Origin of the sequence: Nostoc sp. UHCC 0302 (assembly GCF_038096175.1) — a bacterium.
GTDB lineage: Bacteria > Cyanobacteriota > Cyanobacteriia > Cyanobacteriales > Nostocaceae > UHCC-0302.
The window spans coordinates 3691561-3749231 of the sequence record NZ_CP151099.1 but is presented as its reverse complement, the minus strand read 5'-3'; the positions used below and the strand labels follow the sequence as shown (position 1 = coordinate 3749231).

Sequence of the window (57671 nt, the reverse complement as noted above, 5' to 3'; positions counted from 1 at the left end):
ACTTTCCATTCATATGCTGGTTGATAAAGCTCTTTTTTCACAGGCAGTCGGAATGCTCCTGACTTAATCAAAATATTTTCCACCTTCCGTACTATCCGGCATAGAATGTATTCATTTATACCCAAACTTTTGAGATATGGAAGTAAGTACGATATTCTCGCCAACATTCTAATGCAATCAATAAATGATCTTCCACACTTAATTTTGGCTGACCGCCTTTCTTGCCAGTTCTCACCAGTTCTGGCTTTAGAACTTCTACCATCCTTCCAAATGTCGCAATATGCACTCCACATAACCGTTTAAATTCTGATGGTGACAGGTCTTTTATCTGTTCGTAGCTCATTGCTCTTTGTTTTTTGACCTGTATTTTTTCATGCTTACACTATTCATGCAAGAGGTCTAATCTTGTTCTACCAAGGAGCGGATTTAGCTTGAATGTAATGCACTAATCCAGTCAACTTGATGCTCTTTTTTTTAAGATGATTTAATCCGAGTTGAACAAATGATTACTCTGTCTCCAACCCAAATTACTTGTTTAATTCTAAATCTAGCTCTAACTTTCTCTATCTGTTGTGTAAAGGTTGTTAGGTCACTAGTATTTCCTTCAAATACTTCAATTGATATTGGGCAACCTTCTTTGTTACAAAGCAATCCAAATACTATTTGTAATTTCCCTTTTTTCCCATCGCGATTATAACCGTATTTAGCTATTGGGCAAGCTTTACCCTCAAAATAGCTGCTTGAAACATTATATAGAACCAAACTTCCTTCTTCTAAATGTAATGCTGCTAAATTATTTTCAATTGTTCCTTGCTTCTATAATAGCCAATCCATCGCTAAATATAATTCATCTTTATCCACACTTGAAAGACCTAACATTTCTCCGAGACTAGAGGAACAGGTTTCATCACTCATTCCTCTTGATGTAGCTAATTTAGAACGTGGCTCTTTTCAATTTTCTTTTGCCCTTAACACTGAACGAGGCAGAATGTCATCTAAACGAAATTGAAGACGGGGCAAAAGCGGCGAGTTAATTGACTGATTTAGTCAGTAGTGTTGTTGAGTATAGGTGTCTTCAACCAATTTATAAACGGTGAATGTAGGTTGTTTGGATTTACCAATAAATGCCACACCGCCCAATCCCCGATAATCTACAATCCAAGATTCAGGAATACCTAAGAACGCATATTCTTCAACTTTCCGCGCATAGTCGTACTAGTTTAGCTGTGACTGCCTGCACTAGCAATAAATTAGTAGTGCCAGCAAATAACAAAGCAGATAATGAAGCTATTGTAAAAATATTAGCCATAAGGAGATTCATAAGTTCGTTGGTCGATCTGAACTTATCTTATCGGAGGCCAAGGCGGTAAGCGCAGCCATGCCCGCATGGCTTTACGGTGATTTTGAATTGTTTAGGGTTGTTGGCGTATTCTTTGCCAAACAGTAAAGGCTAAAAGCATAATGATGCTACTGGCAGTAGTTAGCATGACTACCACAGTCATGCCTTGTATTCTCATTGCCAGCAAGTTGCACACCAAGGTAATTGACCAAAGGGTGAACGCAGCATGACGCTGGGAGAATCCCCAAGCAAGTAAGCGGTGATGTAAATGGTCTTTGCCTGGAGTGCTGAGGGGGTTGTTTCCTGCTAATAGTCGTCGCACAAATACTTGAGTAGTATCTAGCACTGGTAACAGCAGAAATAAAACCGTGGGTATGAGTGCATAGACTGTATTTTGCTGGAGCCTCCCTAAGATACTAGTTGCCGCCAGCACATAGCCAAAAAAGTATGCTCCGGCATCACCCATAATGATGCGCGAGGGGTGGAAGTTGTGTCGCAAAAAACCTAGTGCGCCACCTGCCAAGGCTGCTAAAACTAAGGTTGCGGCCGCACGATTGGGAAACTGCGCTGAAACTCCTAACAAACTCATGGCGGTAATAAAGCTGATGCCTCCAGCTAAACCATCCATGCCGTCCATCAAATTGATAGCGTTGGTAATTCCTACTACCCATAGTACTGTCAGTGACAACGACAGTAGCGAGTCTATGGGAGTGCCAAAAGTAACTTTGATGCTGATACCATTAGCAACCAGTAACAATGCTGTGAGAATCTGCGCCCACAAGCGAACAGAGGGGGGTAAACCGAATTGATCATCGATAAACCCTACAAGAACTAATATCGAACCACCCAAAAGAATAGTCAGAACTTGAGCTAATACGCCTTGGAGTTCGATTGGTCTTAAAAGGCTAGCTAGTATCAACGCGGCAATCACTCCTGCGTAGATAGCTAACCCTCCTGCATTAGGTAGAGGTTCTCGGTTGAGTCGCCGTGCATTGGGTTGGTCAGCCCAACCCACTCGCAAGGCAAATTTGCGTACTGTCGGAATCAAACGCCACGTTACAACCCAAGCTAAGAGAAACGTAAATACTACCGCCAACCAGCCGGTGCCGCTAGGGTCGGCAATACCGAGGGACTTAAGGGAGTTGTATAGATTCATCTCCCAACTCAACTATTAAAGCCAGTATTCATGAGCATCAACTGTATATTAATCAATTTTTTTATTTCTATTTGTAATCTGAATGGATGGGAAAATTAGCACTCTTGACCTGTGAGTGCTAAATTGTCTAATGGAAGCGCTAGAGATATAAAACATGGCGAAGATTATTGCATTTGACGAGGAATCGCGGCGAGCGCTAGAAAGGGGTGTCAACGCCCTTGCGGATGCCGTAAAAATCACCTTGGGGCCTAGAGGTCGCAACGTTCTTTTAGAGAAAAAATTTGGCGCACCCCAAATTGTCAACGATGGTATCACTGTTGCCAAAGAAATTGAATTAGAAGATCCTCTAGAAAACACGGGTGCGAGACTCATTCAGGAAGTAGCCTCGAAAACTAAAGATGTTGCTGGGGATGGCACTACCACTGCCACCGTTTTAGCACAGGCTTTGATTCGGGAAGGGTTGAAGAACGTCGCGGCTGGTAGCAATCCAGTTAGCTTGAAGCGCGGAATCGATAAAACTATCGAGGCGCTGGTACAAGAGATTGCCAAGGTGGCTAAGCCAGTGGAAGGAAGTGCGATCGCTCAAGTCGCCACTGTCTCCGCTGGGAATGATGAAGAAGTCGGCGATATGCTAGCCCAAGCAATGGAAAGAGTCACCAAAGACGGTGTAATTACCGTTGAAGAATCCAAATCCCTGACAACTGAACTAGAAGTAGTTGAGGGGATGCAGATTGACAGAGGTTACATTTCTCCGTACTTCATCACCAACAATGAGCGGCAGATAGTCGAATTTGAAAACGCCCGTATCCTGATTACTGATAAGAAAATCAGTAGTATTCAGGATTTAGTGCCAGTGTTGGAAAAAGTAGCTCGTTTAGGTCAACCCTTGCTGATTGTAGCTGAAGATGTCGAAGGAGATGCTTTGGCAACTTTGGTGGTAAACAAAGCGCGGGGTGTGCTAAGTGTGGCTGCGATCAAAGCGCCTGGGTTTGGCGATCGCCGCAAAGCTTTGTTGCAAGACATTGCCATTCTCACCGATGGACAGTTGATTTCTGAAGAAATCGGTTTAAGTTTGGATACTGCTTCTTTAGAAACCTTGGGAACTGCCCGCAAAATTACTATCGACAAAGAAAACACCACAATTGTAGCTGCTGGAGACACTAAGCCAGAGGTGCAAAAGCGGATCGGACAAATTCGCAGGCAGTTGGAAGAAACTGATTCCGAATATGATAAGGAAAAACTCCAAGAACGCATCGCTAAGCTAGCTGGTGGTGTGGCAGTGATTAAAGTGGGTGCAGCCACAGAAACCGAACTCAAAGACCGTAAACTGCGAATTGAGGACGCGCTCAACGCCACTAAAGCAGCTGTCGAAGAAGGTATTGTTCCTGGTGGTGGAACAACCCTGATTCACTTGGCTAAGAAGGTAGAGGAGTTTAAAAACAGCCTACAAAACGAAGAAAGGATTGGCGCTGAAATTGTTGGTCGCGCATTAGAAGCTCCTTTGCGTCAAATAGCAGACAATGCTGGTGCTGAAGGTTCCGTCATCGTGTCTAGAGTGCGAGAAACCGAATTCAACGTTGGCTATAACGCTGCAACTGGGGAATTTGAAGACTTGATTGCTGCTGGCATTATTGACCCTGCCAAGGTTGTACGCTCAGCTTTACAAAATGCTGGTTCCATTGCTGGTATGGTTTTAACCACCGAAGCTCTGGTAGTTGAAAAGCCTGAGAAGAAATCCGCTGCTCCTGCTCCTGACATGGGTGGCATGGGTGGCATGGGCGGCATGGGTGGCATGGGCGGTATGGGTGGCATGGGTATGTTCTAACCTTAACTCCTGTATGTAAATATTTTTTAAGCAGTTTGTCTTACCAAGGCAAACTGTTTTTTATACATTGCTGATTCAGAGGTGCTTGCAGAATATTGCGTCAATCTTGATACTTATAATTTATCTATACACATAGAGAATCAAGGTTTGAGTGAGAGTTGGAAGATAGAGGAAAGTGTATATGGGTGTGAGGGTGTAGAGGAAGAATTAATTTTTTATTCTCTCCATAACCTTATAAGCTAACTGTCATCTATTTTTCTAGGATAATTTCCTTGTAGTAAGGGCTTGGATCTTGATTTTATGCAACTTGAATGCTCATGAGCTTTACCCATAGTTTTCTCTGTCTCAAGAAGTAATATAGATACGTAAGTTATGATACTTGTGCTATTTGTATTGCTAGGAAATAAATGAGCTTAAATAAATATATTCATCAAGTTATTTAGTTATTAGTGATAGATATTGGGTACAAACCACAATCGGTAAAATACCAATTACTAATTAAATCATTGCATAATTTATAAATTACCCATTAAGCAATATATAATCACTATTTCTGTATTCTATTTGGCAAAATTACTGATCTCACCTGAAATCAATCTAACTGTTTAGCTTTCGTCAAGACTCATAAGTATAGAGTAACTAAGAACTATTAGGTAAAAGTGCATGGTCAGCAAACTTCGCCGCTTTCCCAAACTAGTAAATAAGCTATACAGAAAGGAATTCTATCATCAACCAGGGACTATCCCAGGAACTATCTTCGTTAATGCAGATGCTCCACCACCAGTAATTTTTTTGATGGACTATGACCAAACTAACTTGACCCGCCAACAAATAGCAACTCCAGAGGAGTGTATTCCATATCTTGATACAGAATCTGTTACTTGGGTGGATGTACAAGGTTTAGGAAATCAAGACTTGTTACAAAGGGTGGGTCAGGTTTTTGATTTACATCCTCTGGTTTTAGAAGATGTGGTCAATGTCCCAGAGCGGCCAAAAATAGAAGATTATGAAGACCAATTACTGATAATTTCTCGTATGGTAGTACCAAAGGAAAAAATATGTGGTTTTTATAGTGAGCAAGTAAGTTTTATCTTGGCAAAACATTATTTGCTTACAGTTCAAGAGGAGCCAGAACATGATTGTTTTGAAGGAGTTAGAGCGCGAATTGATAAAAGCAAAGGGATCATCCGCAAACAGGGAACTGACTATTTAACTTACGCTCTGTTAGATGCAATTATTGATGGTTTTTTCCCAGTACTGGAGCTTTATGGGGAACGAATTGAAGAGTTGGAAGAAGAAGTAATAGTCAAACCAACCCAGCAAACATTACAACATATTTATCAAATTAGACGAGAATTACTGCAACTACGTCGTGCTATTTGGCCGCAAAGGGATGCAATTAATGCCTTAATTCGAGATGGCAGTGACTTGATTGGCGAAGAAGTACGAATTTACTTGCGAGACTGTTACGACCATACAGTACAAGTGATGGATATGGTGGAAACTTACCGGGAACTGGCTTCTGGATTGATGGATGTGTATCTTTCCGCCGTGAGTAACAAAATGAATGAAATTATGAAGCTGCTAACTGTGGTTTCGGCAATCTTTATTCCACTAACTTTTGTTGCTGGAATATACGGGATGAACTTCAATACGGAAAAATCACCATATAATATGCCTGAATTGAATTGGTATTGGGGCTACCCAGTTTGTATTGCGGTGATGGCAGCGATCGCATTTGGTTTGCTATTCTTTTTTTGGCGAAAAGGCTGGCTACAAAATTTTGTACCGACTAAGCGTAATTAAAAATAAAAAATACTCAACTAATCAATATACAAAATTAGTAAAAGGTGTAGATATTGTTGTATGAGAAATAATGGCGACCAAAACTTAATTGTTTTGACACTATATATTATCGGTGTTTTTTATGTATTCAATCGGATGATTGAATCTATCGATGATCAAATAAAATTTGAGTTTCAAAAAGGAATAGTTGATGACCAATTGAAAGAACAAGAACTCGAAGATAAAATCGGGGTCTCTTTTAAACTAAAATCATCATACTCACTGGATGAACTTAAAGATTTATCAATTAGCATTGAGAATAAATCAGATAATATTGCCGTATATGTTGACTGGGACAATACCTCTTTAGTTGATAGCAAATCACGTCGAGTAATTCGCAAATCGCCAGACTTGACTCGCGACTTAGCTGTACCGCAAAGTCCTAGCCTAATTGTCCCGAAGAAAACACTTACAGAAGCAGTCACAGCAGAAGACGTTTTTGAGCGTGATCAAGTAGCAGGAACTTACTCAGCCAAGAAACCCATAGTTAATATCACTGGGCTAAAATCTGGTGGTGGCCCACAAAAAAAGTTATACAACGACTTTATTAATGGAAGAAAAGAGTTGGAATTTTCGCTCCAACTAGTGTTAAGGCTCTCTGAAGTGCGTGCAGGTCTAGCTCCTGGTGTCAACTTCCCTCCTATATGCATCATCAATTGTCCTTTCACGGTTAGAAAATTACCTTGGACATACGCTCTACCTTGGAATAAAAAGAAATAATCTCAAGCGGACGCACAATGCCATCCAAGATTACACTGGTTTTAGGGAGAGAGTAGGCGCAGGCGGTTACAGATCAGTCATACTGGCTGGTTTGAGGAAAGTCCGGGCTCCCGAAAGACCAGACTTGCTGGATAACGTCCAGTGCGAGTGATCGTGAGGATAGTGCCACAGAAAGATACCGCCGGGAATAGGGATTGGGGGCTAGGGACTAGGGACTGGGAAAAAATCTTCCTAATCCCTAATACCCAATCCCCAATACCCAATCCCCGGTAAGGGTGCAAAGGTGCGGTAAGAGCGCACCAGCACGACCGAGAGGTCGTGGCTCGGTAAACCCCGGTTGGGAGCAAGGCCAAAGGAACTACGGTTGGTCTTTTACCAGTTCCGCTATAAAAGAGCCGCTAGAGGCGTCTGGTAACAGGCGTCCCAGATAGATAACTGCCCTCGCAAGAGAACAAAACCCGGCTTATGTCCTGCTCTTTCCCCTCTTTCAGTACTGAGTTAAGAGTCAGAAGTTAAAAGTTAGAAGTTATGAGTAGAGACAGGATTAATTGTGTCTGTACAGAAGTTAGGAGTTATTAATTTCGCCCCTTCCTTGCCCCTGTCCCCTCTCACCTTGATGTAATGTCCCTCGCTTATCCACGCCGTCAACGGCAACTCGAAAGTTTAGTACAAAAATTAGGTATGCCACCAGAGACACCGATAAAGTGGCAACTGTTGGACTTGGCGCTGACTCATCCGACTGTTTCTGAGTCGGCAAATTATGAACAGCTGGAGTTTGTTGGTGATGCTGTAGTGCGTCTGGTGGCAGCGATTGTGTTATGGGAAAACTATCGTGAATGCCCAGTAGGGGATTTTGCGGCGATTCGTTCGGTGTTGGTAAGCGATCGCGTTCTTGCCCAACTTGCTAGAGAATACGGTTTGGAATTATACTTACTTGTTGCTGGCAGTGCCACTGCTGATAAAATCGGTCAAGAGTCAAGGCTGGCAGATGCTTTTGAAGCGGTTTTGGGTGCGCTTTACCTAAGTACTCACAATTTGGAACTAATCCGCCCTTGGTTAGATCCCCACTTCTTAACACTAGCGACAGAAATCCGCCTTGATCCAGCCAGACTTAACTACAAAGCGGCTCTACAAGAATGGACTCAGGCACAATTTAAAGTTTTACCAGAGTATCGGGTTGTGGAAGTTAGTCAACCACATCGCAATCAAGAACGTTTCGTTGCGGAAGTTTGGTTGCATGAAAACAAGCTAGGGCAAGGTAAGGGACGCTCTATTAAAGCTGCTGAACAAGCAGCGGCCAAGGTAGCTTTTTTAGCAATACCTAAAAGCAATAATACTGAACTCAAAGAATAGCTGTTGAGCTGATAATTCAGTTGATTGTCACTTGTCATTAGTCATCAGTCATACGAAATCCACTTTTATAAAACCTCTTGCTCCTGTGTGTAAGCCGCGGCTATACAAAATAAGTCTACCAAGGCAGACTTGAGAATCAAGGAGCTACAACCGAATTTCGTATCACTAGTCCTTTGACAAATGACAAAGCGCAAAGTCGAGCCAGCCTCGTGGGCGGCTCCGCCAACTTGAGAGAACTGGCGTTGAGCGGAGGTTTCCTCCAAACAGAACTTTCTAAAAGATGACAAATGACAAATGACAAATGACAAATGGCTAACCAAATTAAAATCGCTGTCATCGGAGTTGGGCGTTGGGGAACGCATCTGCTAAGGAATTTTCTATCACATCCTCAAGTAAGTGTAGTTGCTGTAGTAGACCCTCATCCAGAAAGATTAGCAGCAGTAAAACAGCAGTTTCATTTAGAAGAGAATGTAGTATTAACAACTCAATGGCAAGATTTGAAGCAAGTTCTAGGCTTGAGTAGCGTAATAATAGCTACTCCAGCCAGTACCCACTATGCCTTAATTAAAGATTCCCTCCAGCAGGGATACCATGTTTTGGCAGAGAAACCCTTAACCCTCAACCCAGTAGAATGCCGTGAACTTTGCCAGTTGGCAGAACAACAGCGCTTGATACTCATGGTTGACCACACTTATTTATTTCACCCAGCAGTTGAGCGAGGGCAAGCTGTAGTTAAAGCGGGTAAATTAGGAGACTTACGCTATGGCTACGCCACACGCAGCCATCTAGGGCCAGTTAGGCAAGATGTTGATGCACTATGGGACTTAGCTATTCACGATATCGCCATTTTTAACAATTGGTTGGGTCAGCTACCCGTAAAAGTACAAGCAACAGGTACGGTCTGGCTACAACTGGGAGTGGGAAAGAGGGTGGAAGAGGGAGAATTAGAAGAAATTTCCCCTCCTCTTAAGAAGGGACTAGCTGATCTAATATGGGTAACACTCACCTATCCAGATGGCTTTCAAGCATATATTCACTTGTGTTGGTTGAATGCAGATAAACAGCGGCGGCTGGGAATAGTCGGCAGTCAAGGCAGCTTAATATTTGATGAAATGTCACCTTCCTCGCCTTTAACGTTGTTATATGGTGAGTTTGAACAAAAAGGAAATCAATTTATACCTGTGAATCAAAAGCAAGTGACGCTGGAACTAGAAACAGGCGAACCATTGCAGCGAGTTTGCGATCGCTTTGTCACTTCTATCCTCACTCATACTCCCGTGGCAGTTTCCTCTGGTTGGGTAGGCACAGAGTTAGTCGAAATTCTCGCTGCTTTAACACAATCACTTCAGGAGAACGGTAAACCTATTTTTCTTAAAAAATAAGTCTCAAGCGAACGGCTGTTATCTCTCGGAAGTTCCATTGACCCAAGCTTCTCCCTTTTGAAGACTTGGCAGGATAGTTTGCGGTGGTAATAGACTAATTTCGGAAGTCTCCTCTTCAAGCAGTTGCTGAGACCTCTGAGGCTCTCCATCTAGCCCTGCTCTCGAAGAACCATAAATTCCTACAGAGGGGCTGCCGGCAGGCTCCCTTAAGGTAGGGTTAGGGTATCGGCTTGCCCTTGTTCCTTCTTCTCCAGAGGAAGGGACTTTAATACCTTCTAGTCCTTGTTCCAAAGGAACAGGTAACAGCGAAATATCAATCAAAGGTAATGTAATCTTCACTGTCGTACCTTGATGAAGACCTGTACTCTCAAGAGTAATACGCCCTCCCATAAGTTCAATAAGGTTGCGTGAAATTGCTAGTCCCAATCCAGTGCCATCAAACTTGCGTGTAGTTGTGCCACTAACCATTACAAACGGGCGAAATAGTTTGTGCTGTTGGGCAGGATCAATTCCTATACCTGTATCTTTGACAGTGACTACTACTTGAGATTTGCCAGCACTATGCTGAACCTCTGTATCAATTGTGATGCTTCCAGCGTCGGTGAACTTTGTGGCGTTGCCGATGACGTTAATCAATACCTGCTTCAGTTTTGCCGCGTCTGCCTTAACTGGGATCAGTTCAGTACCTAGCTCACATTTCAATTGCAAGCCTTTGTGTTGAACATTAACTGATTGTATATTAATTACCTCTAGTAGTATTTGTCGTAAGTCGATAGGTGTTGTGACTACTGAGAGTTTACCTGCTTCGATTTTGGAAATGTCGAGTAAATCATTAATAATACCTAACAAGTGAATCGCTGTTTCATCGGCTCGCTTTAGGAACTCCATTTCTTCTTCCCGGTTATCGCATAAGCCTTCTCTTACCAAGCGAACACAGTTAATAATAATATTTAATGGATTTCTCAATTCATGGGAAGTTGTAGCCAAAAACTGGCTTTTGACTTGGTTAGCGGTTTTCGCTTCTTTCCAAGCTATTTCCAGTTCTTCTGCCCAAGCTTTCAGCCGTTCAACCATTTGGTCTAATGCTTGCGCCAGTTGATTGAACTCGCGGATTTTAAAGTTGTGTGGTATTGGTTGTGCAGCGTGGTGACTATGAATATTAAGAGCGTAATCTCGCAATTCTTCGACAGGACGCGCTAAGTAAGGAGCAAGATACACCGAGGCTAATAAACTCGCACCAATTAACCCAACTGTTAAAACGATTAGGATTAGTTTTATTTCTTCTAAACCAAAAAGAGCATTGTCCACACTAGTAACAGCTAAAATAATCCATTTTTGCTGCTGCTGTTTTGTAATTGGATTGTCAATAGCCGTATAGCCAGCTATTAATTCCTGCCCCTGTCTAAAATGCAAATTTATGGAATCGTTTTGCTTGGTAATGGCATTTTTGATAATGCTTTTAAGTTGGGAAGCATCTCGGTGTTGTTCGATATTAGTCCCCACCCAGTCTAGTAATGGGTGTGCCAAAATCGTGCCATCCTCGGCAATTACTACCATAGAGCCTGTAAGCGATCCAGGCTGATTTGTGGTTTGCTGGTGTAATGTTGACTTAATACTTAAGCTGTAAACTAAATTCTCCCAGCGATCATAGACTGGAGCAGACAATACTATTTGCAGTTGATTTGGGGTAGTTTTTTTACCACTTATTCCTACTTTTGCAGGTGATATTGCTTTAATATCAATTCCGTCTTTTGGCAAAGGTAATTTTAATTCTCCAATTGCTTTATTGCCACAACTACTGCCTATGATATTGCGGGTAAGTAAATTCGTTAATTGAATACACTCAATCTGAGTTGGCAGTTGTTGTGCTAGCTGAGTCAGAAATTGTTCCACTTGTGCGGGTGAACCCGACTGAATAACTGTGGTTTTACTTGCAATCAGCAAGTTAGTTTTTAAAGTTGCGATCGCATTTGTAATTTTCTCCCCTTTATTGATGGCGCTTTCTGTTAAGTTTTGACGGGCAGTTCTCAATAGGCTAGAACGCGCTTTATTGAGCGCAACAATCTCTCCTACTAATAAAACTGGAACGAACAGAAGCAATATTCTTGTTACTAAAATCCGACGAAAGGATGATTGACGAGATTTAACCATCGCGTGTCTCACTTCGCATCTGCAAACCACAACAGCAACGATATGCAATTAGACCAGCTACATGAGACATTTTATTAAGTTATCAGAACTTTATTTTCAATGTTTAAAAATAACAAATTGCTATAGTACAAAAAGAAACCTGGTATACCAAAACTCATAGACGGTAGATGTAAAAGCGACTTGTGTTGCATCATATAAATACAGTAGTGAAATTGGTAAACAGTAGCTTGCAGGTATCAATTTTTATTAAATAAATACACTGGCAAAAAAATATTCAAACTATCAAACCAACCCAATGCTGCAACATCGTCCTCATACTACAGTTGTTTTAGCAATGAGTGCAGATGGCAAAATATCAGATTTCAGGCGTGAGCCTGCTCGGTTCGGTTCAAGGGCTGATAAAGCACACTTGGAAAAACAAATTGCTGCTTCTGATGCCGTTTTATTCGGTGCTGGCACTCTTCGCGCCTACGGTACAACACTTACCGTATCACATTCAACTCTGTTGCAATATCAAACAAAAGGAGGGCAGCCTCTCCAGCCAGTTCATATAGTGATTACACACTCTGCAAAACTTAATCCGGAAATTAAGTTTTTTCAGCAGCCAGTCAAACGTTGGTTGCTCACGACAACAGCGGGGGCAGTTTCCTGGCAAGAAGGCTCTGAATTTGAGCAGATTCTGGTTTTTGAAACACCAACAGGAAAAATTGACGTTCTTGCTGCTTTGCAACACCTGGCAACTCTACATATAACACGCTTAGTGGTCTTAGGTGGAGGTGAATTAGTAGCTTCTCTATTGGAATTAGATTTGATTGATGAATTGTGGCTAACTGTGTGTCCGCTAATTTTAGGTGGTACTACCGCACCGACACCCGTAGATGGTGGAGGATTTTTATCCTATTTGGCTCCCCAATTGCAACTTCTAGAAGTTCACACAGTTGAGCAAGAAGTGTTTTTGCATTATCGGCTGCAACGACCCACAGATTAGATTACCTTAAATAAGGGATTGGGGATTGGGGATTGGGCATGGGGCATAGGGAGTGCTTAGTCAACAATAAATAGTCAAGAGTAGTATTTCTTCTCCTTGTCCCCCCAGTCCCCAATCCCCAGCCCCCAGTCCCCAGTACCCTTAAAAAGCCACACGATGGTGGAACAACTTAAGCCTCGCTATTCTGTCGTTTGGACAAACAAAATTGCTGAAGTATCCCAAGATTCTTGGAACGCTTTGGCATTGCCACTCAAAACGCCGTTTTTAGAGTGGGAGTGGCTAAACAATATTGAAACCTCGCAAAGCGCTACAGCTAAAACTGGTTGGTTGCCAAATCACTTGACACTGTGGCGAGACAGAACGTTAATTGCAGCTGCACCGCTATATCTCAAAGGTCATAGTTCTGGCGAATTTGTATTTGATCATCAGTGGGCTGAATTAGCATCTCGCATTGGGGTAGAATATTATCCGAAATTACTGGGCATGACGCCATTTACTCCCGCTGAAGGTTATCGGTTTTTAATTGCGCCAGGAGAAGATGAGGAATATATCACAGCAATGATGGTGCATGAAATTGACACTTTCTGCTCCAAAAATCGGATTTCTGGATGTCATTTTCTTTACGTTGATCCCCAATGGCGTCCTGTTCTGGAAAAGTGCGGCTTTACAACTTGGCTACACCACAGCTATGTCTGGGAAAATGCTGGTTTTAAAGATTTTGATGATTACTTAAAAGTATTCAATGCTAATCAGCGTCGCAATATTAAGCGGGAACGCAAAGCAGTCCAGGAGGCAGGTTTACGATTACAACCTGTGACTGGGGAGGAAATTCCTAAGTCTTTATTTCCTTTAATGCACCAATTCTATGCTGATACTTGTGATAAGTTTGGCTGGTGGGGTAGCAAATATCTGACAAAGCGGTTTTTTGAGCAATTACAAGCTGATTATCGCCATCGCGTGTTGTTTTTCCCTGCATATAGCGAACAAGATAATTCTTATCCGTTAGGGATGTCGTTTTGTTTATTTAAAGGTGATCAACTGTATGGACGCTATTGGGGTAGTTTTCAAGAAATAGATTGTCTGCATTTTGATGCTTGCTATTATGCACCCATTGAGTGGGCGATCGCTAACGGGATCACAACTTTTGACCCTGGTGCTGGTGGACGCCACAAAAAACGGCGCGGTTTTCCTGCTATGCCCAATCACAGCCTACATCGTTTTTATAATAATCGTTTAGGACAAATTTTAACTCGCTATATCACTGAAGTGAACGAATTAGAACAGCAGGAAATTGCAGCGATTAATGCAGATTTACCTTTTAGTAAAAAACAAGGTTGAAGGTCAAGAATCGCTATTGTTATTATAAAATGCCGAACCAAAGCGATTTGTTCGGCAATCAAAACTGTTTTTAACAGATGCTAACTTTTCTAATTGTCAAAATTATGGAATTTAACTGCTAGCGAATCGTAATTTCTGCTACTATTCGTCAAAATTCGCCCTCTTCTATACCTTCCCGAATAATTTTTTCTGGTTGCTGCATTGCTGCCGCCCATTCTGATTGTCCTCTAGATTCTAAAATCGCAGCAGCTTTCTGCAAATCCTCAATCCCCTTTTGTGGTTGTCCTTTTAAAGCCAACGCATTACCTCGATAAAAATAAGCCTCAACGTAATTAGGATCAAGCTCAATTGCTTGTGTGTATTCAACAATAGCTTCTTGATGCTGACCTTTTACATCAAACTCGCGTCCCTTTTGGAAGAATTCTTTAGCATTTGCCATATTTTCTAACTCTTCCACCAAAAGTCAAAACTTACCCTCTTCAATGCCTCGGCGGATAGTTTCCACTAGATGCTGCACCATCGCTGCTCTTACTGAATCTCCTCTAGAATTGTAGATAGCAATAAGGAATTACACTGGATATAGAGTGTAAAAAGTCTGAAGAAAAAATTTGCTTTTTATAATGCTTATGGATTTGATGGTTGAAGATTTAGCGGCAATTGATGATAAACTTTCTGGGCGTCATATTAACCTTGATCCCAAGGGATATTTCATTATCTACTTGGATCGAGAGGCAAAGTTAATTTATGCCAAGCATTTTACAAATGTGATTGACGAACGTGGTTTAGCTGTCGATCCAGAAACAGGGAAGGTAATTCCTGCAAGGGGAAAGGTGGAACGAACTCACACGACAGTTTTTAGTGGGAGGACAGCGAAAGAACTTTGTGTGAAAATTTTTGAAGAAACTCAGCCCTGTCCAGTAACTCAGTTAGACCATGCTGCCTATTTAGGTCGGGAATTTGTCCGAGCTGAGGTGGCGTTAGTGACAGGGCAAGAGTATGTTCAAGATTAAAGTTAGAAGGAGAAGACGCGATTATACTCTTACGAAAAGCCGCTCTTCGAGCGTCTACGCGTCTGTACAGGAGTTAGGAGTGATAAATTAAATTCAAAACTCATAACTCCTAACTATTAACTCATAACTTCCCATTACCCATCAGATGATGGTTGATTCACCTGGTAGATATAGTAAGTCGCCATCGGGATAATGGTGGCGGCAATTAAAAGTCCGATTACCCAAGCAGTGGCGTTACCTTGATCAGTTTCTTCTGCTTTTTTAAAAGTGCCTTCTACTTGGACAGTATCAGCAATTTGGGGTGGGCCGGGATCAGGTTCACCAGAGAGAACAGCAACTAAGCGATCGCTAGCATCAAGAAATGCCTGGTTATATTTATTACCGTCGCGTAACGGTGTACTTAATGTTTCAGATGCAACACTCTCGGCAATAGAGTCCGTTAGTAAAGATTTCACTTTACTCCCGGTAATAATGGCAGTTCCATTGGTGAGTGTGTCAATCATCAATAAAGTTTGATTGGCTTTGGCTTCTTCTGTAGGAAACCATTTTTTAAACAATTCTTTGGTAAAACTTTCTGGTGTTTCACCGTAGTCAAGTTTGCGAATGGTGACTATTCTGACTTCATTTCCAGTTTGCTTTGCCAAATTCTCCAAGTCAGTGCTAATTTTGCCTTCATTGATGCGGCTGATGACTTCACCTTGATCTAAGACCCAAGTATGGTTGCTTTCTGTGAGATTGGGAATTTGATATACACCTGTGGCTAAAGCCGGTGACGCAAACAGTGAAACTGCGAAAATCATGGTCACCAAGGGTAGAATTAGCCGAATGAAGTGTTTTTTATTGTTAAATAATTGCTTGAGGAGCTGTTTCATCGTATGAACCTAAGACAGACTTGCACCAAAAATACTATACAACTAGTGTAAAAATCACATCATTTACAGCTTTATTTTGGCGGAAGTTTCTGTTGTACCAGCAGATAGATGTTTTTCTGTAGTGGCGTGTGTGTAGAGCAACATCACTTGACTCGCCGTTTTGTATTATGAAGTGGCGATCGCGTTATTGTAACTAGCTGGACATAATTATAAAATTCCATTTGCTTGCTTTTCTATGATTTATAGATGCCTGGCTTGATTGTCTAAGCAAAAACTCCATAAATATAAAAATATGACGATAATCCTAACTAACGACGATGGTATCGAAGCTCCTGGTATCCAAGCTTTGGTAAAAGCTGTTAATGGCAAAAGTGCTATTATCGCTGCTCCTAGAGACCATCAGTCTGGTTGTGGGCATCAAGTTACTACTACTCGTCCGATTAGCCTCCAGCGACGTTCTGAAACCGAGTATGCGATCGCTGGGACTCCTGCCGATTGTATAAGGATTGCCATATCACAAATTAGCAAAGATATCAAATATGTGATATCAGGGATCAACGCTGGGGGAAATTTAGGAGTTGATGCTTACATTTCTGGCACTGTTGCTGCCGTGCGAGAAGCCGCAATGCATGGTATACCGGGAATTGCCATTTCTCACTATCGTAAAGCCAAGCAGAATTTTAATTGGGATTTGGCCGCCGAATTGACATCTGAAGTTCTAGCAGACTTACTTGAGCGTACCTTAGAACCAGGGAGTTTCTGGAATGTGAATTTGCCACATCTACAACCAGGAGAACCCCATCCTGAAATGGTATTTTGCCAACCTTGCACCAGACCTTTGCCTATAAATTATCGCATTGATGGTGATAATTTTTATTATGTAGGGGAATATGGTAAACGCGATCGTACTTCTGGTAGCGATGTGGATGTATGTTTTTCCGGAAATATCGCAGTAACTCAGCTAAAGGTTTAACCTCTAAATTCTGCTGTATTTTCTACTTCACACTTACTCATCTAGTCCTTGAATCAAGGACAGAAGCCGATCTAGAACTTGTGTTAAGTGGTTCAATTTTTGTAGTGAATCATCCTGAGACTCGGCAAGAGTGTGTACTACATCACACAACGCGACAATTTGATAACCCTGCTGCTGCACTTGCTTTCCCTGCGCTTCGACTTGCAGGCTGAGAGTCTCTAATCTTTCTGCTAGACGTTCAATGGTTTCAGTTGTGCAAAGTACTGCTTCCCCAATTTGCTCAACAATAGATTCTAATCGTCTGATTTTAACTTCAGTTCCTGCCGTAATCATTTCTTTCCTACCCTAATTTTGAGAGTTTAACCTAGCAAAATTACTAATAAAATTTGGAATGATTTACTACAATTAATAATTCCTACTAGCTAATGCCAAAATGGCACTACTTGAAATTTCGTTTTTGCTGTCTTTTGCCTAATTATAGAAGTATTGTTGTATATCTCTCACTTAGAATTGGTTTAGAATTTATTTGTCTAAACTCAAATTTTTTAATCGTATAATCTAAAACACATTATCTTATCTTTTTACTAATAAAATCTATCGTACGAGGATTTTTTCGTATTTATATTTCTGATAAATGATGAGTTTAATTTCTCACTTTATATAGGACTCATATTTGATTGCGTGAAAAAACTCAGTATACTTTTATTCCTTTTTACCTGTTCCCCATTTCCTGCGATGCACTGAGTTTCGACTACTTCGGCTACGCCCTTAAGAGCGGGATGCTACAGCTTGCTTCCCCGGAGGAGTACGGCTACACTCAGGACAAGCTCAGCACAAGTGCGCGGAAATCGAGCGAAGTCGAGATTCAACTACCGCTTGTCGTAAAGCCTGCAGCATGGCTGCGCCCTAAGCGCAGCCTCTCGTAGAGAAGTGTTCTCTGTCTCTACGAGTGAGGAATCAAATCGGATTTCTATATGCTTGATAGGTGATAAATTATAGTACTTAGTCTCGTAATGCATATTAAAAATAACTAGTCATCCCTCCTGAGATATACGCAATTAAGTTTATCGTAAATTTATACAAACTCATGATCCCAATAATCTTGATGAAGATTAAGTAAATATAGGATAAAGATAAAATGCTTTTGAGCGTCTTAAGTTTATAGTCGAATTAAAGCTAGGTAATTATACTTTTGTCTTTTGTCGCTTAATATTTGGCTCAGCAATGTACCAAGCACCACTAACAAGCATTTTTCATAGTGCCACTACTCAAACATGGGAAGCGCAGTCTACTCCTCATCCCTCGGTAGAGTCTAAATTTAAGCGCTGTTTGGACATTACTGGGAGTTTAGTAGGACTATTGATTCTAACGGTTTTGTTTGTGCCGATCGCGATCGCAATTAAAATCGATAGTCCTGGTTCGATTTTCTTCACCCAGGAACGGTATGGACTCCACGGACGCATCTTTCGGATTCGTAAGTTCCGGTCAATGGTTAATGATGCGGAAAAATTAAAATCTTTAGTGAGTAATGAAGCCGATGGACTCATATTTAAGAACAAAAATGACTTTCGAGTCACAAAGGTAGGGCGCTTTTTGCGAAGCACAAGCTTAGACGAACTACCTCAGTTTTGGAATGTCTTAGTAGGCGAAATGAGTTTAGTAGGAACCCGCCCACCGACTGGCGATGAAGTGATGAAATATACTCAGCGCCACTGGGAACGCTTAAATGTTAAACCAGGTCTAACTGGTGAATGGCAAGTCAACGGTCGTTCACAAGTTAAAGATTTTGAACAAATAGTTGATTTAGACCTACAGTATCAAAGACGTTGGCATCCACTGTACGATCTGTTTTTGATTGCTAAAACCTTCTACGTAATCTTTGGAAGAATTGGAGCTTTTTAAATAAGTAATAGCTAATGGATAATTATTTTAAACAATTACCTATTAGCTATTGGCAAAATCCGTTTTGGAAACTCTGAGCGCTAGATGCAAGCACTTAGAGTTTTTGCATAATCTAACTCAACAAATTTTTATAGCAATTGCTAGGCACATGAAATAATCCCAGCCGCGCTGTCGCGCGGCTGGGGTTATTTTGTACCTCACTGGAGTTGGAAACGCTATATCTAGATTACTAAATTGCTCAAAAATACAATGCCAATTGCACAGAAAGCGAAACCAGCAAATCGTCTTATCTTGGGCAAAATTCCGTTTGTTTCTCCCATGAGCATCGCACTACCAATTTCTTTAGCACTCATGGCGACTGCAAACTGTGTTAACGTCATGCCAAGTATGTAAGCAATTAGCGGTATCATTTCTGCGCCAGTAATGGATTCAGCATTAGCGTAACCCTGAAACCAGCCAGCAGTGACACTCAGCAAAGCAAGAACCATAAAGTTCAGTTGCTTAGGAATCACCAGCATAATCCCAGAGGCGATAGTAGAAATGCCGATTGCTATCTCGACACCTGAGAAGTTGAAGTGGCATAGATGAATTGCTATACCCAAAACTGCTGCTAAAACAAACCCTAAAGTTATTGAAGCACTACGCACAACACCAGCCGAGAGTAAACCAATAGTAACGATGCCAGCCAAACAATTCAAGCTAATAACTGGATCTGCTAGTCCCCAAATAAAGCCTTGCCAGCAGTTAGAGATCAGATGAGGCTTTGGCGTTCCAGCCAATGAACTCAGCAGGCTAATTACAATTAGAGCAGCGATCGCCCCAATATGGCGATGCTGTAACTTGGAGGCAGGAGATTCTAATAATTCAATTTTGAACATCATGTATCCCAGTGTTAGTTTTTTGGGTAATTTATATTACCCAAATCCTCAAAAAACTAACGCGGTAATTGCTTGATGCGGCTCACTTTAGAATCAGTTATCATAGCTGCCTCACTTCTTTGTTTGGATGCTGGTTATTTTTTGTTAGGCAAACTAAGCCGCCAGAGAAAAATTTTGTCCTTCTTTGTACCAAGCTTCTCGTTAGTAGCAGGCTTTATTTCATATTTCTGTTCAAGGTTACGAACCAGTGAAGCAGGAGGTTGGTAGAGAAATATATTGTTAGAGTCACTACTTACATTAGGAACCTCTGGCTCAACTGTTAGTTGTAGCTTCACTGTTGAGTCAAGCAAATGGCTGAGACTCAAAACCGAGCCTACTACACTTTTTTCCGTATGGATAGAGCCACTGCTAATAACGAGCGGTTGCTCTGACTGATTAATAATTTGTGCTACCTGGAAAAATTTATAGTTTCCCTCGCCAGTATGCCACCAACTAACTGCTTGAGTCACCAACACACATGAAATAATTCCAGATAGTAAGAGAACTGTAGTAACTGACTGCCAAAACTGTCGGCGTATATTACTAATAGAAACATCGGTAATTTTGCTAGAAAGAAAATATGCAACAGCTATCTGCATACCCAGATAGCCAGGAATTAAGTACCTCATTATAGTTGAGATTTTTCCCCCTTTAAATACATCTCTAAATATTAGAAATAGTGGTAAAACTATGATTAATGTTAGAACAAATACCCAAGTATTTCTTGGAGCTTTTGTACATAAATAATAGATAGAATAAACAACAAGAGCAAGCAAGATTATAGCTATGGGGCTGGCTAATAAGATTGATAAACCACTCGATTGCCCACCCACGCCAACGTCGAAGAAAAGGCGACTGGGCTGGAAAGGCCATGCTTTAATTAAAGATAATAAATCGGGTTTTGTGTTTGCCCAAGCTAATCTCTTATCTATCTCAGAAGTTCCTAAAAAAATATTCGAAATCCAGGGTAAAAAAAGTATTAGCCCAGCTATTGATGCTATCAGATAGCTGAGAAGTGTTTTGGTTAATCTGAATCGCTCAATGACAAATACGTATATTCCATGTCCAAGAGCAGTTAAAAGAGTAAAAAGATAAGTGTAAAGCCCTAATGTTAATGTGATTGTATAAATTACCCAACCGATTCTTTTCTTAAGCCGGATAGCTTGCAAAAGAGCAGCACTTGATAACAAGGTAGTTACTGTCCACAAGCTATACATCCGTGCTTCCTGAGCGTATAAAAGATGGAAAGGTGAAACCGCTATTAATAGGGTTGCTATCCATCCGACTAATGGTGATTTAAATAGTTCTTGACACAACCAGTAAATACAAGGTAATGCGAGTAAGCTGATAACTGCGGAGAAACTTCTTGTCGAAATTATGGAACCACCAAATAAATCTGTCCATAATCGCAACAGAATGAAGTAAAGTGGTGGAATGTGAGGATCTTCTTTTGCCATTCCTTTGATTGCATCTATCAATCCTTTTTCGGGATTAGGATTCTGAAATTTTTGCAAAGAACTTACACTAATTTCTTGCCCTGTAAATACTTGCTTTGCTACCTCATCTTCTGTATAGCCGGAAATTCTTAGTGAGGTGAAAGTCTCGTCATACCAGTAAAATTTACGCTCCAGGTTAGCAAAGCGGAAGAATAAACCTAAAGCCAAGACAGTGACGACTAAAAATCGTAACCAAGCTGAAGAAGGCAGCAGATATTTTGGCATAGTTAAAAGGTTGTAAAGATAGATTTGTTGGCAGATATGACGTTGTGTTACCTGTAATTGCGGGTATCCAGGTATCAAAATTAGCGTAACTTTTCAATTGCTTTTTAGGCTCTCATCATCTACTATCCCCAGTACACCTCCCAATACAACGTAATCAAGCGATGGGAATTTAAGTAGCAAAAGATGCTTTTGAAAGATTAACTTTTTTACTTACCGTCTACTTAATAGCTTATGTAATCTTTATAAAATCTTAATATTTTTTTCTGAAGACATCTATAAAGTCAGCTTTGCACACTTAAGAGAAGAAAAGCAATATAGCTCCTAATCAAGCTAATAAGTCAAGGAGTTAGCTATAGTAATTTATAAAGTAATTATAAAGTCAGAGTATAGCAGTATAGATAATTTCTTCACTCACCTCTGGCAATAACTCATAGTATTTGCAAAAAAAATGTAAAAATTCAAACATTAATTAGTTGCTGATAATATTTTGCAGATTTAGTCTAGACAACAATTTATACTAGCAGCAACCCAATTATGCTTAGAATTCAGAACTTCAACGAAGTAATTCTTCAACTTGATGTTGACTCCACAAAGTTCTGTATAATCCTTGTTTTTGCACAAGTTCTAAGTGATTACCTATTTGGACAATTTTGCCTTTATCTATAACAAAAATCCGGTCGGCAGCAGCGGCAGCAGATAGTTGATGAGTGATAAAAATAACTGTTTTACGCTTCGTACCTTTAGATAGATTGTTCAGGATTTGTGTAGCTGTTTGATTATCGACACTGGAGAGGGCATCATCTAAAATTAGCACTGGCGCATTCACTAACATTGCTCTAGCTAAAGCAGTACGTTGACGTTGGCCACCAGAAAGAGTAATACCACGTTCGCCAACAACGGTTTCATATTGTTGAGGAAAGTTGCTAATTTCTGTATCAATTTGAGCGAGTTTGGCAACGGACTCTACATTTTCTTGTTCGCTCACTGGGTCGCTGTAACGGATATTATTTTTAATTGTGGTACTGAATAGAAAGCTATCTTGGGGAACGTAGGCGATCGCACTTCGTAAATCTGCCAGCGCTATCTTCGTAATATCCACATCATCTAAAAACAACTGCCCCGCCTCAATATCTAACAAGCGTGGCAAAGCATTCGCTAAGGTTGATTTTCCAGAACCAATTGCCCCAACAATTGCCACTGTTTCCCCAGGAGCAATTGTAAAGTTGAGATTTTCTAAAGCTGGAGTCTTGGAGTCAGGATAGGTATAACTGAAATTTTTAGCTGTGAGTTCTCCTTTGGCTTCAGCTAGAGGTAGATGTACGACATCGGTTACATCTTGAATTTTTGGTGTGACGCTGAGAATAGACTCAAGCCGATCAATACTAACTTCGCCCCGTTGGTAGGCAGTAATTGTGAATCCTAACAGCGCAGTGGGGAAAACTAGACGCTCTACATAAATTAATAATGCCAGAAAGTCGCCAACAGCAAGTGTTCCAGCAGACATCCGCATCGTCCCTAACCAGATGATCACCAGCGAACTGACATTGGCTAGCCCACTAATTAAGGGAAACAATGTATTTCTGCTTTTTGCTAATTCCAAGTTAGCCGCTAAAAGCTGCTGATTTTTCTTAGCGAAGGCTCGACGCTCATTTTCTTCTTGGGCGTAGATTTTAATTAGAGCAATACCGCTAATATCTTCTTGAATAAGTTCACTGATATCAGAGAGTTTCTCTTGCACTGCTGCTTGTTGCTTACGTAAGCGATTGCTAAATAGATATACCAACAAGAACATAAAAGGGTACACCGCCAGAGATGCTAATGTCAAATCCACACTAATCGCCAACATCACTGGCAGTGTTAGGGTATAGGCAAATACAGTATTCGCCAAACTCAATACTGCAAAACCTAACAATCGCCTGATATTGTCCACATCACTGGTAGCCCTACTAATCAAATCGCCTGCGGTGTTGCGGGCAAAATAAGACGGCTCCAGTTTCAGTAAATGTTCAAAAATCCGTTGTTTCAGGTCAAATTCAACCTGACGCCCCACCCCAAATAGCCAAATGCGCGATGCCATACGCATTAACCACATCGCTGAACTCAGCAAAACAATCGGCACTACGTAATGTAGTATCTGATTCCATTTGAAGGTTGCTGAGAGTTGGTCAACTGCTGAACGAATTAACAAGGGTATATAAACGCCCAGCCCATTGACAGACAATAAAGCAATAATACCTAAAGTAGCTTCCCGCCAATGGGGACGCAAGTAAGCAACAAGTTTAGCCAGTCGTCGAGATTTTGCCATTAAAGCAATTTTGCAACTTTACCTTCCTAGATTAACTGCTCATTAAGCCTGTATTTTATAGCGGTTCTTGATTGCGTTTAATTCACTGTTAAGAAATAGGGGGGAGGCGGAGCGTGAGAGTGGGGGAGTGGAAGAAACAATTATCGACTTCTGATTCCTGTCTCTTTGAAGTTCCGATGCCTGGGGCAACTCTTTCTCCTTCTCCTGTCAGAGACGCTTACGCGAACAGAGAACGGAGAAAGCCTCTGTTACAAAGTTCTAAGCGGAGGCTTTCTCCGCTCAACGCCACTTGCTTTCCAACGCAGGGCGACAGTAACGCAGCGGCTCGACTTTGCGCTCCACTCGGACTTGTCCTGTCTCCTGTCTCCTAACTTTATTACCGCTGAACACGCAAAAATCTATAAATCTCGGTAAGATAACTTTCCCAAGTTCTTGTTGTAAATTGTAGCGTTTCAGCACTGGGTACAAAGTCTTCAATCCTTAAGCCGCGTGTCCGAATATCTTGAGGATTTCCTTGCAAGAGGTAGGGAGGCACTCTCAAATTATAAGCAAGGATGTTATCCCCTACCATATCTGAGATGCCTGTTGCAGTGGTTTGTTGCCCCAGTGCCACCAGTGTCCCAGATGTTGGTACAGCACTTGCTACATAAGTCTCACCTATAGCTGCTACTAGAGGCGCTCGATAGAGAAAGTAGGCGACGGCTGGTGTACTTGCCAAAAGCAAAATTGTTAATGCCCAACCTACTAAGTATCCTCCTGGTTTATCTATTCCTCCTCCTTTAATTCTCTGAGCTGCAAAAATCATCAGTAAAACAGCGGCTCCTAGAGGCTTGAGCGGAAAAGATACCAATCTCCACAATGACGCCACAGCTGGTTCATTGGGGTTAATAAACGACAGAGCTACGACTACCAACAGAATGACTAAAACTAATCGCCCTACAAAAGTTCCTGAAGGATAAAATCTCTGGAACAGAGAGTATACGATAGTCCCAATCAGCAGCCACAGCAGTATCCGGCTTAGCAATATAAACATAGATTAACTCTCGAATTTTCTGGTGCGGTGAGCCATTGCGGTGAGTCCAGCGCTAGGGTAGGGTTTCCCCGACTCAGTTGACTGGTGAACCCGAAGGGTGAACCCATCGGAGTCAAGGGGGTTTCCCGGCATGCAGCAAATGGCAAATCTGTAAAGATTAGCCCAGAGGTTTCGGGAAGTGGATTTACTTTATTGTCAAACTGTAATCTTGACGTTACCTGACTTAAAATACCTCTAACCTCACACCCAAAGACTACCGTCGTAGTGATTTTAGTGCAATTTTTTGCAACTGCGTCTATTATTTAGAATTTTCCTATTGAGTAATGTGGCACCAGTGTGGAGAGCAGGGGGCAGGGGAGCATACTTCGACTGCGCTCAGTAACCGGGGGGGCAGGGGGCAGGGGAGTAGGGAGCAGGGGTGTAGAGTTTTTATACTTGTTCACTGGTAGCAAAGACTCATTAAGGGAGTTCTGAGGTGGATGAACGAGTAGCAAACACTGATTCTTGCATTCCAAAATATATCTCTCACTCCCTGCACAGACGCGTAGACGCTCGAAGAGCGGCTTCTCGTAAGAGTATAATCGCGTCTCTACCTCCACCTCCTCACTCCCCGCCTCTCATGCTTCGCAGCACGACGAACAAAATGCCTATCAGTGCCAGGACTGGGAGAGCGATCGCCCAACTTTGGGACTGTTTAGATTCACTCTTTACTACACTTGTATTGACATCTTGTACATTTTGTGTATTTTCAGAGTTTCCAGATGCGACGGTAACTTTAAACTTGAACTTAAACGGTTTAAAATTTGCTCCAGAGGCGGGTTTGCCATTAAGTTGTAGCTGATAAATTCCTGGTTTGGGGAAGACAAGTTCTGCACCTGGGATGCCTTGATAGCGTTCTACTGCCACAGGTTTTAAGGATGGTTCTAGCAGTGCTGGTTCTCCGGGCGCATAGGGTTCGGCATAAACAGCCAATCGACAATTACACTGGGCGAGGGGAATTACCTTTCCACCTCTGCGGGTGAGGGCAAACCAAGCTTCGGAGGTTTCGCCAGCGCGAGGATTATCATTTGGTTCAATGTGGAGCGTACCACCAACATCTGCTGATGTTTTTACATTATGGGCAGAGGCAGGGTGAATCTGAATTATTGATATGACTACCGAAATGAGGAGTAATAAATACTTTATTTTTCCTAACCTGTGGAAGGGAATACCCTTAATCGGTTGCTTGTTTTTTTGAATTGCTAAGTTTTCCCTCGTTGAGTTAGGGAACAAGTATCGTTTACCGGGACTTAGTTGGGGGGACATAAAACTTTTCTAAGGTTAACTTTGACCAAAACAAGCGTGAACGCACCAGCAACACACTGAGGGTGACAATTCCCAACAGCACAGTTGCCAATTTATTCCCCCAATTTGATTGTAAGGAACCCAGGTAATGGGAACCAATTAGTACAGCATGAATGGCGCTCAAGAGCAAAGCTGGCACACCCAATAGATGAATCTGTCGCCAACGCTTGCCCAAAGATTTCTGCAATGATTCCAAACTTGTAAAAGCAGCGGGGGTCATTAATATCAATGCTACAGCACCCGCAGCAATGCCCCACTGAAAGTCTGGTGGCAAGAAAAAAAAGGCATTAAGATTCCATTGCAGCGAGTGTTCTATCATGTGGGCGGTGTGAACCACAGACAACACAAAAGCCCCTACTCCAAAAGCTCGACGGTAACGCAGGGGTGACGCCCACAAGCTGCTAATCGGACGAGCAATCAGCGCTAAAATTAAGCAAATTAATGCGGCATGTCCTGTGTAATCTACCATTGTGTCACCAGTCCGCAGCAAGGTGATTGCGCCAATAGTGAGAGTAACCCAGCCGCCTAATCTAAACAACTGACTACGCCTGTCTTTACTTACCAAGGAAGTAGAGACGCCTACACCGAGCATAGTGGGTAGGGTTCCTAAACCAAAAGCTAGCATGGTTGCTGCACCCATCCACCAATTACCAGTTTCAGCAGCTTTCAGCTGGGCTGCATACAAAAAACCACAAGGCATCAAACCCCAAGTCATGCCCAAAAGTGCTGGTGTCCACCATCTGGTTTTTAAGGAAAGCTTGACCATTCCTGTACTCAAGCGATTATGTAAACTGCCCTGCAATAAGGGGTGTAATACAGGAATGCGAGGTAGCAACTTGGGCGCTACTTGTTCTAACCCAAACCAAATCAGCATCACGCCAGTCACAATTGCTATCCAGTGGCGTAAATTACTGCCGATACCTGCTAGTTGCCCACCTTCTACTAAGACTGAACCTATTGCCCCAATGCCAGCACCGACTAGAGCATAGCTCAACATTCGCCCCAGGTTTAATAGGATATGAAATTCTAATTGCTGTTGCCACGTGGAAAACTGTTTTGAAGACGTTGTTTGCTTTGAGGAACCTGCCTGTGGAGTTCCCTGCTGATGCGAGAGGGAAAATGCCACTGTCAGGGGGCCACACATTCCAAAGCAATGTCCAAAACTGCCCAGGAAGCCTAGAGTCATGATCAGCAACAAATCTAGCATAAGAGTTAAGGGGGCAGGGGGCAGGGGGCAGGGAGCAGGGAGCAGGGGGGCAGGGGGAATAGTTAGTTATTCTTCCTCATCTCTCCCAGTCTCCCGTTCCCCCGCTCAGCACTCTTCTAGTGCGGAACTGTAAGTGAAGTTTTGACCTATGTCAAAAGACGAGTTGTCAAAGTTAGGGATGCTGGGCTACTAACGGTGCATTAGGCGATCGCGTTACCCTAAAATCTGGAAAGTAGGAATCAATTCGCATGAGCAAATGGATTTGGCTGGTGCTATTGGTGTTGGTGACAGTAATTGTAGTAGGTAGTCGGGGTACTGCACTCAATGGGTTGTTTCAACAGCGTCCTTCGCCAGCAATTGTTGAGCGCATTCCAGTGGAAACACTTCAACCAAAGCCAGAGTCGCAGTCCGTGAATATTGCTTTGCAAGTTTCTGCTGATAAGTTGTTAGCTCACATTCAAAAGTTGGATTTTCAGCGTTATACGACAATAGAGCGATCGCGTACTCGCACTTATATCACAACTGAACTGCAAAAATTAGGCTGGAAACCTCATCTGGAAAGGTTTGCTGAGGGTGTAAATATTTTTGCCGAACGCTTAGGAACTGACAAAGCAGCAGGCGCAATTCTAGTAGCTGCCCACTATGACACCGTTGCTTTTTCTCCTGGTGCTGATGATAACGCTAGTGGTGTGTCTGTGGTGTTGGAAGTGGCTCGACTTCTCGCTTCATATCCAACGCCACGGACTTTGCAGCTAGCTTTTTTTGACCAAGAGGAAGCAGGACTTTTGGGTAGTAAAGCTTTTGTGGCTAAGACAGCACGTTTACAAAACCTGCGCGGGGTAATTGTTATGGATATGGTTGGTTACGCTTGCTACACTACTGGCTGTCAGCAGTATCCTGTGGCTCTGCCTGTTACCCCACCTAGCGACAAAGGCGACTTTTTAGCAGTAGTTGGTGATACAGAGCATTTACCTTTGCTTAGTGCTTTTCAAAACTCACAGACGAATCCCTCAACTGCGTTGAATAAGAGAGAATTAAATCTGCCAGCAGTCTTGACACTACCGATTCCTCTCAAAGGTTTGCTGGCTCCTGATACACTACGTAGTGACCATGCACCATTTTGGTATCAAGGGGTGGGTGCTGTTTTGGTTACGGATACTGCTAATTTACGTACTCCTCACTACCATCAACCCAGTGATATCCCAGCGACTATCGAGCGATCGTTCTTCACCGGAGCAGCACAAATTATTGTAAATGCTACTACTAATTTGCTTGAAAGCAGTAATGTCTTGGAAACGCAACCAAATAATGAGTAATTCGTAATTAATTCATTTAATTAATTACAGAAAAAATATTTTTTTTCCTAAAAACAGCCAGATTAGTTAATGGATTATACCGTTTATCTAAAACATGACGACAGATTAAATCAGGCTTGTAATTGCGCTTAAACGCTACTACAAATGATGTGTTGTTTTCATTTAAATAATTGGTATTAATCACGAATTACGTAGATTGCTTCTCGCCTCCTCTACAAGGCTAAGGTGAATGGCGAATATTACGAATTACGAATTATTTTGGTTAGCCTGCTGTTGAGGAAAGGTCAGCGTCCAATTGTGTTGATCATTGATTTGGAAGTACAAACCTTCAAGAATCAGCCGTAACGCAGTTCGAGTTCTGATGAAATCCTTCACTAGATGGGTTCCTGGTTGAGCAAAAATATCGTCAACGTTTTGGCTGTAACCAAATGGTTTTGAACAATCGCTACCAGCACCTTTGACTGTTAATACAAAGAATGGAGCTTGCTTGTATTTGTCGGGAACCATAAAGATTCCATAGGCATGGTGTTTACCGCGCCACGGCTTAACTAAAACTTTGGTCGCCTGTACTTGAAATTTTTGCGTTTTTGATGCTAAAAAAGCTGCGGAATCACATTGAGAATCATTTACAGGCCACCAGAGTGTAATCATGCTCAGTGAAAGCAGCAAAATTAAAATATAGGTCAATCGGCGACGCATAGAGCCAAGAGAAGGTGTTGAAGCATCACAGTATTTAAGTTAGTTGAGAAGCGATCGCATTTTTGTGGTTCTCAACACCGATTCCTGCTTAACAACCAAATTGTTTAACCTCCAACATGAACAGCAGGACGGCATTCGGGGTCTTTCTCTGCCTTGCGGAGTACTTCACGGGTAACTACGGCAATATCACCTTCACCAAACAAGATAAAACGCAGTAAGTATTGTATTGGATTTCCCTCAACCCAGCCAAAGTAAGCATGGGGAATCTTACCCGTTTGGTCACGAATATAGAGCAGTAAAGCTGCGATCGCGTTAGGTACTGCTGCACTTTCAGCACGTAGGATGCGGTAATTACCAACTTGCACCCCTTTTACTCTGATGACATCCGCAAATTCCGAAGCATCTGACACCTTAATTTCTAGAAAAAGGATTGGATCGGTAGGCGGAATATGATTGTCTTCGCGCACCTCTTTTTCCTTTAACAAATACTCTTGCTCATCGCCTGTATTCAATCGATTAGCAATCAGTCGTATTGTATGCTGACTTTCTTGAGCAAGGAATTGGCGGGCATTTTCGTCAATTTCGATCCGTTCTACCCGTAGTTCAGTCGAACGCCAAACGCGAGAAACTAGTGAAGTGACAATGATCGCACTGATAAAGAAACTGGCAATCCTAATACCTTCAGGTCTTTCAATAATATTTACAATAGTGGTATATATAAACACTAAAGTAATGAGTCCAAAAACGAGTGTTCCTCGTTTGGCTCTCTGGCGGTGGACTGATAGGGTCACAGCAAAAGCGGCTGAACTCATCAACACAAGTACACCAGTTGCGTAAGCCCCACCTTGGGCTTCGACATTTGCCCGAAAGATAATTGTGACAATAAAGGCAATAGCTGTATAGACTAACACTAGAGGTCGCGCTACTCTAGCCCAAGTCGGAGCCATACCATAGCGTGGCAAGTAACGAGGCACAATATTGAGCAGTCCTGCCATTGCAGATGCACCTGCAAACCAGAGAATACTAATAGTGCTGAGATCGTAAACTGTGCCAAAGCCATTACCTAAATATGAATGTGCTAGATAAGCTAAGGCGCGTCCATTGGCTTTGCCCCCAGCTGCAAATTCTACTGTCGGAATTAGTAGTGTAGTAATAAAACTGCTGGTTAGCAAAAAGAAGCTCATAATTACGGCAGCAGCAGTCAGCAGTTTACGTGTATTCCGAATACGTCCTCTGGGATATTCAGGGGTGTCGTCGCTGCTTCCTTTGACAAGAGGCATAACGGTGACGCCAGTCTCAAAGCCTGATAATCCCAATGCTAGTTTTGGAAATAACAGAGTAGCTGTGCCGATTATTACCAAAGGGTTAGAATTGCGTGCGAAAAGTGCAGTCTGCCAGTCGGCGATCGCTCCTGGGTGAATGATAATTTTATACAAACCAACGCCAATGACAATGAAGTTTAGCAGCAGATAAACTCCAACCAAAAAGACTGCAATACCAATAGCTTCTCGGAAACCTCTTAGGAAAACAGCACCCAGTAAAGCAATTAATATGAGAGTTATGGCGATCACCTGATTGTGAAGCTCACTTGGGGCGATCGGATTTTCAACGATATGCGCTGTGGCATCAGCCGCTGAAAGGGTAATGGTGATAATAAAGTCAGTTGCCACAAAGCCTAGTAGACAAAGCACGAGTAGTTTGCCTTGCCACCAAGGAAGCAAATGCTCAAGCATGGCAATAGACCCTTCGCCATGCGGACTTTTGCCAGCAATACGCCGATAAATCGGCAATGCCCCAAACAGTGTTAGCAGAACTAGAATCAGGGTAGCCAGAGGAGAAAGAGCGCCTGCTGCAAGTGCTGCAATACCAGGTTGATAGCCAAGGGTGGAGAAATAATCTACACCAGTCAGGCACATAACCTGCCACCAAGAATGCTGGCGATGTATTTGTTCCTTGCGGTACGGGCCTTCTTGCTTTTGTGCTTCTTCTTCGAGCAACCAGTGGATGAACTTTTTACTGAGCTGATTGGTTGAAACGATTGGTTTACTCATTAAATGGTAGTCTCCTGCTCTATAGTCATGTAGATGCTATTTTGCACCGCAGTAAGTTGCGCTCAAGCTTCTCTTTTTAAGTACTAGACTTTTTGAGTGGAGATAATTCACCCGCTTTGAGAAGGATTATGCATATACGCCAATGGGGCAATATATAAAAATTTATATTAGTTTACGTATCTAACACAACCGTGATTTTCGCTGATTGGGGAGCAGGGAGTAGGGGAGCAGGGAGCAGGGGGAAAAAATGATAAATGCCCTATGCCTAATTTTTATAGGCATCTATCTAACTAATGTTCGAACAAATCCTTGAACTGCAACAAATCTAAGGAAACTATTGTTGGCAAAACTTTAAAGCATTCTTGAGCAAGTTCCCAACGTTCTTCGCGTTTGAGCATTTCTACTAGCTTCTGCTGCACACTGAGTAAGTAGCGCACATCATTAGCGGCGTAACTGAGTTGAGCTTCAGATAAATTAACAGCATTGCCCCAATCAGAACTTTGAGCGCTTTTATCTAGTTCTACTTGTTCTAACTCTTGCACTACATCTTTGAGTCCGTGGCGATTGGTGTAGGTACGGGCTAATTTACTACCAATCTTGGTGCAAAAAACAGGTTGAACCTGAATTCCCAGATTATGCCGCAGGGTGGCAACGTCAAAACGAGCAAAGTGAAACACTTTCAGGACGTTTGCCGCTTCTAAAAGTTTTTTTAAGTTAGGGGCGTCAGCTTGTCCTTTGGCTATGCGGATTGCACTCACTTTGCCCTCTGGGTTACACAGTTGGACGAGACACAAGCGATCGCGTTGCGGCAACAATCCCATTGTTTCTGTATCGACTGCGATCGCCTCAGATTCTAAATACTGTCCAAGCGCTGCCTCACTAAGGTCGCGATCGCTTACCTGAAAATCTTCTAATGTCATGAGTTTTTAATAGTAAATGCAGTGTCTTAAAAAAGGAGTCAGGAGACCAAAGACAAGAGTCATTAATTATTTTCACTTGTCCCCCCTGCTCCCCAGCCCTCTGATCCTTTGCTTTCCTGACTCTATTAATTGTCTACAAAAATCGGCAATTAAATCTATCTGGTGTGAACAAAAATTTGCGTCAGGTAGACCTCACCTTTGTTATTAGCTGCAACACCAATCCCAGTAAGGTTGTAATTCCCTTTAATATTCTTCAAATGTCCAGGACTGTTGAGCCAACCAATAAAAGCTTCAGCAGCCGGGTCGCTGTATCCCTGGTTAAAAGCTACATTTTCCGCCGCACTGTTGTAAATAAGAGGGATAGACTTGACTCGTTTTTCAAATCCCTGATGGCTAAATGGAACTTTCCCCTTAGCCATGTTTTGACTATGAATCCTTGCCTGTCGAGTGATATTTGTATTTAAAGTTAATTTTCGCAGCCCTTTAGCAACACGATATCGATTAATTTGCTCAAAAACTGATTTTTCTAGAGCAGTAGTTTTAAAAGTAGTAGTTGATATTGCAACTTGATTTGAAACTATCGACGATGGCTGAGTATCAGTAGATTCGTTCGTAGAAGTATGACCTGGTACAGGAGTGGTAGCTAACCCACTAGCAAGGACAAGCGTACTTAAAGCGATGCCAAAAGCAGTTTGTCGGAACATGGAGAATTTAAGTAATGTGTAGAGATGTAAGACCTATACTCTACCTTATTGTTCCTTAGATAGATAGCAGAATACTGTTAAGTATTCATGAATTTAGAAGTTATTTATACATCTTTACAAAAAACACAAAAAAAGTTCCTGACTATGAAACATTTGACAATCTACTTCAAAACTTTTTGAACTAAGGATATAACATTTAACGATGTTTTAAATAGATGTATTATTTACTAGATAAATGTCAATAAAAATACATTTATTCTCAATTCCAGATAAAAATTTGCAAAAACAATTTATTAAATTTAATTTTTATTATCTATTTTTTATACATAAAAAATTATAGATTGATTCGAGTCAACTTATGATATGTATATAAAATCACATAAATCGTGATTGTTTTATTTTAAGGCTGCAAATAGCAGTATATGTTGTTGCTCAATTAAACTCCTAGCTGCTATTACAAGTTTTTTATTGTTTGTAACTAAATCAACAATAGTAATTTAGAGAAAAACAAAAGTGAATTTAAAAGAAGCTGTTTTGATTGGACTTTTAGCCCTAGCAGCGCAATATCATAGCATAAAACCATGACAATAAAATATTTATTCACGCTAAGAAAAGCCGATTTCTAAAAATTTAATTTTTTATACAAACCCTTTCCAATCCGGAATTGGGATAAATCGTTTTGTAGCAAACTTTTAGCGTTTGCAATTGACCAGTAATATTTCTGAGGAGAAAAACTAGATATGAATTTCAAACAAATTATATCGATAGGATTTTTAGCGTTGGGAGCTGGATTTTTTAGTATAAAGACAGTAAATGCTCAAGGTTTATCAGTAAAAGCCTCTGTTAGCGCACCTTCTACAGCAGCTTCTCAACCTTCATCATTTACTATTGCCCAACTTACAGAACCTAATTCTCCACTGTATGGAAACTGGAAACTAACATTTAGTATTGATGGAATTATTTATGAAAGTATTCTGAGAATGCAAGGGTATTCTGGAACCACGAGAACCCGCTATTTTAATCCCAATACAGGTAAACCTGATGTTGTAGATCAAACAATGGAATTGAAGTCTTCATCTAGTGGATTAATTTTATTAGGATATAATCCTGTTTACGGTGGTACTACTCTTCGACACCCTACTTATATTCCTGATAATTTTTTATTTCAAATACGCCCTGATGGTTCTTTGATAGTTTTTACCTGTGATAGAAATAAAAGATGTTCATCTGTAGATTTAGAAGTAATTCGCTAAGCAGTAAACATCTCACATCAGTCTATCTGTTTGATATCAAACCACAAATAAATGCCTATACTTAACCTTCAATTGAGAAGAAATAAACCAGCATCAGCAGCCAGTTTAATCTGTTTGAGATGCAGAAATATCTCTGCAAACAGACAAGCGATCGCCCTACGGCAATAATTCCATTATTTCAGTATCGAGTGCGATTGTCCAAAGGGCAGTGTCGTTTGGATAATCGCTATAGATTCTAAATACTGCAAGAGGATTTCGTCAATTTTAGAAAAAACTTCAATTTTGCAAAGCCTATATCTTAAGGAAAATTTCTGTATAGTATATTTTGCCATCAGCACTTCTGGCAACACCAATGCCGGTTAAATTGTAGTTTCCTTCAATGTTACGGCGATGACCTGGACTGTTGAGCCAGCCTTCAATAGCTTGTTTTGCAGGGTCACTATATCCTTGGTTGTAAGCGACATTTTCGCCAGCGGCTATACAGGGAATAGCGATCGCTTTAACTCGCTGTTGAAATCCGGTATGTCCAAATGGGACTTTACCGTTTGCTATATCCTGGCTGTGAATCCTTGCTTGATTATCGCTAGCAGAATTACGTAATAGCGTTGGCAGATTCTGAGAACTTCTGTGGTTATTAATTTCTCGGAAAATTGATTCTTCTATAGTACTAGTATTGATACTAGATTGTGCAATGATTTGACGATTATCACCTGATACCACTGAAGACTTCAGCGTAGAAGTTTGAGTTGGTACAGTAATAGCGATCGCTCCACTGCTGAGAACAATAGTCCCTAAAGCGATGCTATAGATTGTTGCTCTAATCATTATCATTTGCTGAAAGTAAATTTTTACATTATCTAATCACACTTCTGTTGATTGAACAACTTTTATTATTTTGGATTTTGCGGAAAGTCTAAGCGGCGATTTCCTCTACACAGACTTTCCAATATGGATTTTGGGTTATTAAAGAGTTACTAGTAATTACTTTGAGCGCCCTATCTGCTGCAATCGATATTTAAATTGGTATAACAAAGTTGACTATTCAACTCATAAGTAGAAGTTGAATAGTAGAGCAACTAAGATATAAATGTTAAATCATCTAACTTACGCACCGTAACGAGATTACGTCATTGCGTTGGCGTAGCCTCTCGTAGACAAGCAACCTCAAACCTTGACTTTACGTCGTGAGTGCGTAACTTCTAAATCATTTCAATTCAATAGAATATAGTAAAGGCGCACAGTTAACTATACGCCCTTACTGAGTATTATGTATATCCAAAAGAAGACTGCTAGAGATAGTCTAAAGCGTGTCTAGCTGCTCCTGTAGTACGCGCAATACCCGTGCAATATAGTCTGCCCGCCACTGCTCGCGTTGTTTGGCTACCTCGTCGTCTGGTTTATAAGCCTCAATATCGGCAGCAGATAAAACATCTTTAGCCGCTAGCAACCGTTCTATGGTATCCAACCGCTCATGCAATACGGATACCTCCCCTGTCAAAGCTATGACAATCGCCAGTAAATTATCGATTTGGGAGTCATCGAAGTAAACAGGTCGTTTACCCTTGGCTGTCTTTACCATCCTCACTACCTCTAGGTTGAAAGTGCTGAGTTAGGAGTTACGAGTACAGACGCGATTATACTCTTACAAGAAGCCGCTCTTCGAGCGTCTACGCGTCTGTACAGGAGTTAAAAGTCAACAGTCATTAGTGATTAAATTATCTCCTTTATTCCCAATCCCTAATCCCTAATCCCCAGTCCCCTACTTAGTTGCAGCTAATACAAACCAAGTACCTCGGCTGTCTGATTTGCCATTGGCTACTTTTGGTTTCCATGCGCCGTTAGGGACAAACTTCTCGAATACTTTATCTGCTGCAAAACCAGCCTCAGCGGCTAGAGCAACTAAATCTAGGTCGCGTACAGCGCTCCAAAAAGGTTCGTTGTTGTTAGCTGTTTCCCAGTCATACATGAACTGTGAATAGGTATCCATGTGATGATACAAAGGTGCTTCCACATGAAGCATCATTCCGCCGGGAGCCAGCAGACGATAAGACTCTTGCATCACTTTACGCACAACTGGCGGGGGAATTTCATGCAGCAAAATGTGTGAAACCACCAAGTCAAATGATCCATCTGGGAAGTTGGTGTGTTCAGCATTTTGCTGTGAAAAATGTACGCGTTTTCCTAAAGATTCTGCCCTGGCATGAGCGTAACGCAACATTGCTGGGCCTATATCTATGGCATGAACTTCCGCATCTGGATAGCCGTCTACGTAGGGCAATGTGCTATTGCCGATAGAACAGCCCATGTCAAGAATTCTCTGGGGTCGAAAGTCGGGAAATTCTTGCAGCAGGTAGTTTTGGACTATGGACTGTCCCATGTCATCGTTCAGCGGCCCCAACCAACCTAAACCATAAACGTAAGCCCCGCGGTCATATGTTGCACCAGCAGCTACATCGTCAGCGGTGAACTCACTGTGATATCCTCCTGGCATACAGTGAATATCTACAGCAGTTTGATAAGAGGGTATTTTAAAATTGGGGTCGAGAGTTAAAGTACCCAGTTGACCACTCTTGTCTTTGGCACGCTCAATTAATTCTGGCAGTTGTCTGTTAACACTTGTGTTAACCGACTCCCATAATATTTCCTGGTTAATCCGCTTTAGCGCACTGAACCAACGGTAATGCGGTTGATCCTGCATTACTTCCCGAATTTCATGACGGTTTTGGGGAAGACGCTGATGTTGTTGTTCAAACTTCGGCTGCGCTAGTTTTTCATAAACTACTTTAATACCTGGAGCAACATTCCTAAAAATGTGCATTTTCAGACTTTGTACAAAGTTTTGCCGTGCTAACTCATCGTGAGTGGGTTGTGGCAACATGGAATGTTGGAATTGTTGATCCATCAGTGCTTTCTCCTGGGAATTTAGCTTCTATTTACGCAGGATTTAAAAATTTAGCTACTGTTTGTACATCCTTATCACCTCGTCCTGAGCAATTAATTACAATCCGAGGACTGCCGCTAAGTTGAGGACAGAGGGTTTCCAGGTAAGCGATCGCATGAGCCGTTTCCAATGCTGGGATAATACCTTCTAAGCGAGACAATCGCTGGAACGCTGCCAAAGCCTCTGCATCCGTTACACTGTAGTACTCAGCACGCCCAATATCCTTTAAATAGCTATGTTCCGGGCCAACGCCAGGATAATCTAACCCTGCACTAATTGAGTGTGCCTCAATTATTTGTCCATCTTCATCCTGCAATAGATAGCTCATTGCCCCATGCAATACACCAACTTGTCCTTTTGTCAAGGTAGCGGCGTGTTTTTGGGTATTGACACCTTCCCCAGCTGCTTCAACTCCAATTAGCCTGATAGAAGCTTCATTAACAAACTCATAGAACAATCCCATAGCATTGGAACCACCGCCCACACAAGCTATGAGAATATCGGGCAACACACCCCACTTTTCAAGGGCTTGAGCGCGAGTTTCTTGCCCAATCACTGCATGGAAATCACGCACCATCATCGGGTAAGGATGAGGCCCTGCTACTGAACCCAGGATGTAATGAGTAGTTTCAACATTCGTCACCCAATCGCGAATCGCCTCAGAAGTTGCATCCTTGAGGGTTCCCGTCCCCGCAGCTACCGGACGTACTTCTGCCCCCATCAACTGCATTCTGAACACATTCAAAGCTTGGCGTTCCATATCATGAACGCCCATATAGATTATGCATTCCAGACCAAAACGAGCGCAAACTGTTGCTGTAGCAACTCCATGTTGTCCAGCACCCGTTTCGGCAATAATTCGCTGCTTGCCCATGCGCTTTGCCAACAATACCTGACCAAGGGCATTATTAATTTTGTGAGCGCCAGTGTGATTTAAGTCTTCACGCTTCAAGTAAATTTGCGCCCCTGTGCCATCTGGTCTGGCATAATGAGTGGTCAGGCGCTCGGCAAAATATAATGGTGTAGCGCGTCCCACATAATCCCGCAACAACTCCTGTAGTTCTGCTTGAAAACCTGGGTCATTACGGTATTGCTGATAAGCTGTTTCTAGTTCAGCAAGAGCAGGCATCAGTGTTTCCGGAACATACTTACCGCCAAAGCGGCCAAAGCGTCCTTGTGTATCGGGAAATTGGGCAGTTGACGGAGAAGTTGCAGAAAGTGGAGTAGTAGTCACAGGCTGATTTCAATGACGGGACGGACTTCATTATTATAAGAAAGTCTCAGGCAGATAGAAGATGAGATTTTACTAACAAATACAGTGCCGAGAAGTAATTCTTTAGGAGGATAGCGAAACTACTAATACCTACAACTGGGTTACTTTTTAGTTTATTGCAATCATGGATGATGTTAGCCTAGAAGTTGATTTCCAAGCACAATGGGTATTTAGAAGTCACTACTGCTCTAAATTTTTCCTTAAGCAAGATTTTATGTCTTCTTCCAATTCAAAACCCTCCGACAAACGCTTTATCTACCGCGAATTTGGCAACGACAACTCAGCCGCGATAGAAAGACCAATTCCCGAACTACCTCCGCAACAACAAAACCTCCGAGTACAAGCTACCCGCAGCGGGCGTAAAGGCAAAACTGTCACAGTGATTAGCGGTTTTCAAGCAAAACCAGAAACCTTAGCAGATTTGGTGAAGCAGTTGAAAACCCAGTGTGGGACAGGTGGGACTGTTAAAGAGAATGAAATAGAAATTCAAGGCGAACACAAGCAGAAAATTCTCGATATCCTAACCAAACTAGGTTACAAAGCCAAAATTAGCGGTGGTTAATGAGTGCGGTTTACCGCATCTCAACAGCGATGTTAATCGTTAATGGCAATGTTATCTTGAAGAAGTACAAATATGTTTGAACAGTGGTGAGTTACAGCACCAAAAACCTGTTCATTTTGAGATTAGGGAGAAGTTTATATGGATATAGTTCGTCTTTTGTGTGCCATTTTCCTACCGCCTCTGGGAGTATTTTTACAAGTAGGTTTCGGTTTAGACTTTTGGATTAATATCCTTTTGACACTTTTTGGTTATATTCCTGGAATTATTCACGCAGTTTGGATAATTGCAAAGAAATAATAATACATTAGAGTAGGTTGGGTGTCATAATTTTTCTACTCAACCTCCTACTAAGTTAATGCTTAATTATGACGAATGCACCCTTAAGAAAAGAACTTCACGAAGAGAACCGTTTATCTTGGAATGAAGCGACTAAGGCGCACAATAGCCATAAAGGTAATCAGGCAAAGTTTTTTCGAGAAGGTGGAAATACACTTTTTCCTGAAGAGAAAGAACTTTTAGGAGATATTGCTGGTTTATCAGTGGTTCATCTTCAGTGTAATGCTGGTCAAGACACTTTGAGTTTGGCTCAACTTGGTGCTGTGATGACTGGCGTGGATATTAGTGATGAAGCGATAAACTTTGCTCAAAAACTTTCAGAAGAATCCGGGATACCAGCTACATTTTATCGTGCAGATATATTTGATTGGTTAGCAGAGACAATTAAGAAAAAAGCACAGTTTAATATTGTATTTTCCTCCTACGGAGCAGTTTGTTGGATATCTGATATTAATATTTGGGCGAAGGGAATCGCAGCTATTCTTAAACCTAGTGGGCGCTTTGTTATTGTGGAATTCCATCCTGTCGCGATGATTTTTGATAGGGATTGGAGCCACAAATTTCCTTATTTTAGTAATGGAAAACCTCTGACTTGGGAAGACGGCATAAGCGATTATGTGGCTGCTTCTAGTGATGGATTGTCTTTATCAGATTATGAAACGGGTATTGAAAATTTTTGCAATCCCCACCGTTCTCACGAGTTTCAGTGGAGTATTGGCCAGATAGTCACCGCATTATTGCAAGCTGGACTGGCTTTGGAAGTCTTGCAAGAGTACCCTTATTCTAATGGTTGTAAGCTTTTTGAGCGGATGCATGAAACTCCTGGAAGACGGTGGTTTCCGCCTGAAGATGTGCCAAATCTGCCGTTAATGTATGGTATTGTCGCTCGCAAGGTATGAGCAAATGCTGTAGGAGATAAGTAAATAAACAAAAATATTTACAGTCATTGCGAACAAAGAGAAGCAATCCTAACCCTTACGATTGCGACCCTGCGTGAAGGCTTCTCTACGAGACGCTATGCGAATGCCTACATTAAGCTTCACTCCATTCGTAATGACATTCTGTCAGGCTACTTAGTGCTTGTCCCTAGCAACCATATCTGTATGACGTAAAAATTGAACTGGTATTACGGGTTAAAAGAGAGTATCTATCAGCTAAAACGTTGCATCACGGGCTTTTACCAAATATTTGTAAGCTGCTTTACGAATTCCTTTAAGTTTGTCAAGTTTTATTCTGGCGGCTGAGAGTTGGTAATGCTTTTCTTCGCTTCAGCCAACTGGTGCGAGTATTAAATAATACTTGCATTTTTTAGTCTAAATTCAACTGTTTTAGCCTAAACGCCAATCTCAAGAAATAGTTTATCAGTATTTAAAATTTTCTTACAGAGAATTACTGAAAACCGAGATGAGCAAAAGATTGATAAATGCTTACGTAAATCCGCTGATAGTCTCATATCCTACCTTCATAAATCCCGCAGAAATACAGTTACGCTGATTCCTATTTATAAGCAAAACTACACTCATCTAATTCATTAAGGCGCTATAGCATCTTTACAATGTTGCTTATACAAATCTAGCTTAAGTGAGCAACACAGATGCCTGAAAACTGGAAACAAGTTTCACATACAAAACTCGATACTTGTTGTTTACTGAACTCCTAGCTAACTTACAATCACGCTTACAGTAAGTTAATTTTATTGCCAGCTTTACATCTTTTAATTTAAGGAATGTTCAATATGTCACTAGCATTAATTGAAGATATGTTTAATGAGCCAGAGTGGTCAGAAGAAAGTGCTTTGCCTGCCACAGATAGCGAGTTATTGATTTTAAGTGAAAAACTTTTAGAGTTTGAAATTCCTACCAAGGTTTTCTTTCAAGCTATAGCTATTGCAGCTTACGATTGTGCATCTGCTTTTCGGTATGCTGATAACTATCTGACTACACTCAAGAATAAAAATAAGCATACAGCTTTACTTATGCTAGAGTATGCAAGTAATTTTGAAAATAATTAAAATGCATTCAATGATATTGATCTCATAAATATGATGTGCAACATAACTTTTACTTTTTTAAGTTAGTTAGCTATCATTTGTTGTGCAAAAATAACAAATAAGGAGTGAACCGATGACACAAGCTCATCAAGAAGACAAAAACAGATTTATTTATCCTCGCAGTCGCTACTATGGTGAAGTTAAGCCAGAGTACTTACTATTTAGTGCCAATCTTCAAGAATTTTCTCAAAAACTAGACTATATTACCAATTTAGAAACATCTGGTAAGCTTACTCTAGAAGAAGCTTACGAGCAGATAGAAACCCTTTGGGAAAATCTGACGCATAGTAAAAATGAACTGGGAATCATTAAAAAATCCTAACTACCAACATCGCCTTGAAATTTTTATACTTAATTAATAAATAGATTTTTTCTCAGGATATAAGTCACAATTCCTTGCTATATCATCTGGAGAGCTTGTTTTTTTGCTGGCAAACTCATGTAAACTGTCACTATTCTGCTGACGGTTGCAGTTAAACATAAATAATTACTTTGGCTACATGAACAGGTACTACCGTAACAGAATTAGTTAAGCTTACGCATAATTCATAATTGATTATTTAAAGATTTTAACTCCCTACTGAAAACCTTAACTCTTTACTGGACTATGTTTTGGATAAGAGAGGCTGCTGAAAAATAAACAAAATATAGAGCCAGCAATTCCCCTCTACTACTTCTACTTCAGCTTCTAAGAACTTAAAACCTCGCTGATAATCTCAAGGGCGATTTGAATTTGGTTATTATCGATAACTAGAGGTGGACAGAAACGAATTGCGGCCTTTCCACAACCGAGTAATAACAAGCCCTTAAAGAAAGCTTCTTGGATAATGCGATCGCGCAACTTAGAATCAAAATTACCCTCTTCATCCCATAAATCTACCGCCACCATCAAACCCTTACCTCTAGGCGGCGAAATTCTCGGAAATCTTTCATGCAATTGGGTTAAACCAGCTTGTAATAATTCTCCCATCTGGGTGGCATTTGCCATCAAGCCCCCTTCCAGTAGCCGCAAAGTAGCAATACCAGCAGCACAACCCACAGGATTACCGCCGAATGTGGTAGCGTGAGAACCGGGAGGCCAAGTCATTAACTCAGGGCGTGAAAGAATTGCTCCAAGAGGCATACCGCTGGCGATACCTTTAGCGGTGGTAATGATATCAGGCATAACACCCCAATGCTGAATCGCAAATAAGCGCCCAGTACGCCCCATGCCAGCTTGTACTTCATCGACTACCATCAGAATGCCATAGCGATCGCATATTTCCCGAATTCTCTGTAAAAAGCCATCTTCTGGGACTATGTAGCCCCCTTCTCCTTGAATTGGCTCGACGAAGATTGCTGCTACTTCCTGGGGTGGTAAAGTTGTTGTAAATAGCTGTTTTTCTAGATAATCCAGGCTAGCGTGAGTACCGTAAGGGATATGAGTTACCCCAGGTACTAAAGGCCCAAAGTTAGCTCGCTGCACTGCTTTGGAACCAGTGAGAGACATTGCCCCATAGGTGCGTCCGTGGAATGCCCCTAAGAATGCCACAATGAGCGATCGCTTGGTGTAATATCGAGCTAGTTTGATTGCCCCTTCGTTGGATTCCGCGCCGGAATTAGTAAAAAACACCCTTGCTGGAAACGTACTTTCGCCATGTTGCGGACTAGGAAAGGGGGCGCGAACAGCTAATTGTTCTGCTAACTCTACCATCGGTTCATAATAAAAATCTGTTCCCGACATATGCAGCAGACGCGCTGACTGTTCTTGAATTGCCCTAACAACTTCTGGGTGAGCGTGTCCGGTGGCGGTGACGGCGATACCTGCGGTCATGTCGAGAAACACATTACCATCAACGTCTTCTACCATACAGCCTTCACCACGAGCCACAACTAAGGGGTAGTCACGGGTGTACGAAGGAGAAGTTACAGCGCGATCGCGTTCTACAATTGCTTTAGCACGCGGCCCAGGTAAAGAAGTCACCAAACGAGGTGATCTAGGTAAATTTAAATTAACGGAGATTAACATAGTTTTTAGATTTTTTTAAGATTATTGATGATTAAACGGTGAAGTGCGATCGCTTACAGTAACATTTGATTCTATTTATGTAACATTTACACATTTAAGTAAGTAGACATAAATCAATTAAAGTTTGTAGTTTGCACTGTCTTCGAAAACAGGGCAACTATTAACCACTTTAATTATCTCTACTGCCAAATAAATCAGGATACAAAGTGCATTAGCCTGTCGCGTTAACACAATGCTAGTTGCTACAACTTCTCTTTGCAACGCACTGGCTTTCCTACGATAATTGGTTAGATATTTTTTTAATTGGAAATCCCTAAGCGTGCCTCTTGCAGAGGAACTTTGCTAACGCCTTGGTGTCGTTTTGTGACTTAGACGTACCTATAGCCCTACGGGGAAGCCAGCTAAGCGCAGCTTTGACCTTGGGAGAAGGCCTTTACGGGTGAGTGCAAAGCGTAGGCTACTCCAACAGCAGGCGGTTACTCCAAGTGGAGTGATTGCCTCAAAAATTACAAATTAGTATGAGAGTTACGGGGGTATAATACTACGTTAGACTAGGTTCCCATCATTATTTCTGGGATACACACGATTGGTGCATTATCAAATTAGTCAGTAAAAGCTTATTTTTGAATTTATGAGTATACTATCTAGCAAAAAGATTTACTTCACTTTAGGTATTGCCGCTGTTTCAATGATTGGTGTAGCCAATTTCTATTCATATATCCACTCAAAAAATCAACAGCAAACCCAACAAAATCAGCCTACACAGAACTTATCTTTTACTCAACCGAACAATTCCCCTCTATCAGAATTAAATATTTCCTCTACTTCAATCCTAGCTAATACTACAGGTGAAACATTTCAGAATTCTTTGATTGCTCACTCAACATCTGATAACACTACCAACAAGCAAGATATATCTTCATTTGAAAATTCTCTAGCATTAGCATCTAAATCCTATCCAGTCATCGATGAGTGGAAAAAATATAAGTTCAGTATTAATGGTAATCAGATTTTAACTCCAACGCAGTTGCCAACGACTAAAGTAAATTTTAACCAAGCAGATTTATTAACCGTTCTCCAAAATACTAGGAAATATTTTCAAACATATTCTTCAGAAGACCCTGATATTCAACGTACAGGGCTGCTGACAACTCAAGGCGTGACTGTACCAGATATTCTCAAGACTTTGGATTTCATGATTACTGTCTTACAAGAAGACATTGCTCAAAATCGAGCAACTCGTTTACAAGACCCTAAATTTATCAATACTCATTTTCGAGTTATTAAATGGAATGCCTATAATCCAAAGATAAAAAGTCAAAAGCAATTGCGAATTACCAAATATGCTGTATTTATTCATCCTGGCTCTCGCACGAAAACCTCTACTTATAATATCCCAATTTATAGCTTAAAAGGAAACTCCACTCCTGATAAGTTCTACACTAGATATACAAAACAAGATGTTTTATCAGGTATCTACGAACCAGGGGGCAGAGAGTTTGGTAAAGTTGAACCCTTGGCTTATCTGACACGCAATGGTTTAGAAGAAGCGCTAATGCAGGGAACAATACTGATTAATTTTACTGATGGCTCCAAAGCATTTTTCAATGTAGATAGAAATAATGGAATGTCTTACATTCGCGGATTAAAAGCAACAGCACAAAAGCGTTATTGGTATTTTAGAAAAGTTGATGCTATCAAAGGCTATGGTTACAAGATAGATGCAAAAATTTCCATCAAACCAGGAGTGACTTTTGCTGGAGATGTTCTCAACATCGGTTTAGGTAAAGTGATTATTATTGAGCATACTCAAGGTGGACGCAAGTATTTGCGAATGGGAGTTATCGCCGATACAGGCGGAGCATTTCTACCCAATCTTTATCAACTCGATTTTTTAGCAGGAATTTTTCCTAATCAAAAAGCATTTGGGCAATATATTAGCCAGTTGCCTGAATATGCTACAGCATATTTTCTCGTGAAAAAGTGAGAAGGCGAAAGCCAAATCTTCCGGAATACATCTTTTGACTTTTTATAAATTAATTTAAGGGATTAAAACCTGAATTAATTACAAGTTACTGACTAGGAACTACGAATTACTCTGATATTATCCGTGGTGTGTTCTTTGTCGTTGAACTAAGTTGATCATCTATTAACAAGTTTGCAGAACAATGAATCTATTTGAGCTTTTAGCAGGGGAAGACAATCATCCAGCCCTAGTGACACCTGACGGAGCATCACTAACATATAAACAGTTGCGCGAGAATGTTATTCAACTGGTATCCCAACTCAATAGCTTTGGATTAAAACGGGGAGAACGCATAGCTATTGCCATGACTAACGGTTCGCCAATGGCAATTAGTTTTTTAGCTGCTGCCCTGAGTGGCACAGCTGCACCCCTAAATCCCAAATATAAACAAGAAGAGTTTGCCTTCTACTACGAAGATACTCAGGCAAAAGCGCTGATTACGTTATCTGAGTTGCCAGAAGCAGCCATTGCCGCTGCCACACCTAACATGAAGTTAATCAATGCTAGGGTTAACACTGATGGCAGCTTAAGCTTTGAATTAGTCAAAACACCTTCAGAATCAATAGAATCCCTAAATACCCACTCTCCTAGCCTTAATGATGTAGCGATGATTTTGCACACCAGCGGCACTACTAGTCGCCCGAAACGTGTCCCGATTCGCCATCGTAACTTAATTGCCTCAGCCAATAACATTATTGGTGCTTACTCCCTGTCAGCAGATGACACTACACTTTGTCTGATGCCACTGTTCCACATTCACGGACTGGTCGGTTGTTTGCTGGCAACTTTGGCATCTGGTGGCACACTGGTTTGCCCCAATGGTTTTAATGCCCTAGAGTTCTGGAAACTGGTGGCAAATTTTAAACCTACATGGTACTCAGCAGCACCCACCATGCACCAAACTATCTTGGCACGCGCTAGCCGCAACACAGAAATTGTCAAAGCTAACCCCTTTCGCTTCATTCGTTCTAGTAGCGCTCCTTTACCCCCGATTATCATTGAGCAACTAGAAGAAACCCTTAATGCTCCCGTGCTGGAATCTTACAGCATGACCGAAGCATCTCACTTGATGACGACCAATCCCTTACCGCCAAAAATGCGTAAACCGGGTACAGTCGGCTATGGTTTCGGTGTAGAAGTTGGCATTATGGACACTGAAGGCAGCCTACTCCCCCAAAGAAGCTTAGGCGAGGTAGTGGTAAAAGCACCTAATGTTATTGATGGCTATGAAAATAATCCAGAAGCGAATGCTACTGCTTTTGTTGATGGTTGGTTTCGTACAGGTGATCAGGGCGTATTAGATGAAGATGGCTATCTCCGCCTCACAGGGCGCATTAAAGAATTGATTAACCGCGGTGGAGAAAAAATTTCTCCTTTAGAAGTAGATGATGTCTTACTGCGTCATCCTGCTGTTGCCGAAGCCCTGGCATTTGCAGTACCCCATAAATCTTTGGGAGAAGATATCCACGCGGCTGTTGTCCTCAAAGCAGAAGTCGGCGAAAAAGAACTTTTAGATCACTGCTCAACGATGCTTGCAGACTTCAAAATTCCAAAGCAAATTCACATTCTGGAGCAATTACCTCGTGGAGCCACAGGTAAATTGCAACGGCTGGCTATGGCGAAGTTACTTAATGTAGGGAGTAGGGAGTAGGGAGTAGGGAGTGAGGAGTGGGGAGTGAGGAGACAAGGGGGACAAGGGAGAGAATAATAACTATTAAAACTTACTACTCAGTACTCCGAATGACAAATGACAAATGACCAATGACAAATGACAAATGACCAATGACCAATGACCAATGACAAATGACAAATGACCAATGACAAATGACAAATGACAAAATGAAAATTTGTATTGTTGGTGCGGGTGCAATAGGTGGTTATTTGGGAGCGAAGTTAGCACTGGCTGGTGAAGCAGTGACGCTGATTGCTCGTGGTTCTCATCTTCAAGCAATCCAAAAAAATGGTCTGAGGCTGATATTGGCAGATGGCTCAAGTCAAGTAGCTACTCCCACTCTGGCAACCAGCGACATTCAGGAGGTGGAACCCCAGGATGTGGTAATTCTGACTGTGAAGGCTCACAGTGTTGCTGCGCTCGCTCCTTCTCTCTCTTCTCTCTATAATTCTCACACAATGGTGGTGACTGCCCAAAATGGTGTTCCTTGGTGGTACTTCCGGCAGCATGGCGGTGAGTATGAAGGTACGCGCATTCAGTCTGTTGATCCAGATGGAATCATTGAAGCTCATATCGGTGCTGAACGGGCGATTGGTTGTGTTGTTTACCCAGCAACTGAGATAGTTGAACCAGGTGTAATCAAACATATTGAAGGCGATCGCTTTACTCTTGGTGAAATCGACGGTTCTAAATCGGAACGCATTCAGTTATTGGCGCAATCTCTAAAGCAAGCAGGATTCAAAGCTCCAATCCGTAATCAAATTCGCACAGAAATCTGGATTAAATTATGGGGAAATGTGGCGTTTAATCCGATTAGCGCCCTCACTGGTGCTACCTTGGAGCGCATTTGTCAATATCCGCTCACCCGTGAATTGGCACGGCAAATGATGCTGGAAGCCCAAGCGATCGCCGAGAAGTTAGGTATTAAATTTGGTATTAGCTTGGAACAGCGAATTAATGGTGCGGAAAATGTCGGCGCTCACAAAACCTCAATGCTACAAGATATTGAAGCCGGACGCTCTACAGAGATAGACGCCATTGTCGGGGCGGTGGCAGAATTGGGAAAACTGACTCAGATTCCTACACCGCATATTGATGCTATTTATGCCAGCGTTAAGTTGTTAGAAACTACGAGAATAATTCGTAATTCGTAATTCAGAAAGTGATATTTAATCTAATACATTTAAATATTGTTCGTACAAATTTCATGCTTGTAGAGACGCGATTTATCGCGTCTTCACCCAAGGATGTGTTGCAATCATTAATTGAATTGGTATAAGTATTATTTTTGGAATAAGATAAAGTTATCGAATAGGCTTATCTCAAACCTTTTTTAATGTGTCTTAATTACGAATTACGAATTATTACAACACCTATTGGCAATTAAATAATGAAATTTAATTATGCACTTGCACCAGCAATCATTGGAGTAACAATCGCGCTTGTGCAACCACAAATTGCTGTGGCACTATCCTCAACTGAGGTAGCGAAACTTGCCAAAGCAATTACTGTGCAGATTGACAATAAAAATGGCTCTGGTACTGGGGTAATTCTGAAAAAAGACGGTAATACTTACACCGTCTTGACTGCTAAGCACGTGGTAGAAGCTCAAGCTAAATATGAAATTGTTACCCCAGATGGTCAGCGTTATCTACTTAATTACAGCACGGTGAAAAAGTTGCCAGATGTAGACTTAGCCATTGTGCAGTTTACCAGCAACCAAAGTTACGCTGTTGCTAAAATCGGTAACTCGGATGAATCCGCAGAAGGGACAACCGCTTATGTAGCTGGTTTTCCACAAACAACAGCAGCAATTTCCAACACAATTTACAATTTCACCGATGGGCGGATTACTGCTAATGCTTCTAAACCTTTGCGTGACGGCTATGCCTTGGTATATAGCAATGTGACGTTACCGGGGATGAGCGGCGGCCCGGTGTTGAATGAAAAAGGTGAATTGATTGGAGTTCATGGTAGAGCAGATGAAGCAGACATTGAAACCTCGAAAATCAATTCCACAGTTGCCTATGTCAAATCAGGTTTTAATTTAGGGATTCCCATCAATACCTTTTTGAGACTGTCGGCTAAAGCTGGAGTGGATACAGGCGTTAGTCCTCCCATTACGAAAATAGCGACAGCACCGAAAGCTGATGACTTCTACATTCAGGCTGGAGATAAGTATAAAAAGAGAGATTTTAGAGGAGCGATCGCTGATCTTAACCAAGCTATCAAGATTAATCCCAACTATGCCAATGCCTACTACAAGCGTGGAGTTGCTCGCCAGGAGTTGGGAGACAATCAGGGAGCGAGCGCCGATTACACCAAAGCTTTGCAAATTAATCCCAAAGATGACTTAGCCTACACAAGTCGAGGCTTTATCCGCTACAAGGCTGGAGATCAGCAGGGCGCAATTGCTGATTACACCAAAGCTTTGCAAATTAATCCCAACTTAGACCCAGCCTACGGTGGTCGGGCGGCTGCCCGGTATTACTTGGGAGACTTTCAAGGAGCAATTGCAGATTTCAGCGAAGTTTTACGAATTATACCCAACTATACCTATACCTACGTTGTTCGGGGGTTAGCCCGCTCTGAATCGGGAGACAAGCAAGGGGCAATTGATGATTACACCAAAGCTTTGCAGATTGATCCTAACCTTGCTGATGCCTACTACCACCGTGGTGATACCTACTCTAGAATAGGAGACCACCAAAAGGCGATCGCTGATTTCAATCAATTCCTGCGAATTAAGCCTAACGATACAGAAGCCTACATTTATCGAGCGATAGCCCGCTCTAAGTTGGGAGACAAGCAAGGAGCGATCGCTGATTTACAAAAAGCCGCTAATCTCTTTCTAGAACAAGGAAACACAGATAAATATCAAGAAACACTGGAGTTAATTAAACAGCTTCAAGAGTAGTCAGTTTTCAGAGTATTCTTTCGCCAAGAACTAATAATTACATAAATGCGATCGCTGCATCAATATCTGCGGCGAGCATCTTTAATTTTAGTCCTAGATAAGCAAGGAGCGATCGCTGATTTCCAGAAAGCTCTTAACCTTTTTCTAGAACAAGGAAACACAGACACGGGATCTCAGAAAAAAGGCTTGAGTATTTTTGCCAAAGGTTTATTGGTTGAGCTTTGTGAATGAACCTTTGAGCTTGCTGGATGAGTGTTTAGGGGCTTCCAAATCCAAAAATATTTAACCCTATCAAGTAGCACTCTCGTTTTAACAGAATTATTCAAATTCAAATGATTGAATCATTTTCTCTGCTGTTTGCACAAACTTATCATAATCATCTATGGCTGCTGTATATGTTATGACATAAGCCTTATCATTTTTTAAAGTCCAAACTTGCAGAGTTTTTAAATTATTTTCTCCATCTTTGCCAGTAAAAACTAATTTATTTGCTCTTTTGTTTGCCATAGTTGTTTCACTGGTATTCACGATTTTAGCTTCAGGTAGACTATTCTTGATTTCTTGAATAAATAAATCTCTAGATTCATCTAAAGTGCTAGACAAAGTTTCTGTACTAATAGTCAGCTTATCTCTAAACTTATCAGCATCACTTTGTTTAGGTGACAAGAATGTCACTAATTCTTGAGTTACAGGGTTTGGTATATCTTGTCTTTCCCAGCCTTCCGGATATTTTATCTTTATCCCATTATTAGAATCTTGATATGTAAGAAATTTTTGTGTTGGTGTTGTAAATTGAGATAACAAGACAATAGCTGTAGCAACTGCGGCTAGGATTCCTCCACCAATGAGCAATTTCTTGGTTGGTAAAGATGATAGAGATTTCTGTGTAATTGTAGTTACTGGTACATGACCGAGGGTTGTTAAAGCTTGCAATGCCGCCTCTGCTGTAGGATAACGTTGACGGAAGTCATAGCGCACCATGTTGTCTATAATCTCTCGTAACTGCGGACTTATTTGTGCTTGCTCATGCCAATCAATTTCTCCTGTATCATGGTTTCTTGGTAATCCCTGACCACCAAAAGCAACAGGATTTATCCCTGTTAAAGCTTGGATGGCAATAACTCCTACTGCATAGATATCGCTGCTTAACTGTGGGGTTTGACTGGCTTGTTCGCTTGGCATATAACCATGAGTACCAATAGCAACGGTATAAGTTGTTTGCCCTTGAGAATTAGCCATTTGAGTACTGATTTGTTTGACTGCGCCAAAATCAATTAGTACTATCTTGTTATCTAAATTTCTCCGGCGAATATTGGCCGGTTTAAGATCCCGGTGAATAACATTATTTTGATGAACAAATACTAAAACTTCCAAAATGTCTTTTAAAAGTTGAATGACTTCAGCTTCACTTAATAGGTTACCTATGGGAGGTATTTCTTCACTAATGTCATGACCGGGAATAAATTCCTGAACTAAAAAAAATTCTCGGTTTTCTTCAAAGTGAGCTAATAATTGGGGAATGTTGTCATGCTTTCCTAAGACTTCCAGGGTAGCTGCTTCTAAGTCAAAAAAACGTTTTGCTTGCTGTAAAGTGTATGCATCGTTAGAGATTGGTTGAAATAGCTTAACAACACAATGGGGATTCCCTGGTCTTTGTATATCTTGAGCTAAGAAAGTCGCGCCAAACCCTCCTCGTCCTAGTTGAGTGAGAATTTGGTAGCGTCCACCCACGATTTGACCCAGCATTAAATTTACCCTTCCTCCTAGAATTACCCAAAAAGTCTTGAGTCACCTAACTTTGATGCTTATACTTAGTGTCTACCCTGCGGGAAGCCGCTATCGCGTCTAGGTGTCTTTGTCGTTCAAACATAAATTTTGATTAACCACTAAGACACAAAGAAAACTCAATGTTGCGGTTCCATCTGACAGGGTTAGTTTCACTACTCAGCACTTCTAACTTACTGATTCGTTAATCTTGATTTTTGCACATAATTTAATTTGGCAGTTTTGACCAAACCTGAAAACACATTACATAGTTTGTATTATCAGTGTTTACAGCAATTACCAGGCACATGAAATCACCCCACCCGCGCTGTCGCGCACCCTCCTCTTGGTAAGCTACGGTATACACACAAGTCGAATTACCCCCCTTAATCCCACGCCACTTGCTACAACGGAGGGAACCTCCGCAACGCAGTGGCTCCCCTTATAAAGGGGGAAAAAGAAATCTAGTTCCCTCCCCTTTCCAAGGGGAGGGTTAGGGTGGGGTAAAACCGACACTTAAACCCAGATGAGTAGCCTGTTTCAGACTTGTGTGTACACCGTAGCCAATGCTTTGGGGAGGGTTGGGGAGGGGTTATTTTGTATGTCACTGAAGTTGGAAACGCCATAGCATCTTTATTGACCCTATAAGAGTAAATAAAATAACGATTAGCTTATGAGTCTGAGTCTGTGCATGATTGTGAAAAACGAAGCAACAACACTGTCTAACTGCCTAAACAGTGTGAAAAATGTTGTAGATGAGATGGTAGTGGTAGATACAGGCTCAATCGATCGCACTCCCAATATTGCTGCACAATTTGGTGCAAAAGTCCATCATTTTCAATGGTGTAATGACTTCAGTGCTGCTCGTAATGCTGCTCTAAAATATGTCACTGGTGACTGGATTTTGGTATTAGATGCTGATGAGACTTTAACACGAGAAATTGTACCGCTGTTGCGAGATGCGATCGCCAGGGACGAATACCTACTAATCAACCTCGTCCGCCAAGAAGTCGGTGCAGAACAATCACCTTATTCTTTAGTTTCTAGATTATTCCGCAATCATCCAGATATTCGCTTTGAACGTCCTTATCACGCTCTGGTAGATGACAGCGTTACGGCAATTTTAGATCGAGAACCTGATTGGCAAGTAGGTTATTTACCAGGGGTGGCGATTCTCCACTCAGGATATCAAAAAACTGCGATCGCCCAAAACAATAAATACGCTAAAGCCGCAGCAGCGATGGAAGGTTTTCTCGCTACTCATCCCGATGATCCCTATGTTTGCAGTAAATTAGGGGCATTGTATGTGGAGATTGGTAAAATTCCTCAAGGAATGGAGTTGCTGAAACGCGGAATCGCATCTAGTGATGAAAACTACGATATTTTGTATGAACTCCACTACCACTTAGGCATTGCCTACAGTCGGTTGCAAAATACCCAACAGGCTATTTCTCACTATCAAACTGCGATTAAGTTACCGATTTATCCGATGCTGAAATTAGGAGCATATAACAATCTGGGTAACTTACTCAAAGCCGCAGGAGATTTCGAGGGTGCGAAGAATGCTTACGCCACAACTTTGAAGATTGATCCGAATTTTGTTGTTGGATATTACAATCTGGCGATGATTTTCAAAGCTTTTGGTTTATTTACAGATGCGATCACCTTTTACCAACAGGCTATCCAGTTAAATCCTAACTATGCTGAAGCGTATCAAAATTTAGGCGTGGTGTTGTTAAAAGTTGGTAATCACCAAGATAGCTTAAAAGCCTTTAAAAAAGCGATCGCCCTCCATGAAAAGCATAATCCACAAGAGGCGAAGAGATTACGCCAAGGGTTGCAGGAGATGGGGCTGTTTCATAATTCGTAATTCGTAATTAAGATAGGTCAATTCTCTGTGTCTCTGCGTCTCTGCGTGCAAATAAATAAGATTTTTGTGTCTCACGCAAAGGTGAGCCAGTGCGTTGGGCGGCTCTGCCGACTTGTTCGCGCAGCGTCTCCGACAGGAGAAGCAACTGGCGTCGCAAAGGCGCAAAGAAGAGCGCGAAAGGGTGATGTGAGAGGTTCTGAGGGTCAACGTTGAGGTTCCGAAGGTCAACGTTGACCCTCAAAAGGTCAACTTCTTCTTTTCTCCTGTCTCTTATCTCCCAAATCTAAATACGTGACTTGACAAATTTCTCTAACCTATCCATTCCTTTTTCAATTGTTGGCAAATCGGTGGCGTAGGATAGGCGAATATTGTCATCAGCACCAAAGGCAATTCCAGGAATGACGGCAACTTGTTGTTCTTCAAGCAAGGCGTCACAAAATTTTAGAGATTTTAAACCTGTTTTGCTGATGTCAGGAAATAGATAAAATGCACCGTCTGGTTTTGCGGTACTCAATCCGGGAATGGCGTTGAGTCTGTCTAACATTACCTGTCGGCGTTTGGCGAAGGCTTGGCGCATTTCTTCTACGCAGTCTTGTGAACCTTGTAGCGCGGCGATCGCCCCATATTGAGCAAAGGTACACACATTCGATGTACTGTGTCCTTGGATGGTACTTGCGGCTTTGATAATTTCCACTGGCCCTGCTAAATAGCCCAGTCGCCACCCTGTCATGGAGTAAGCTTTGGCAAAGCCGTTACTAATCAAAGTCCGGTCAAAAATTTCCTTCCCTAGTGAACCGATGCTGATATGTTCTGCACCGTCGTAGAGAATCTTCTCGTAAATCTCGTCAGAGACAACTAAGATATCTGCATCAACTACTACCTGCGCCAGTGCTTTAATTTCCTCTGGCGTGTAAACCATCCCTGTGGGATTCGATGGGGAGTTGAGGATAAATAACTTTGTTCTGGGGGTGATGGCTTTGCGGAGTTGTTCGGGGGTGATTTTATAACCAGTCGTTGCATCTGTATGCACAATCACTGGTACTCCACCGACTAAGGTCACCATTTCGGGATAACTTAGCCAATAGGGAGCAGGGATAATGACTTCATCACCCGGATCAATCAGCGCCACCATCAAGTTGTAGAGAGAATGCTTACCGCCATTAGTGACGATGACATTTTCTGCTTTGTAATCAAGATTGTTATCAGTTTTAAGCTTGTGGGCGATCGCTTCCCTTAACTTTGGCTCTCCAGATGCTGCACCATACTTGGTTTTGCCTTCATCCAAAGCTTTCGCTGCTGCGGCTTTGATGTGGGCTGGAGTATCAAAATCTGGTTCTCCGGCGCTAAAACTACAAACATCTATTCCTTCTGCCTTCAGTGCCTTAGCCTTGGCTGCGATCGCTAAGGTTAAAGAAGGTGTTACCTGACTTACTCTTGCTGCCAGCTTCATTCTTACTTATTCGGCAAATCTTTCACTTATTTTAGGATATCCCAGAATCTCTACCAAGATTTACCTTTTCTAAATTCCTTAGCTAATAAGCAATAGATAACCTACTTTCTTCCTGCTATAAGATTAGTTCTTTTCTTGCTTAGCGTTCTTCTCTACGTTCGCGCAGCGTGTCGCAGACAGACGCTAACGCGAAAGCGGTTGGTAAAAAAATTCGGTAATTTAGCCACGAGACAAGAGTAAGCAAATAAACTCTACTGCTTAGTTTGTAGAGACGTGATCCCTCACGTCTCCATATCCGTTGGACTTAATCTAAATCCCTTCTAACTGATCTATCTCGGCCTAAATCTCTTTCAGCTCCAGTACGATCATAGTCTTTTGCGTCTACTCGCCTGCGATCGTCGATAGAATCACGAGCAGTTGTTCTATTCCTTGGACGTTCTTTATTAGCATAGTAAGGTCTGTCAGGAGCAGTTCGTTCTGTCCTGCGGTCTTTGGCAGAATAATAAGGCTTAGACGATTCTGTCTTGCGCTCTTTTTCTGCAAAATAACCGTCTGCATGAACTGAGTTAGCAGGTAAGCTAATTACCCAGACTAAAGCAGCCAGCATTACTATTGCAATTTTGCGACCCAATTGATTAATTTTTCTCTGGATTTCCAACATCAGGAAAATCTCCTAACTCTTTGGGAAACACCTGAATGTTAGGAAACTACCAATGAGCTAACGTCTTCCTCTAGACTGGTTACTTATATATAAAAGGGATTGGGGAGTGGGGATTGGGGATAACAAAAAAGAATTTATTTCCTCATTCCCCCACTTCTCTACTCCCTACTCCCTACTCCCCACCCACTCTACGCTATCGTTACATCTGACGACAAATAAACATCCTGAATGGCGTGAAACAGTTTTACTCCTTCTTCAAAGGGGCGTTGGAAGGTTTTGCGTCCAGAAATTAAGCCTGTACCACCAGCGCGTTTGTTAATTACAGCGGTGCGAACTGCTTCTGCGAAGTCATTTTTACCAGTCGCCCCACCGGAGTTAATCAGCCCCGCACGTCCAGCGTAGCAATTCAGCACTTGGTAACGAGTCAAATCAATTGGGTGATCACTAGTCAAGTCTGTATAAACTCTTTCATCTGTTTTGCCGTAACTTTTACCAATTGCTTTAGCAACTGCTCCGTAACCATTGTTATTTTCGGGTAACTTTTGTTTAATGATGTCGGCTTCAATCGTCACACCCAAATGATTTGCCTGTCCGGTGAGGTCGGCGGCAAGATGGTAATCTTTATCTTGTTTAAAAGCGTTGTTACGTAGATAACACCAGAGAATAGTGGCTAAGCCGAGTTCATGGGCGCGTTTAAAAGCTTGGCTAATTTCATGAATTTGTCTAGCAGATTGCTCTGAACCAAAATAAATTGTCGCGCCTACTGCTGCTGCACCCAAATTCCAAGCTTGTTCAGCATCAGCAAACAATACCTGATCAAATTGATTGGGGACAGTCAGCAGTTCGTTGTGATTGAGTTTGGCAATAAAGGGGATTTTGTGGGCATATTTACGGGATACGCTACCCAATACTCCCAAAGTTGTAGCTACAGCGTTGCAACCAGATGCGATCGCTAACTTGACAATATTTTCTGGATCAAAGTAAATCGGATTGGGTGCAAAAGATGCAGCGGCTGAGTGTTCAATGCCTTGGTCTACTGGTAAAATCGACAGATAGCCAGTATTCGCAAGGCGACCAGTAGAGTACAGTAACTGGAGATTGCGTAATACTTGGGGATTGCGATCGCTATTCAACCAGACTCGATCAACAAAGTCTGGCCCCGGCAAATGTAGTAAATCCTGAGAAACTTTTGCCTTGTAGGTGAGCAAGTCTTCTGCCTCTTTCCCTAACAAGGACTCGATAGAATTTGGCGCAGATAGCGTAGAAGTCATAGCTTTATCCCTCAAAAACTATAGCAGATGACCTTCGCCTATTAAGATAGCATTTTTACTATTAATAACTTGCGGATATGTAAATTAACGATTGGAAATCCTTATCTTAACCTTTCTTTTATGCTGACTATCACTTATTAATTTAAATAATTTCAATTATACTACTTTAGTAGGATTAATTACTAAAATTAATTGCTGTTAATATAAAAAACAATTTAAATAATAGAATTATTAAAGTTCAGCAGTTAAAAAACAATTTGTATGAAAATTTAGTATGAATTACTCAATATTAAATTCCTGAAAACTTCAAAATAAAAAAATCCTCTCCTTGATTTGGAGAGGATTGCTAACTTAGAGCTAAGTTAGTCAACTTATTCTGACTATTTTGGAGCCGAATTTTCAGTACTACCAGTACCAGCACTTCCTGAACTACTGCCTGATGTTGCATCAGTTTGAGTTGATTTATCTTGAGCAGAAGTAGAGGTAGTATCGCTGTTTGTCTCTTGAGGAGAAGTTTTATTACTCTGATTTTCGGATTCTTTAGGA

At 41.6% G+C, this 57671-nt stretch carries 52 protein-coding genes, 1 other RNA gene and 2 pseudogenes (2 of these 55 only partly in view); 25 read left to right on the top strand and 30 right to left on the bottom strand.

What is annotated here, in order from left to right; all coding sequences use genetic code 11:
- The 4 genes and pseudogenes from WKK05_RS16245 to WKK05_RS16230 form a co-directional block, all read right to left on the bottom strand.
- Positions 1–343 (bottom strand): annotated as a pseudogene (locus tag WKK05_RS16245) (IS5 family transposase) (it extends 489 nt beyond the left edge of the window).
- A 131-nt stretch (positions 344–474) separates the two neighbouring features.
- The gene (locus tag WKK05_RS16240; RefSeq protein ID WP_341530641.1) at positions 475–762 is read right to left on the bottom strand and encodes a hypothetical protein; all 288 of its coding nucleotides are present in this window, start codon (positions 760–762) and stop codon (positions 475–477) included.
- 189 nt (positions 763–951) lie between these two features.
- Positions 952–1212, bottom strand: a pseudogene (locus WKK05_RS16235) (Uma2 family endonuclease); the annotation flags it as partial.
- A 200-nt stretch (positions 1213–1412) separates the two neighbouring features.
- Positions 1413–2495: an MraY family glycosyltransferase gene (locus WKK05_RS16230; protein ID WP_341530640.1), complete on the bottom strand. Its 1083-nt coding sequence runs from the start codon at positions 2493–2495 to the stop codon at positions 1413–1415.
- Between the two features lie 154 nt (positions 2496–2649).
- Here WKK05_RS16230 and groL point away from each other — a divergent pair, with 154 nt between their 5' ends.
- The 5 genes from groL (at position 2650) to rnc (ending at position 8238) form a co-directional block, all read left to right on the top strand.
- Entirely contained in the window at positions 2650–4320 is a 1671-nt protein-coding gene (gene groL / locus WKK05_RS16225; protein ID WP_341530639.1) for a chaperonin GroEL, read from the top strand.
- A gap of 663 nt (positions 4321–4983) precedes the next feature.
- On the top strand, positions 4984–6126 hold the full coding sequence (corA, locus tag WKK05_RS16220; protein ID WP_341530638.1) for a magnesium/cobalt transporter CorA: 1143 nt from the start codon (positions 4984–4986) through the stop codon (positions 6124–6126).
- 60 nt (positions 6127–6186) lie between these two features.
- On the top strand, positions 6187–6885 hold the full coding sequence (locus tag WKK05_RS16215; protein WP_341530637.1) for a hypothetical protein: 699 nt from the start codon (positions 6187–6189) through the stop codon (positions 6883–6885).
- A gap of 49 nt (positions 6886–6934) precedes the next feature.
- Positions 6935–7366: RNase P RNA component class A (gene rnpB / locus WKK05_RS16210), an RNA gene on the top strand.
- Positions 7367–7506: 140 nt separating this feature from the next.
- The gene (rnc, locus tag WKK05_RS16205; protein WP_341530636.1) at positions 7507–8238 is read left to right on the top strand and encodes a ribonuclease III; all 732 of its coding nucleotides are present in this window, start codon (positions 7507–7509) and stop codon (positions 8236–8238) included.
- A 65-nt stretch (positions 8239–8303) separates the two neighbouring features.
- Here the strand turns inward: rnc and WKK05_RS16200 are convergent, their stop codons facing one another.
- Positions 8304–8501: a hypothetical protein gene (locus WKK05_RS16200; protein ID WP_341530635.1), complete on the bottom strand. Its 198-nt coding sequence runs from the start codon at positions 8499–8501 to the stop codon at positions 8304–8306.
- Positions 8502–8546: 45 nt separating this feature from the next.
- Between WKK05_RS16200 and WKK05_RS16195 the strand changes: the two genes are divergently transcribed.
- Positions 8547–9620 (top strand): Gfo/Idh/MocA family oxidoreductase, encoded by a 1074-nt coding sequence (locus WKK05_RS16195; RefSeq protein ID WP_341530634.1) that lies wholly within the window; start codon positions 8547–8549, stop codon positions 9618–9620.
- 18 nt (positions 9621–9638) lie between these two features.
- Here the strand turns inward: WKK05_RS16195 and WKK05_RS16190 are convergent, their stop codons facing one another.
- Positions 9639–11771, bottom strand: coding sequence for a sensor histidine kinase (locus WKK05_RS16190; protein WP_341530633.1), 2133 nt, complete (start codon positions 11769–11771; stop codon positions 9639–9641).
- A 295-nt stretch (positions 11772–12066) separates the two neighbouring features.
- On the opposite strand from WKK05_RS16190, the gene WKK05_RS16185 reads away from it, so the two are divergent.
- Together WKK05_RS16185 and WKK05_RS16180 are read left to right on the top strand one after the other, a co-directional pair.
- Positions 12067–12759: a RibD family protein gene (locus tag WKK05_RS16185; protein WP_341530632.1), complete on the top strand. Its 693-nt coding sequence runs from the start codon at positions 12067–12069 to the stop codon at positions 12757–12759.
- Between the two features lie 156 nt (positions 12760–12915).
- A complete protein-coding gene (locus tag WKK05_RS16180) occupies positions 12916–14097 on the top strand; it encodes a GNAT family N-acetyltransferase (RefSeq protein ID WP_341530631.1) in 1182 nt (393 codons plus the stop codon).
- A 148-nt stretch (positions 14098–14245) separates the two neighbouring features.
- On the opposite strand, the gene WKK05_RS16175 is transcribed toward WKK05_RS16180, so the two are convergent.
- On the bottom strand, positions 14246–14536 hold the full coding sequence (locus WKK05_RS16175; protein WP_341530630.1) for a tetratricopeptide repeat protein: 291 nt from the start codon (positions 14534–14536) through the stop codon (positions 14246–14248).
- A gap of 187 nt (positions 14537–14723) precedes the next feature.
- On the opposite strand from WKK05_RS16175, the gene WKK05_RS16170 reads away from it, so the two are divergent.
- A complete protein-coding gene (locus tag WKK05_RS16170) occupies positions 14724–15107 on the top strand; it encodes a DUF4346 domain-containing protein (protein WP_341530629.1) in 384 nt (127 codons plus the stop codon).
- 134 nt (positions 15108–15241) lie between these two features.
- Here WKK05_RS16170 and WKK05_RS16165 read toward each other — a convergent pair whose 3' ends face one another.
- A complete protein-coding gene (locus tag WKK05_RS16165; RefSeq protein ID WP_341530628.1) occupies positions 15242–15979 on the bottom strand; it encodes a TPM domain-containing protein in 738 nt (245 codons plus the stop codon).
- A gap of 292 nt (positions 15980–16271) precedes the next feature.
- Between WKK05_RS16165 and surE the strand changes: the two genes are divergently transcribed.
- Positions 16272–16952, top strand: coding sequence for a 5'/3'-nucleotidase SurE (gene surE, locus WKK05_RS16160; protein ID WP_341530627.1), 681 nt, complete (start codon positions 16272–16274; stop codon positions 16950–16952).
- A gap of 33 nt (positions 16953–16985) precedes the next feature.
- Here the strand turns inward: surE and WKK05_RS16155 are convergent, their stop codons facing one another.
- Positions 16986–17285 carry a hypothetical protein gene (locus WKK05_RS16155; protein ID WP_341530626.1) on the bottom strand — a complete coding sequence of 100 codons (300 nt, stop codon included), beginning with the start codon at positions 17283–17285 and terminating at the stop codon, positions 16986–16988.
- Positions 17286–17629: 344 nt separating this feature from the next.
- Here WKK05_RS16155 and WKK05_RS16150 point away from each other — a divergent pair, with 344 nt between their 5' ends.
- Complete coding sequence (locus tag WKK05_RS16150) at positions 17630–17878, top strand: hypothetical protein (RefSeq protein ID WP_341530625.1); 249 nt, start codon at positions 17630–17632, stop codon at positions 17876–17878.
- A 298-nt stretch (positions 17879–18176) separates the two neighbouring features.
- Complete coding sequence (locus WKK05_RS16145) at positions 18177–18854, top strand: sugar transferase (protein ID WP_341530624.1); 678 nt, start codon at positions 18177–18179, stop codon at positions 18852–18854.
- 221 nt (positions 18855–19075) lie between these two features.
- Here the strand turns inward: WKK05_RS16145 and WKK05_RS16140 are convergent, their stop codons facing one another.
- The 6 genes from WKK05_RS16140 to WKK05_RS16115 form a co-directional block, all read right to left on the bottom strand.
- Complete coding sequence (locus WKK05_RS16140; RefSeq protein WP_341530623.1) at positions 19076–19735, bottom strand: HupE/UreJ family protein; 660 nt, start codon at positions 19733–19735, stop codon at positions 19076–19078.
- 131 nt (positions 19736–19866) lie between these two features.
- Complete coding sequence (locus WKK05_RS16135) at positions 19867–21492, bottom strand: glycosyltransferase family 39 protein (protein WP_341530622.1); 1626 nt, start codon at positions 21490–21492, stop codon at positions 19867–19869.
- 553 nt (positions 21493–22045) lie between these two features.
- Positions 22046–23797, bottom strand: a complete 1752-nt coding sequence (locus WKK05_RS16130; protein WP_341530621.1) for an ABC transporter ATP-binding protein — start codon at positions 23795–23797, stop codon at positions 22046–22048.
- A 376-nt stretch (positions 23798–24173) separates the two neighbouring features.
- Positions 24174–24830, bottom strand: coding sequence for a hypothetical protein (locus tag WKK05_RS16125; protein WP_341530620.1), 657 nt, complete (start codon positions 24828–24830; stop codon positions 24174–24176).
- A 603-nt stretch (positions 24831–25433) separates the two neighbouring features.
- Positions 25434–26135 carry a hypothetical protein gene (locus tag WKK05_RS16120; RefSeq protein ID WP_341530619.1) on the bottom strand — a complete coding sequence of 234 codons (702 nt, stop codon included), beginning with the start codon at positions 26133–26135 and terminating at the stop codon, positions 25434–25436.
- The gene (locus WKK05_RS16115) at positions 26110–27381 is read right to left on the bottom strand and encodes a sulfite exporter TauE/SafE family protein (protein WP_341530618.1); all 1272 of its coding nucleotides are present in this window, start codon (positions 27379–27381) and stop codon (positions 26110–26112) included. Before WKK05_RS16115 ends, WKK05_RS16120 begins: the two co-directional genes overlap by 26 nt.
- A gap of 248 nt (positions 27382–27629) precedes the next feature.
- Between WKK05_RS16115 and WKK05_RS16110 the strand changes: the two genes are divergently transcribed.
- Positions 27630–28697, top strand: coding sequence for a M28 family peptidase (locus WKK05_RS16110; protein ID WP_341530617.1), 1068 nt, complete (start codon positions 27630–27632; stop codon positions 28695–28697).
- A gap of 246 nt (positions 28698–28943) precedes the next feature.
- Here the strand turns inward: WKK05_RS16110 and WKK05_RS16105 are convergent, their stop codons facing one another.
- The 4 genes from WKK05_RS16105 to WKK05_RS16090 all read right to left on the bottom strand — a co-directional run bounded on the left by WKK05_RS16105 (position 28944) and on the right by WKK05_RS16090 (position 33071).
- The gene (locus WKK05_RS16105) at positions 28944–29396 is read right to left on the bottom strand and encodes a hypothetical protein (RefSeq protein ID WP_341530616.1); all 453 of its coding nucleotides are present in this window, start codon (positions 29394–29396) and stop codon (positions 28944–28946) included.
- Between the two features lie 104 nt (positions 29397–29500).
- Positions 29501–31447 carry an amino acid transporter gene (locus WKK05_RS16100; protein WP_341530615.1) on the bottom strand — a complete coding sequence of 649 codons (1947 nt, stop codon included), beginning with the start codon at positions 31445–31447 and terminating at the stop codon, positions 29501–29503.
- Positions 31448–31737: 290 nt separating this feature from the next.
- Positions 31738–32367: a ribonuclease H-like domain-containing protein gene (locus WKK05_RS16095; protein ID WP_341530614.1), complete on the bottom strand. Its 630-nt coding sequence runs from the start codon at positions 32365–32367 to the stop codon at positions 31738–31740.
- A gap of 155 nt (positions 32368–32522) precedes the next feature.
- A complete protein-coding gene (locus WKK05_RS16090) occupies positions 32523–33071 on the bottom strand; it encodes a CAP domain-containing protein (RefSeq protein WP_341530613.1) in 549 nt (182 codons plus the stop codon).
- A 740-nt stretch (positions 33072–33811) separates the two neighbouring features.
- Here WKK05_RS16090 and WKK05_RS16085 point away from each other — a divergent pair.
- Complete coding sequence (locus WKK05_RS16085; protein WP_341530612.1) at positions 33812–34324, top strand: hypothetical protein; 513 nt, start codon at positions 33812–33814, stop codon at positions 34322–34324.
- Positions 34325–34615: 291 nt separating this feature from the next.
- Here WKK05_RS16085 and WKK05_RS16080 read toward each other — a convergent pair whose 3' ends face one another.
- From WKK05_RS16080 to trpB, 4 genes are all read right to left on the bottom strand, one after another.
- Entirely contained in the window at positions 34616–35149 is a 534-nt protein-coding gene (locus WKK05_RS16080; protein WP_341530611.1) for a CAP domain-containing protein, read from the bottom strand.
- A gap of 475 nt (positions 35150–35624) precedes the next feature.
- Positions 35625–35903 (bottom strand): hypothetical protein, encoded by a 279-nt coding sequence (locus WKK05_RS16075; RefSeq protein ID WP_341530610.1) that lies wholly within the window; start codon positions 35901–35903, stop codon positions 35625–35627.
- A gap of 180 nt (positions 35904–36083) precedes the next feature.
- Positions 36084–37226, bottom strand: a complete 1143-nt coding sequence (locus tag WKK05_RS16070) for a class I SAM-dependent methyltransferase (protein ID WP_341530609.1) — start codon at positions 37224–37226, stop codon at positions 36084–36086.
- Positions 37227–37257: 31 nt separating this feature from the next.
- On the bottom strand, positions 37258–38499 hold the full coding sequence (gene trpB, locus WKK05_RS16065) for a tryptophan synthase subunit beta (protein WP_341530608.1): 1242 nt from the start codon (positions 38497–38499) through the stop codon (positions 37258–37260).
- Positions 38500–38752: 253 nt separating this feature from the next.
- Between trpB and WKK05_RS16060 the strand changes: the two genes are divergently transcribed.
- From WKK05_RS16060 to WKK05_RS16040, 5 genes are all read left to right on the top strand, one after another.
- The gene (locus tag WKK05_RS16060) at positions 38753–39100 is read left to right on the top strand and encodes a translation initiation factor (protein WP_341530607.1); all 348 of its coding nucleotides are present in this window, start codon (positions 38753–38755) and stop codon (positions 39098–39100) included.
- Positions 39101–39238: 138 nt separating this feature from the next.
- Positions 39239–39397 carry a YqaE/Pmp3 family membrane protein gene (locus tag WKK05_RS16055; RefSeq protein WP_341530606.1) on the top strand — a complete coding sequence of 53 codons (159 nt, stop codon included), beginning with the start codon at positions 39239–39241 and terminating at the stop codon, positions 39395–39397.
- A gap of 68 nt (positions 39398–39465) precedes the next feature.
- Positions 39466–40335: a class I SAM-dependent methyltransferase gene (locus WKK05_RS16050; protein ID WP_341530605.1), complete on the top strand. Its 870-nt coding sequence runs from the start codon at positions 39466–39468 to the stop codon at positions 40333–40335.
- A gap of 836 nt (positions 40336–41171) precedes the next feature.
- Positions 41172–41447 (top strand): hypothetical protein, encoded by a 276-nt coding sequence (locus WKK05_RS16045; protein ID WP_341530604.1) that lies wholly within the window; start codon positions 41172–41174, stop codon positions 41445–41447.
- A gap of 112 nt (positions 41448–41559) precedes the next feature.
- Positions 41560–41808: a hypothetical protein gene (locus WKK05_RS16040; RefSeq protein ID WP_341530603.1), complete on the top strand. Its 249-nt coding sequence runs from the start codon at positions 41560–41562 to the stop codon at positions 41806–41808.
- A 366-nt stretch (positions 41809–42174) separates the two neighbouring features.
- Here WKK05_RS16040 and WKK05_RS16035 read toward each other — a convergent pair whose 3' ends face one another.
- Positions 42175–43494: an acetyl ornithine aminotransferase family protein gene (locus WKK05_RS16035; RefSeq protein ID WP_341530602.1), complete on the bottom strand. Its 1320-nt coding sequence runs from the start codon at positions 43492–43494 to the stop codon at positions 42175–42177.
- A 631-nt stretch (positions 43495–44125) separates the two neighbouring features.
- On the opposite strand from WKK05_RS16035, the gene WKK05_RS16030 reads away from it, so the two are divergent.
- The 5 genes from WKK05_RS16030 (at position 44126) to WKK05_RS16010 (ending at position 50340) form a co-directional block, all read left to right on the top strand.
- The gene (locus tag WKK05_RS16030) at positions 44126–45481 is read left to right on the top strand and encodes a hypothetical protein (RefSeq protein ID WP_341530601.1); all 1356 of its coding nucleotides are present in this window, start codon (positions 44126–44128) and stop codon (positions 45479–45481) included.
- A 181-nt stretch (positions 45482–45662) separates the two neighbouring features.
- Positions 45663–47171, top strand: a complete 1509-nt coding sequence (locus WKK05_RS16025) for an acyl--CoA ligase (protein ID WP_341530600.1) — start codon at positions 45663–45665, stop codon at positions 47169–47171.
- 173 nt (positions 47172–47344) lie between these two features.
- Complete coding sequence (locus WKK05_RS16020; protein ID WP_341530599.1) at positions 47345–48346, top strand: 2-dehydropantoate 2-reductase; 1002 nt, start codon at positions 47345–47347, stop codon at positions 48344–48346.
- A gap of 236 nt (positions 48347–48582) precedes the next feature.
- Positions 48583–50109 carry a tetratricopeptide repeat protein gene (locus WKK05_RS16015; RefSeq protein ID WP_341530598.1) on the top strand — a complete coding sequence of 509 codons (1527 nt, stop codon included), beginning with the start codon at positions 48583–48585 and terminating at the stop codon, positions 50107–50109.
- Positions 50110–50154: 45 nt separating this feature from the next.
- Positions 50155–50340 carry a hypothetical protein gene (locus tag WKK05_RS16010; protein WP_341530597.1) on the top strand — a complete coding sequence of 62 codons (186 nt, stop codon included), beginning with the start codon at positions 50155–50157 and terminating at the stop codon, positions 50338–50340.
- An 87-nt stretch (positions 50341–50427) separates the two neighbouring features.
- On the opposite strand, the gene WKK05_RS16005 is transcribed toward WKK05_RS16010, so the two are convergent.
- Positions 50428–51855: a protein kinase gene (locus WKK05_RS16005; RefSeq protein ID WP_341530596.1), complete on the bottom strand. Its 1428-nt coding sequence runs from the start codon at positions 51853–51855 to the stop codon at positions 50428–50430.
- Positions 51856–52546: 691 nt separating this feature from the next.
- Here WKK05_RS16005 and WKK05_RS16000 point away from each other — a divergent pair.
- A complete protein-coding gene (locus WKK05_RS16000) occupies positions 52547–53743 on the top strand; it encodes a tetratricopeptide repeat protein (RefSeq protein WP_341530595.1) in 1197 nt (398 codons plus the stop codon).
- Positions 53744–53750: 7 nt separating this feature from the next.
- On the opposite strand, the gene WKK05_RS15995 is transcribed toward WKK05_RS16000, so the two are convergent.
- From WKK05_RS15995 to WKK05_RS15975, 5 genes are all read right to left on the bottom strand, one after another.
- On the bottom strand, positions 53751–53984 hold the full coding sequence (locus WKK05_RS15995) for a hypothetical protein (RefSeq protein ID WP_341530594.1): 234 nt from the start codon (positions 53982–53984) through the stop codon (positions 53751–53753).
- Between the two features lie 42 nt (positions 53985–54026).
- The gene (locus WKK05_RS15990; protein ID WP_341530593.1) at positions 54027–55193 is read right to left on the bottom strand and encodes a pyridoxal phosphate-dependent aminotransferase; all 1167 of its coding nucleotides are present in this window, start codon (positions 55191–55193) and stop codon (positions 54027–54029) included.
- A gap of 304 nt (positions 55194–55497) precedes the next feature.
- Positions 55498–55854 carry a hypothetical protein gene (locus tag WKK05_RS15985; RefSeq protein ID WP_341530592.1) on the bottom strand — a complete coding sequence of 119 codons (357 nt, stop codon included), beginning with the start codon at positions 55852–55854 and terminating at the stop codon, positions 55498–55500.
- Positions 55855–56042: 188 nt separating this feature from the next.
- Positions 56043–57125, bottom strand: a complete 1083-nt coding sequence (locus WKK05_RS15980; RefSeq protein ID WP_341530591.1) for a class I fructose-bisphosphate aldolase — start codon at positions 57123–57125, stop codon at positions 56043–56045.
- Positions 57126–57505: 380 nt separating this feature from the next.
- On the bottom strand, positions 57506–57671 hold the 3' portion of the coding sequence (locus tag WKK05_RS15975) for a hypothetical protein (protein WP_341530590.1). The gene runs 530 nt beyond the window's last position; only the last 166 of its 696 coding nucleotides appear in the window; the start codon falls outside the window, past its right edge — the gene reads right to left on this strand; its stop codon occupies positions 57506–57508.

Bases quoted from the DNA above. Each gene is read 5' to 3' on its own strand.
- WKK05_RS16230 (WP_341530640.1), bottom strand. From the start codon at position 2,495: ATGAATCTATACAACTCCCTTAAGTCCCTCGGTATTGCCGACCCTAGC.
- groL (WP_341530639.1), top strand. From the start codon at position 2,650: ATGGCGAAGATTATTGCATTTGACGAGGAATCGCGGCGAGCGCTAGAA.
- corA (WP_341530638.1), top strand. From the start codon at position 4,984: ATGGTCAGCAAACTTCGCCGCTTTCCCAAACTAGTAAATAAGCTATAC.
- WKK05_RS16215 (WP_341530637.1), top strand. From the start codon at position 6,187: ATGAGAAATAATGGCGACCAAAACTTAATTGTTTTGACACTATATATT.
- rnc (WP_341530636.1), top strand. From the start codon at position 7,507: ATGTCCCTCGCTTATCCACGCCGTCAACGGCAACTCGAAAGTTTAGTA.
- WKK05_RS16195 (WP_341530634.1), top strand. From the start codon at position 8,547: ATGGCTAACCAAATTAAAATCGCTGTCATCGGAGTTGGGCGTTGGGGA.
- WKK05_RS16190 (WP_341530633.1), bottom strand. From the start codon at position 11,771: ATGGTTAAATCTCGTCAATCATCCTTTCGTCGGATTTTAGTAACAAGA.
- WKK05_RS16185 (WP_341530632.1), top strand. From the start codon at position 12,067: ATGCTGCAACATCGTCCTCATACTACAGTTGTTTTAGCAATGAGTGCA.
- WKK05_RS16180 (WP_341530631.1), top strand. From the start codon at position 12,916: ATGGTGGAACAACTTAAGCCTCGCTATTCTGTCGTTTGGACAAACAAA.
- WKK05_RS16175 (WP_341530630.1), bottom strand. From the start codon at position 14,536: ATGGCAAATGCTAAAGAATTCTTCCAAAAGGGACGCGAGTTTGATGTA.
- WKK05_RS16170 (WP_341530629.1), top strand. From the start codon at position 14,724: ATGGATTTGATGGTTGAAGATTTAGCGGCAATTGATGATAAACTTTCT.
- WKK05_RS16165 (WP_341530628.1), bottom strand. From the start codon at position 15,979: ATGAAACAGCTCCTCAAGCAATTATTTAACAATAAAAAACACTTCATT.
- surE (WP_341530627.1), top strand. From the start codon at position 16,272: ATGACGATAATCCTAACTAACGACGATGGTATCGAAGCTCCTGGTATC.
- WKK05_RS16155 (WP_341530626.1), bottom strand. From the start codon at position 17,285: ATGATTACGGCAGGAACTGAAGTTAAAATCAGACGATTAGAATCTATT.
- WKK05_RS16145 (WP_341530624.1), top strand. From the start codon at position 18,177: ATGTACCAAGCACCACTAACAAGCATTTTTCATAGTGCCACTACTCAA.
- WKK05_RS16140 (WP_341530623.1), bottom strand. From the start codon at position 19,735: ATGATGTTCAAAATTGAATTATTAGAATCTCCTGCCTCCAAGTTACAG.
- WKK05_RS16135 (WP_341530622.1), bottom strand. From the start codon at position 21,492: ATGCCAAAATATCTGCTGCCTTCTTCAGCTTGGTTACGATTTTTAGTC.
- WKK05_RS16130 (WP_341530621.1), bottom strand. From the start codon at position 23,797: ATGGCAAAATCTCGACGACTGGCTAAACTTGTTGCTTACTTGCGTCCC.
- WKK05_RS16125 (WP_341530620.1), bottom strand. From the start codon at position 24,830: ATGTTTATATTGCTAAGCCGGATACTGCTGTGGCTGCTGATTGGGACT.
- WKK05_RS16120 (WP_341530619.1), bottom strand. From the start codon at position 26,135: ATGTCCCCCCAACTAAGTCCCGGTAAACGATACTTGTTCCCTAACTCA.
- WKK05_RS16115 (WP_341530618.1), bottom strand. From the start codon at position 27,381: ATGCTAGATTTGTTGCTGATCATGACTCTAGGCTTCCTGGGCAGTTTT.
- WKK05_RS16110 (WP_341530617.1), top strand. From the start codon at position 27,630: ATGAGCAAATGGATTTGGCTGGTGCTATTGGTGTTGGTGACAGTAATT.
- WKK05_RS16105 (WP_341530616.1), bottom strand. From the start codon at position 29,396: ATGCGTCGCCGATTGACCTATATTTTAATTTTGCTGCTTTCACTGAGC.
- WKK05_RS16100 (WP_341530615.1), bottom strand. From the start codon at position 31,447: ATGAGTAAACCAATCGTTTCAACCAATCAGCTCAGTAAAAAGTTCATC.
- WKK05_RS16095 (WP_341530614.1), bottom strand. From the start codon at position 32,367: ATGACATTAGAAGATTTTCAGGTAAGCGATCGCGACCTTAGTGAGGCA.
- WKK05_RS16090 (WP_341530613.1), bottom strand. From the start codon at position 33,071: ATGTTCCGACAAACTGCTTTTGGCATCGCTTTAAGTACGCTTGTCCTT.
- WKK05_RS16085 (WP_341530612.1), top strand. From the start codon at position 33,812: ATGAATTTCAAACAAATTATATCGATAGGATTTTTAGCGTTGGGAGCT.
- WKK05_RS16080 (WP_341530611.1), bottom strand. From the start codon at position 35,149: ATGATTAGAGCAACAATCTATAGCATCGCTTTAGGGACTATTGTTCTC.
- WKK05_RS16075 (WP_341530610.1), bottom strand. From the start codon at position 35,903: ATGGTAAAGACAGCCAAGGGTAAACGACCTGTTTACTTCGATGACTCC.
- WKK05_RS16070 (WP_341530609.1), bottom strand. From the start codon at position 37,226: ATGGATCAACAATTCCAACATTCCATGTTGCCACAACCCACTCACGAT.
- WKK05_RS16060 (WP_341530607.1), top strand. From the start codon at position 38,753: ATGTCTTCTTCCAATTCAAAACCCTCCGACAAACGCTTTATCTACCGC.
- WKK05_RS16055 (WP_341530606.1), top strand. From the start codon at position 39,239: ATGGATATAGTTCGTCTTTTGTGTGCCATTTTCCTACCGCCTCTGGGA.
- WKK05_RS16050 (WP_341530605.1), top strand. From the start codon at position 39,466: ATGACGAATGCACCCTTAAGAAAAGAACTTCACGAAGAGAACCGTTTA.
- WKK05_RS16045 (WP_341530604.1), top strand. From the start codon at position 41,172: ATGTCACTAGCATTAATTGAAGATATGTTTAATGAGCCAGAGTGGTCA.
- WKK05_RS16040 (WP_341530603.1), top strand. From the start codon at position 41,560: ATGACACAAGCTCATCAAGAAGACAAAAACAGATTTATTTATCCTCGC.
- WKK05_RS16035 (WP_341530602.1), bottom strand. From the start codon at position 43,494: ATGTTAATCTCCGTTAATTTAAATTTACCTAGATCACCTCGTTTGGTG.
- WKK05_RS16030 (WP_341530601.1), top strand. From the start codon at position 44,126: ATGAGTATACTATCTAGCAAAAAGATTTACTTCACTTTAGGTATTGCC.
- WKK05_RS16025 (WP_341530600.1), top strand. From the start codon at position 45,663: ATGAATCTATTTGAGCTTTTAGCAGGGGAAGACAATCATCCAGCCCTA.
- WKK05_RS16020 (WP_341530599.1), top strand. From the start codon at position 47,345: ATGACAAATGACAAAATGAAAATTTGTATTGTTGGTGCGGGTGCAATA.
- WKK05_RS16015 (WP_341530598.1), top strand. From the start codon at position 48,583: ATGAAATTTAATTATGCACTTGCACCAGCAATCATTGGAGTAACAATC.
- WKK05_RS16010 (WP_341530597.1), top strand. From the start codon at position 50,155: ATGCGATCGCTGCATCAATATCTGCGGCGAGCATCTTTAATTTTAGTC.
- WKK05_RS16005 (WP_341530596.1), bottom strand. From the start codon at position 51,855: ATGCTGGGTCAAATCGTGGGTGGACGCTACCAAATTCTCACTCAACTA.
- WKK05_RS16000 (WP_341530595.1), top strand. From the start codon at position 52,547: ATGAGTCTGAGTCTGTGCATGATTGTGAAAAACGAAGCAACAACACTG.
- WKK05_RS15990 (WP_341530593.1), bottom strand. From the start codon at position 55,193: ATGAAGCTGGCAGCAAGAGTAAGTCAGGTAACACCTTCTTTAACCTTA.
- WKK05_RS15985 (WP_341530592.1), bottom strand. From the start codon at position 55,854: ATGTTGGAAATCCAGAGAAAAATTAATCAATTGGGTCGCAAAATTGCA.
- WKK05_RS15980 (WP_341530591.1), bottom strand. From the start codon at position 57,125: ATGACTTCTACGCTATCTGCGCCAAATTCTATCGAGTCCTTGTTAGGG.